Raw genomic sequence first — 54,850 nt, 5'->3', positions numbered from 1 at the left:
TCGGGTGGGAGAGTGCTTCCGATAAATTAGCCGGCCGGCGCGTACGGTGCATCGATGAAAACTGGAGGAGTCTGAGCATCGGGAAGAGCGCAGGTTATCTCACCATGGATCGGATGATAACGCATTAGAGCCCCTTAGCCGCCTCTTTAAGGGCAAAACCAAACGCGAGCTCGTCCAACGAGCCGTTGGGTCGATCTCAAACCCCCTCCGGGCACAGGGGCTGTCCGCCCCTCTTCACCCCTGATTTTGAAAGGGAAAAGTTGTTCTACCTGCCTGTGATATTGTACGGTGAATGGAGAGTGGGACCCGGGAGAAAGCCCGGAACGTGCTGAAGCGGATCTTTATGGCGGCCTCCTACGATATCAATGAGGTCGGCGAACCGCTGGAACTGGACTTCTCGGCAATCGGGAGCGAAGATGCCCTGGTGGTGCTCTGCTCCGACGACCCGGAGACGATCGAGTATTTTGATTCGATGACCTATCAACTGCGCACCGGCGACGGTGACCCGGTCTGCCGGAAACTGCTGTTCACCCTCGCTCCGGGGGTACAGACGGAGGACTGTATCCGGTGGGGTGCGGACGAGTTCGTCCGGTATGCGGGCCAGGCTGCCCTTGCGGAGGTGCTCGGGCAGACCCTGGTCCTGGACTTCGGCTGCCCTGCCCCGGTGACCCGGAGCAAGCCGGCGGCAGACTTCGTCCCCGTGGTGGAGGAGGAACTGGAAGCGGGACCGGAGTTGCCCCACCTCCCCGTCCAGGTCACCGAGAAACGCGCCTCCGGCATCGCCGGGCTGCACGGGTCTGCGAAGTGCCGGTTCATCCCCTACTGGAACTATCACTACGTGAGCAGCGGCGAGCGGGAGGTAAAAGACCGGCTGGTCTCCTTTGATTCCGAAGGAACCGGGGCCATCAACGCTATCAACGGCCTGAAGATGGAGATTGACCCGGACACCATCAAGCGCGGGGCGGTCCCGTTCGGCTCCGAGATCGTGCCCGCCCGGCTCGTGCGGGAGGACGTCGAGGAGCAGCTTGTCCGGGACGTCATTGACCGGCTCACCCAGCGGGTGCGGTTCCGATACGAGAAGGGCGACGCCATCTTCTACGAGGAGAAGACTCTCAAACCCGACCGGAACAACATCCAGGTCGACCTTGAGGTTGTCTACGTCCCGGTCTGGCAGGTGCGCGGAGGGAGCAAGATTGTTGAGGTCAATGCGTTCACCGGCGAGGTCCTCTCGATGCCGATGGACGAGGGCGTCGAACTTCTGTAGGGAACCATGATCATCGTCATCGGCGGCGGACCCGCGGGCAGGCTCGGGGCGATACACCTCGCACAGGCGGGGGCCGAGGTTCAGCTCATCGAGCAGCGCAAGATCGGGGGGCAGTGCCTCCACGAGCGCTGCATGACCGTCTGCGCCTTAAATGATATCGCCCGGCTTCTCGAGTACGCCCGGACCCAGAAGGATCTCGGGATCCTTGACTCGGTCCCGGCTGTCTCCTACCCGGCGATACAGAGAAGGGTCCGCGAGATCCAGGAGAAACTCTCCTCGGTCCTCGACGCCGAGACCCGCCAGGCAGGGGTAGAGGTCGTCTACGGTGCCGAAGGCCGGCTGGAGGGCAGCCGTGTCTTCATCGACGATGAGGAGGTCCGGGCAGACGCGGTCCTCGCGGCCACCGGGTCGCGGGCGGCAATCCCCGAGATCCCCGGCACCGATCGTCCGGGCGTCTACACCTACCGGACGCTCCCTGCGATGCCCGACCTCCCCCGGCGCATGGTTGTCGTCGGCGGCGGGGTGGTGGCGGCAGAGTTCGCCCACATATTCCGGGCATTCGGGTCGGAGGTCGAGATCGTCGCCCGGCACGGGCTGCTCGGAAGCCTCGATCCGAAGCTGCGCTCCGCGGCGCTGCGCGACCTTGCCGGGGTCGGCATCCGTGAAGAGACCGCTATTGCGAGTATCGAGGGCAGCACGAGAGTCCGCTCGGTCCTCCTCGCAGGCGGGGAGGAGATTGAGGCCGATGCCGTCCTGCTTGCCACCGGGCTCGTTCCCCGGTCGGAGTCGCTCCAGGGGCTCAAGAAAGGCCCGGACGGTGCCGTCATCGTTGATTCGTGCATGCGCACGAGTGCCGGGGGCGTCTACGCCGCCGGTGACGTCACCGGCCCGCCCTACCTCACCCCCGCAGCCCGGCGGGAGGGCGTGGTGGCAGCCGAGAACATCCTCGGCCGTCCCACCGTCATGGACTATACCGGGATCCCGCAGGCGATGAGCCTCCGGTACGACTACGCGTTCGCCACGGCCGAAGCCGATGACGGGGGCGTCACCCTCTCGGCCCCCGCTCCCGCAGGCCCCGGCTCGTTCTGGGACGTGGCCAGGGGCTGGGCGGGGCTTGCGCAGGTCAGGGTCGACCCCGGGACCGGTCGGCTCATCGGGGCCGCCGCCGGTGTCCCCGGAGCGTCCATCCTCCTCTCTTATCTCGGCTACCTCATGAAGCGGGGGATAACCGTCGACGACTTCGACGATATCGTCGAGGTCCATCCCTCGACCGATGGTGTCTACGCTCTCGCCCGCTACGCTTCCGGGATGCTCAAGAAGAGAGAGGAGTGATCCGTTCCGGCGGTTAGAGCTGCCGGAACATCTGCCCGAACTTCGGGATAAAATCTTTTTTCCGGGACATGACGCCCTCGAGCCGGACCGGCTGGTCCCGGAGATCCAGTTTGGTGATGCAGGCCTCGTCCCCGGCGGCAAAGAGGTCGCTCGCGTTCGCGAAGACGTTCGTGAAGAGGGCGAAGAAGCAGTCGACACCCATCGTCGTCCGCAGGCGCTCGAGTTCGATCCGGATCTCGTCGGCATGGGTCTCGGCGAACGCAAACGACGACGCCATCACCTGCGAGACCATGATGCTCCGCCCGAAGAGGTTGTAGCGCTTCATGTCCCGGGTGAGAAGTTCTTCTTTGGGGAGGGCATCAAGGTCCATACCCTTCCGGATCAGTTCCGGCCCGAACTCGGCCGGGTCGACCCCGGCAATCCCCGCGAGGTAGTCCGCTGCCCGGATATCCGCGGGCGTGGTCGTCGAGAGTTTCATCACCATCGTGTCCGAGAGGACTCCGGAAAGAAGGAGCCCGGCGGTCGACGGGGTGGGTTCCACGCATGCCTCGATGAACTTGTTCGCGACGATCGTCGATGTCGATCCCACGGGGTCGTTGAGGAACCTCACCGGTTTTAGGGTGGAGATCGCCCCGAGACGGTGGTGGTCGATGATCTCGAGGATATCTGCCTGCTCGATCCCGTCCACGGCCTGGGAGTACTCGTTGTGGTCGAGGAGGATCACCGATTTCTGGACGTCCTGCATCAGAGTCGTCCGGGATATGAGCCCGATGTGCTGCCGTCCTTCCCCGATGACGCATGCAGTCCTGAATTTGGAGTTCGAGACGATGCTCTTTGCGTACTCAAGCGAGTCTTCCATCCGCACCGTGGGGACATCGGTCTCCATGATCATGCTCGCGGGGAGAGAGAGGCTGATCATCTTGCCGACACTGAATGCATCGAGGGTCGTCGAGAGCACCGAGGCTCCTCTCGCCCGGGCGGCGGCGATCACCCGTTCGCCCACCGGCGCCCCTTCGGCGATGATGAGTGCGGCAACTCCTGCCGATATCAGGGCGAGCTGGGCGGGTTCGTTGTCCCCGACGATCGCGATGTCGTCCGGCGTCATCCGGGAGAGGGTGACGTGCAGGGCGTCGATGACGGTGTAGACCCGGCCTTCTCCGAGCGTCTCACGCGCCGAGACAACTGTGCGGGCATCGAGAATGCGTGCGAGGGTCTCAAGCGGCATCGGGATAAGCGAGAGCTGCTCCCGGGGGTTCTTCCGGACGTAGGCCCGGGCGAGGCCGTACTCGCTGACAAGGCCGACCAGGGTCTCGTTCCCGTCCGTGATCGGCATATTTCGCATATCGTAGGTGTCCATCAGGGCAGCGACGTCGACCGTCGGGACGTCCTGTCGGACGCTCCTGGTATCGAGCGGTATATCCGATACCGTGGGCTCGACACTTGCGACGTAGACCGGCGCCTCGGCATTGAACGTCTCGAGCGCAAACCTCGTCTCCGGGCTCACCTCCCCGCACCGGGCGGGGACGTACTTTCCTGGTTCGGTGTGGTTTAAGAGTTCGGCGTAGCCGATGACGCTGCAGATGCTGTCGGTGTCGGGCTGCTTGTGGCCGATGATATAGATCTTGTTCTGTCCCATGTCTCCTCGGAACCCCGATGGGGTGAAGGTTATCTCCAAGAGGTATCGTCCTCTGCCGTCAAAGGCTTTATGCCGGGGCCCGGGAGCAACGTTGAAGTAGACTTCCTCTCAATTTCCCTGTGTGGTACTCGATTGCCCGGCCCCGGTCCAGGCCATCCCCCGGTCTCTGCGAGGGTGGCGGCGATGAACGGCGAGCCCCTCCTCCGGTTCGTGGACGTCAGCAAGGTCTATCCCCTCCCGGCAGGGGACGTTGTGGCACTCGACCATGTCTCCCTCACCGTGGAGCACGGGGAGTTCATCGCCGTGATGGGACCCTCGGGCTCCGGGAAGTCGACGCTCTTAAACATGATGGGCTGCCTCGACGTCCCGACCCGCGGGAAGATCTATCTCTCCGGGCAGGAGATCTCGGGGATGAGCGATGACGACCTCACCCGGCTCCGGCGGGACCATATCGGGTTCATCTTCCAGCAGTTCAACCTCATTCCACTGCTCTCGGCGGTCGAGAACGTCGAGTTTCCGCTCGTTCTCAAGACCGGGCGGACGGAGAGCCGGCAACGGGCCGTTGAGGTTCTCCGGATGATGCACCTCGACGACGCTCTCTTCTCCCACAAGCCGGGCGAACTCTCTGGCGGCGAGCAGCAGCGAGTCGCGATCGCCCGGGCGCTCGTGAACGATCCCGATCTCCTCCTCTGCGACGAGCCGACCGGGAACCTGGACACGAAGACCGGGATGGCGATCATGGAGATCCTTGCGACCGAGAACCGGGAGGGCAAGACGATCGTCATGGTCACCCACGATCCCGGCGTTGCCGCATATGCCCGCCGCACGATCCGGATCGTCGACGGGAGGGTGGCGTAGTGTTCTTCTCGTTCGCGATGAGGAACCTGCGGCGGCACTGGGTGCGCTCAGGCCTCTCGATCATCGGGATCGTCATCGGCGTCGTCGCCATCGCCTCGATGGGCGTCATGGGCAACAGCATCAACCTCCTCGCCGCGAACATCATCACCGACGTCGGTGACACCGTCGTAGTCACGCCGCACACTGCGATCGGCGGGACGTTCGCCGGAGACCCGCGAACGGCCGTGGACGCCGCCATCCCCGCCCGCGAGGTCGAGGAGATCCAGCGGGCGGCAAACCCGCACCGGGCGATCTCGGTGCTCCAGGGGGCGGACGAGGTCGAGTTCGGCCGCGGCGAGAGCGGTTATGCCGGGATCATCGGGCTTGCACCGGACGATATCCCTCTCCTGCTCGACCTCGCGGAGGGGCAGCACCTCCGGCAGAACCAGGCGGGCGCGCTTGTCGGGATCCACCTGGCCCGGGAGTACGGCATAAACCCCGGCTCAAGGATCGCGATCGGGGGCGAGGACGTCCGGGTGGCCGGCGTGCTTGCGGAGAGGGGGATAGGGTTTGATATCAACCCGGATTACGCGATCGTCGTCTCCGACGGCTGGTACGAGAGCCATTTCGGGACAAAAGACTCCTACCCGCTGATCATCGTCCGGGTCGGCGACGTCGATGAGATCGACACTGTAAAGGAAGCCATCGAGAGCCGGATCAACCGGCGCGAGGAGGTGGTCGACGTATCCGACTCGCGCGAGATGCTCGGGCAGTATGAGGAGATCTATGATCAGATCACGCTGTTTCTCCTTGGTATCGGCGGGATTGCCCTTGTCATAGCCGCCGTCAACATCTTAAACGTCATGTACATCTCGGTGACCGAGCGTATCCGCGAGATCGGCGTCATGAGAAGCATCGGGGCGCTGCGCCGGGAGATCCTCCTGATGTTCCTCTACGAGGCCGCGATCCTCGGCCTCATCGGAAGCATCCTCGGCGGTCTTCTGAGCACCGCCTTCGGCTACCTCATCAGCGTCGCCGCGATCGAGGTCGCCACGGCCGGGACGACCTTCGGCGAGGACTTCACGGTCTTCGACCAGAGCGCGGTCGGGTTCATCATCTTCGGGATGGTGTTCGGCATCGCAACCAGTATCGCCGCCGGATTCTACCCGGCGTGGAAGGCTTCGCACCTCGTGCCGGTCGATGCAATGAGGCAGAAATAGGGGTGGTGGGGCATGCTCTTCATCGATCTTTCGGTGCGTAACCTCAGGCGGCACAAAGTCCGTTCGTTTCTCGCGACGGTCGGCATCATCATCGGTGTCGTCGCGATCGCCTCCCTCGGGATCATGGGCAGCAGTCTCTCGACGCTTGTCGGGGGTATGGTCTCGGACGTGAGTGACACCATTCTCGTCACTCCCCACCTCGCGGCATCGAGCGGCGACCCGTTCGATCCCCGAAACACCCTCGCGGCGAGCGTCTCCACGAAGAACGTGGCGCTGATAGAGAAGGCCGCCGGACAGCACCGCACCGTCCCCATGATCCTTGCATCGGATCGGCTGCGGGTGCGGGATACGAGCGGCTACGCGACGATATATGCCATGCCGGCGGCCGATATCCCCTTCCTGCTCGAGCGGGAGGCGGGCCTCTACCCTCAGGGGAGGTCTTCAGGGGTGATGGTGGGCTCGCTCCTTGCCGATGAACTCAACCTCCACCCCGGGAGCCGCATCGAGGTCGGGGGCGAGAGCGTCCGTGTCGTGGGGGTCGCGGCGGAGCGGGGGATGGGCATCGATATCAATCCCGATTACGCCGTTATCGTCACGGAGGACTGGTATACGGAGCGGCACGGGGAGCGGGACTACAGCCGGGTCGTCGTGAAGGTCAGCGATCTCTCCGCAATCGAGGATGTCAAGGCCGCCATCGACCAGCAGATCAACCGTAGAAAAGAGGTTGTGGACGTCCTGGACTCCCGCGAGATCCTGGAACTCTACTACGAGACCCTCGATGCCATGAACATCTTCCTCCTCGGTATCGGCGGGGTATCGCTCCTCGTCGCGAGCGTGAGCATCCTAAACGTCATGATCATATCGGTCACGGAGCGGACGGCGGAGATCGGGCTGATGCGGAGCATCGGGGCGCGGAAACGTGAGGTTCTCCGTATGTTCCTCTACGAGAGCCTGATCCTCGGGGTCATAGGGAGCATCATCGGCGGCATCATCAGTGCAGCGGTCGCCTGCTACGCCTCAGCCTCCGTAGGAGATCTCTTCGCCGACTTCGCCGTCACGGGAGAGGCCGGCATCCCCGTCTCCGTGGTGATCGGGTATGTCGCCTTTGCGATGGCCTTCGGCATCGGGACAAGTATCGTTGCCGGGTTCTATCCTGCGTGGAAGGCGGCGCAGTTGAACCCCATCGAGGCGCTCCGCTACGAGTGAGGGGATCACCGGGGGCGGGAGCCCGCCCCGCGGCACCGACCCCCTCCTCTTTTTCCCGCCCTGGTTGGACCGCCCTCTCCCGGAGTCCGGCGTGAGGCCGGCGTGACGAAGCCTCGTGCGGGTGGTGACGTCATGCGTAATTTCATAGTCCTGGAGACCGGAAACTCTATGAGCACTCATAGGATGATAGGCTCTCTGTCAGGAAGTGCTCTGACCCTCATCCGGTCCCCCAATACGATAACAATACCCAAGCTGTGTGGAACGAATGTTACAGATGATTACGTGGCTCGACAAGAATTTCAGCTCGCTTCAGCCAACGCGGGCGATCATTATGAGAGCGCTACGCCACCTGCGCCCCGCGGATCGAAAAAAACTCTTCTCCGAGGATATCCCCGAGATGCGGACCGCCGAAGGGCGGTGGTTTGAGGCGATCGTCTATGAGATGATCCTCGACCTCTCGCTGCAGACCGACCTCATCCTCGCCGTCGTGGCCCGTGGGGCTGACGGCCCGGCGAAGGTCCGGCGCGCTCAACTCGGCCAGAACGGACTCTTCTACTCGAATATCGGGGATATCAAGGTCCGGGGAAACGGCCAGGATCTCGCCGAGGTCGATCTGATGCTCGTCGACCATACCGGGGCGCTGACGTTTGGGGAGATCATCACCTCCCCTGCCGACTTAAAGGAGTTCGAGGCGGAGATCCGCTACAAAAAGCAGCTCTTCGGCTACCTCTACGGACAGCCGACCGTGCCGTTCCTCCTCATCTCCTCGGTCGACATCTCCCGGACGGCCGTCGTCCGCCGCCTCCTCCGGGAGCCCGATAATGTCCTCCTCACCACCCCTACCTGCGAGGACCTGAAAGCCCTGATCCGCCCCCGTGACCTGAAGCGAAGCCCGGCCCGCAGGATCCGGCACGAGAAACTGGTCTCGATCGCCGATATCCCCCCGCGCCGGCCGTTTGACTACAAGAAACTGCACGACGAGCGGATGCAGAGCATCATCGCCGCCGCCACCTCAAAGAAGGGTATCGAGGAACTCGGGACCCCGGACGAGATCCCGCCGATTGTAAAGAAAGTCCTCTTCGGCGGGCTTTACCCTTCCGCCGTCCGGATGCTCGATGCCCGGTATCCCATCCGCATCAAGGGGAAGACCTACGATCCGGATGCGATCCAGAAGCAGTTCTCAAAGGTCGTCCTCGCGGTGAACATCCCGGAGTACCGGCCGATCATCTATCTGCGGACACGCAACAAGAAGGAATACCTCAAGATGGTCCCCAACCGGCTGGGTGGGTTCAAGTTCGAGAGCCGGCGGACGCCCCACATGGCCGGCTTCTTCCTCTGGCTCGAGTCTGTCCGGCCGTCGCTCGGGGCCGAACTGACGCGGGAACTCCTTGATGCGTTCCCCGCGATCAGTGTTCCCGAAACGGCCGCAGCCGGAAGACCGTAAGATTCGTATGATCCCATGATGCATGTCTTCTCATGATTCTCGGGTGTGGTGACACGGAATGGATCTGATCACCGAACTCGTTGAGTTTCTGGGATTTTCGCTCGTCGCTATCGCGTCGATCGTCGCGGTTATGAACCCGGCCTCCACGGTCGCCGTCTACACGGCGCTCACCGAGGGGATGGGCGGAAACAAACGCCAGGCGATCATCCAGACCTCTCTGAAGATAGCCTTCATCGTGCTCGTCTTCTTCGCGCTCACCGGGCAGTTGATCTTCTCGATCTTCAGCATCACCGTCCCGGCGTTCCAGATCGCCGGCGGTATCCTGCTCGTCAGCGTGGCGACCGGGATGCTCGGCACAAAGGGCGAGACCTACTCGGCCGCGGACCTGGAGAATGTCGCCGTTGTCCCGCTGGCCTTCCCGCTCTCGTGCGGCCCGGGGACGATCACGACAGTGATCCTGCTCGCCTCGGGGCCGGAGGGCATCTATGGCCTCCTCGCCGTCCTGCTCGGGATAATCGTAGCCCTCAGCATCTCCTACATCGGGATGCTTTACGGGCCCCGGATCTTCTCTCTCATCGGGGAAGGGGGGCTGCGGGTCGTCCCGAAACTGATGGCGATCATCGTACTGGCTATAGCCATTCAGTTCATGATCAACGGAATCGCTGCAGCGATGCCCCAGCTGCTTGTGAACCTTGACCTCACCGGACTTGCATGACCGATATCCAGATCGTCCTTATCCAGACGCTCCAGGCCGGGGCGCCGTGGCTCGCTGCCCCTATGCAGTTCTTCTCGTTTCTCGGGCAGCCTGAGTTCTATCTCCTCGTCATCCCGATCCTTTACTGGTGCTGGGACCCACGCCTTGGGCTCCGCCTCGGGCTCCTTATGGGAATATCGGGCGGGCTCAACGAGGCCCTGAAGGTTGCGTTCCACCTCCCCCGCCCCTACTGGGTGAGCCCGGACGTCCAGGCGCTTGACAGTCACCCGTCGTTCGGGATGCCGTCGGCGCATGCCGAGGGGGCAGCGACGCTCTGGGGGCTGATCGCCGTCGACGCCCGGCGCTGGTGGTTCTCTATCTTTGCGATCGTGATGGCCCTCCTTATCGGTCTGTCCCGGGTCGTTCTCGGGGTTCACTTCCCGGCCGACGTCCTCGTGGGGTGGGCGGTCGGGCTTGCCATCCTCCTCGGGTTCCTCGCCCTTGAGCGACCGGTGGGCCGCCGGGTCGCCGCCCTCCCGCTCTCAGGGCAGGTGCTCGCCGCGCTCGCCGGCTCCCTTGCCCTTGCCCTGTGCTCCTTTGCCGCACTCGCGGCCGTCGGGGAGTGGCAGGTCCCCGCGTCCTGGGCGGCAGGGGCGCTCGAGCGGTCCGGAGAGCCGATCCACCCGCTCTTCCTCCGGGATGCCGTCACGGCGTCGGGGCTCTTCTTCGGGTTTGCGGCCGGTGCGGCAGCAGAGCGCCACCGGGGAAGCATGTGCGCCATCGAGAGGGGATCGGTCCGCCTGCTCCGCTACGCCTTTGGGATCACGATGACCGGGGCGATCTGGTTCGGGCTCGGCCTCCTCGTTCCGGAAGACCCCGTTCCGGCTGCCTACGTCCTCCAGTACCTCCGGGCGGCCGCTGCCGGTTCCTGGGTATCATTCGGCGCCCCCCTGGTCTTTTCCCGCGCAAACATGCTCCGGGGCGGAGCGTAAGGGTATATACCCGTTGCAGGCGAAAGTTCTGTATGGTCTCGACGGATGGCGGCCTCACGGTGCTTGAAGCGGCGATCCTCGGCGTCGTGGTGCTCCTGTTTGCCGCGTTCGCGCTCCACGCGGCGACCGGTCCTGCCGGGCAGCCAGCAGGTCTCGTTCTCCTGGCCCTCGACGAGACCGGGAGGTGTCTCGTCCTTGACGGCGACGTCCACGGCTACGCGCTCACGAACGGGAGCATCGGGGGTGCCGACCTTGCGTGCGACCAGCCGGACCCGTCAAGGATGGGGGCGGTCACCTGCAGCGTCCGCCTGTTCATCGGCGACATGGGGAGCGTCGATATGGCCCGGGCGACGGTCGAGGTTGCCGCTCCCGGCCGGATTGAACGGCTCGGATGGACCCGGGAGACGCCGACCCGGCCCGGGAACTGGACGATCGTCCGGACCGGACACACGATCCCGTTCCGGCAGGCGGACGACGATCTCCTCCTTGAACCCGGAGAGCGGTTCGACCTGCTCCTCTACCCCTCATGGCCGCTCGAACCCCGCGAAGCGTTCCGGATCAGCATCACTCCTCCCGGCGGCGTCCCGCTCATATTCGAGCGGACCGTGCCGCCCCGGATCACGCCGGTGATGGATCTCGGCTGAAAACGTCCTTCAACAGGCATTTATAACCGAAAGTAGACTCATCCTCTATGCTTGCAGAGGGGATCACTCTCGGCTGGATTCTGATCGTGCTCGGGGCGGTGCTGCTCCTGGTGGAGGTCTACCAGCCCGGGTTCTTCATCGCTGTCCCTGCGACGGTCCTGATCATCCTCGGGGTCCTCCTTCTTCTCGGTGTCGATATCCTCACTTCCCCCGCTGGCCTCATCGTCGGGGTTCTCGCGGCAATCGTTGCGGCTTCAGTCACTGTCTGGCTCTACGGCCGCCTCACGCCGGGGCGGGGGCCGCCGACGACCCTCTCGCGCGACTCACTCGTCGGTCTGGAGGGGACGGTGGTCGCACCGGTCGATCCGGAGACGCTTGCGGGGAAGGTGCGGCTCGGGAGCACGGAATGGAGCGCCCGTTCCGAGTCAGGGAGGATTGCGGTCGGGAGCAGGGTTATCGTCGTCCACTCCGAGGGAGTGCACGTTGTCGTAAAGGAGGTTACATAAGATGCTTTTTACAGGAGAATTTCCGTGGACCGGTCTCATAACGGTCTTTCTTATCATCGTCATCATCATCATCTTCGCCCGTGGCGTGGTGATCGTTCAGCCGTACGAACAGGGGCTCCAGATTCGTCTCGGGCAGTACATCGGGAGGATGAACCCCGGATTCCGGTGGGTCGTCCCGCTCATCACGGTGGTCAAGAAACTCGATCTCCGGACAGAAGTGATGGACGTCCCCCGGCAGGAGGTTATCACGAAGGACAACTCCCCGACGAACGTCGACGCGATCGTCTATGTCCGGGTTATCGACCCCGAGAAGGCCTACTTTGAGGTGATGAACTACCGGTCGGCGACGGTGGCGCTGGCGCAGACGAGTCTTCGGGGGATCATCGGCGACATGGAACTCGATGAGGTCCTCTACAACCGGGACGTCATCAACGCCCGTCTCCGGGATATCCTGGACCGGGAGACCGATGCCTGGGGTGTGAAGGTCGAGCGTGTGGAGATCAAGGAGGTCGACCCGGTGGGCGCGGTCAAGCAGGCGATGACCGAGCAGACCGCGGCCGAACGTGAGCGGCGTGCCGCGATCCTCCGTGCGGACGGTGAGAAGCGCGCGGCGATCCTCAAAGCGGAGGGGAACCGGCAGAGCATCATTCTGGAGGCCGAGGGCGAGCGGCAGAGCAAGATCCTGCGGGCCGAGGGTGAGCGGATGTCGCGTATCCTCCAGGCGCAGGGTGAGGCGCAGGGGCTGCGCATTCTCTCGGTCGGCGCCCGGCCACTGGACCGGCGGGCGATCACGGTCCTCTCGCTCGATGCCTTAAAGAAGATGGCCGAGGGCCAGGCGACGAAGATCATATTCCCGTTCGAGCTCTCAAGCGTCGTCAAGCAGGCCGCCGAGTATCTCGGCGCCACGGTCGAGGCTCCCGAGGTCCCGGAAGGAGCAGAACTGCCGCCGGAGGATATTCTCGGGGAGATTCCGGGCCGGGAGGAACTCCGGGCCGCGGAAGAGGCGGTAAAGAGCATCGATACCGATGTCGAAGTGGAGATCCAGAAGAAGTCGCGGGACATGATCGGGCAGGTAGAGGAAGAGTAAGTCTTGTCCGGGGAGACAATATCCCCACTTTTTTTTGACAGGTTCGTCCTTGGGAGGACCACAGGAGAGGTCGGCCTCTATTCGGGTCGGTGCAGTTGAATCGTGCCCGCGACTGGGTGACTGCGCACCACATGTTCTGGTTGGTGAAGGCCGACGGTGAAGCCTACCGGTGGGTGCCGGTTGCCCGGTATCGCAACTGGAACGCACATGAGTCCCCGGAATTTGAGCGGATAGAGGCCTGAATGCCAGGGCAACACTCTGGACCTTTTTTGAAGCAGAGTCGCTTTTGCCCGGGTTCACTTTCACCCTCCGCACAGCGTACCTTAATATCAGGAGCGTGATGATACGACAGCATAAGCATGGAGTACACCGTCGAACCTGCCGACCCGCTTCCTGTGGGACCGGGAAGCCCCACGCGGATGAGCGCGGGGCTGTCCAAGAATCGCACCTCTTCGGCTGTCGCTGTGATGGCCGGGCCGGGGCTTTCTGTTGGAGAGGTGGGTTAAACGGGATATCTGCATCCGGATGCCGACCTGCGCGCTCGATCCGGAATGAATTACCCGTGAGAGGGAATTCTTTGGTACAGTTATGTAAGAAGGAATATCAATCATAAAAACAGCAGCATGAGTTCCAGACCATTTCATCCGCCGGGAACGGCCCCCGTCGTTCCCGAGAGATCGTTCTTCATTAACAAAACCGAGCAGGATCAGCCACTGGAGAACTGCGTGCCTGCCGAGATCCTTGAAATGGCCCGGACCGATGGGCAGCGGGCCATCCCGAAGATAGCAAAGAACCTCTCGCTGATGAAAGAGATCGAAGCCATATCCGGCAATCTGCCGACACATCACCGTTTCATAAACGCAGACAGCCGTAATCTTGCGTTTCTCCCCGATGAGAGCGTTCATCTGGTCGTGACATCGCCTCCCTACTGGACCCTGAAGAAATACCCCGAGAAGGACGAACAACTCGGACAGATTGAGGACTATGAGACCTTCCTGGAGGAACTTGACAGGGTCTGGAGACACATCTACCGGGTTCTCGTCCCCGGGGGCCGGCTGGTCGTCGTTGTCGGTGACGTTTGCCTGCCCCGGCGGGAGGCCGGGCGCCATGTCGTCATGCCTCTCCACGCGAGCATTCAGGAGCACTGCCGGAAGATCGGGTTTGACAACCTGGCGCCGATCATCTGGTACAAGATCGCCAACGCCTGTTTCGAGGCGAATTCGCCGGGGTCGTTCCTGGGCAAACCCTATGAACCCAATGGAATCGTCAAGAACGATATAGAATACATCCTCTTCCAGAGGAAACCCGGCGGTTATCGGAAGCCCACGCTTGAGGCGCGGTTGCTCTCGGTCATATCGGAAGAGAATCAGAAGGCGTGGTTCCGTCAGGTCTGGGACCTTAAAGGAGCATCGACCCGGGAGCACCCTGCACCCTACCCCCTGGAACTGGCCGAGAGGCTTGTGCGGATGTTCTCGTTTGTGGGCGATACCGTCCTCGACCCCTTCGGCGGTACGGGAACGACCGGCCTCGCTGCTGCGCGGTGGGGCAGAAACAGCATCAGCATTGAGGTCGAAGAAAAATATTTCCTTATGGAGGTTGAACGGTTCATTCATCAGGCGAAACAGTCCCGACTCTTCTGATGGAAGGTACTATCAATGGTTAACGATAGAATTCTCCGGGAAATTTCCCGTGATGACTATTTTTTCGTGTGCAGTGCGGTATTTCTGGGATAAGAGGGCGTCGCAGGCAGAAGACCAGAATAGCCGGGGTATAAGAGACCAGGGCTTCCGTTCGGAAGCGACGGGTGGAAAGCACATGGACCGGTTTTTCTCGCTCATCCGAGACCTGCTGGTCGATATCGGGATTCCTGAGGGAGATATCTGCACACGTAAGAGTTCTCTTGATCTTCCGGGATACTTCCGCGCGGAGAAGCAGTGGGACCTTATCATTATCAAGCACTACCCTGACAAAAGGAAGGAACTGGTTGCCGTCCTTGAACTGAAGTCCCAGAAAGGGCCATCGTTCGGGAACAACATCAACAACCGGACCGAAGAGGTTTTAGGAAGCGCATACGACCTCTGGACAGCCTACCGTGAGGGAGCATTCAGGACCTCCCCGTCGCCCTGGCTTGGGTATCTGCTCCTGCTGGAAGACTGCGAGAAGTCGCGTAAGAGCGTGAGGAATAACGAGCCGCACTTTGAGGTATTTCCTGAGTTCAAGGATGCTTCCTACATTGAACGCTATCACCAGACCTGCCTGAAGTTGGTGCGAGAGAGAGTCTACTCGGAGGTCTGTTACCTGCTTGCAAAGGAAGAGGATAAGATGCAGCCCCCGAATTATTCCGAACCAGATGAGACTCTCTCGGGGTACCGGTTCCTGCGGTCCCTGTGTTCGCATCTGAACAACTTCTATGAGTTAGCATAATCCCATCTTCCAGCATAATCCCATCTTCCGGAAACCCTGACTGCAGGGAACGTGCGAGAGGTCGAATCACCTCTCTGAACGAAAAAGGTGGAGTTATCCTATCGTCATCACGAACCGCAGCGCCGCGACGATCATCGGCATCGTGACGAGGAGGATCAGCATCACCGTCACAAAGCCGCTGATCGAGGCGGCGACCCGCTGCGCGTACCGCGACAGGCCCAGCCGGTCGAAGATCCGCTCCACTCCTTCCCGCATCATGTAGCCGCCGTCGAGCGGGACGATCGGGATGGCGTTGAACATCCCCACCAGCAGGTTGAACCACCCGGTCCAGAAGAAGAGGTGGACCGTGCCCCAGAAGAAGGGGAACGGCTCCTCCCAGGCCATCTGTTCGGGGGTGTCGGTGAGCAGGATCGCGAGCTGCTGGGTGTTGCCCTGGATGAAGGCGTCGATCGGGGCTATCGTCAGATAGAGCGGCGCAAGCAGCCCGAGGTCTGCAACATTTCCGATGTGCTCCTTCACCGCGGGTGCACTGTAGTAGTAGACCCCCATGAACCCGGAGTCCCGGTCGCCGTCAAGCACCTCCGGCCACTCTGAGAGGGTGAGGGTGTAGGTGCTCTCAATCCCGTCCTTTTCGGCCGTCAGGGTGACCGTCTCTCCCGGCCGCGTCCCGTCCATGATCGCCGATACTTCTTCCTGGTCCGTCACGGGAACGCCGTTTATGCTCGTGATGACCGAGTAGCCGGGAAGGCCCGCCTCGGCCGCGGGGTAGTCCTGGTAGATCCCCTGGACGAGCGGTGTGGAGAGGGGCGTCGCTATCCCCACGAGGAGGAACATCGCCGCAAAGCATGCGAGGCCGATGACGATGTTGTTCGTGATCCCGGCGCCGAACATCCGTATCTTCGGCATCCCCTTTGCCGCTTCGACATCCTCCTCTTCAGGTTCGACAAAGGCCCCGAGCGGGACGACGGCGATGAGGAGACCCATGCTCCGCACCCGCATATCCTCGACCCTGGCGAGGATCGCGTGGCCGAACTCGTGGATGACGATCGTGAGCAGAAGGCCGATGATGACGGCCGCGGTGATCGGTATTGCCTCATTGACCCCGGGTATGGCGAGGATGTTTCGGGGGTCGTAGATCCCGGTCGGTTCGGGAGTGTGCACCAGGTACTGGGAGACCGCGAGGACCAGGGCGAGCGTCATGAAGGCCGAGACCACGACGACCATGATGACTCCGAGCGTCGCGTAGGCCCGGAGCGGAGTCCTGATCTTTTGGAACCAGTCAAAGAACCCTACCCGATCGGTCTTGATCCCCATGATGGGGCCAAAGAAGACGATGTGATCGCGAAACAGCCCCCGGTCGCGGATATAGAAGGCAATCAGAAGGTATGCCACGACGAGAAGGAGGAGTATCTGGAGCCAGCTCATCACTCACGGTTAGCGCGCACGAAGCATAAATACTTCCGGGCTATAAGAAATCCTGCATCGTTGTCTGGGAAAGGTTCGTCACCGTCTTCCAGCTCCTGCGGGCGCAGGGCGGCGGGTTTCCATACTCCCGGATGTAGCCTCTGAGGAACTCGATCGTGACCGGGTCTGAGGGGTAGCCGCTCCCGACCTTCCCGAACTGTTCTTCGAGTTCCCGGATTGCCCGGTCACGGGTGACCTTTGCGACGACGCTCGCTGCGCCGACGATCTTGTAACGGGCGTCCGCCCGGTGTTCGGCGACGATGTTGCAGGGATAGTCCAGGTAGCCTGCAACCGTTCGGCCGTAGCGCTCCGCGTTCACGTCGCAGGCGTCCACATAGGCCGATTCCGGCCGGAGCCCCATGAGCGCCTCGGCATGGAGTTCGGCCACGCACTGGTTCATACTCATCCTGGTCCGGGCATCGTCGATGCCGGCGGCGTCGATCATGACGATCGCGATCGAGAAGTCGCGGAGGAGGATCTCGTAGAGGGCCTCACGCTGTTTTGGTCGGAGGACCTTCGAGTCCCGGATGGGGAGGGCTTCAAGATCCTCGGTTGCCCGGCACCCGACGGCGGCAACCGCCATCGGGCCGAGGACCGAGCCCTTTCCCGCTTCATCCACCCCGCAGATCATACTCTCCTGTTTCATTCGCAAGGTATTTTAATGGCGACGATTGAATCAATCTGGATGTACACCATCATCGTCGGCCTGGGCGGAATCGGCCGGAATTTGACTGCGATCGCCGTGAATGCCGGTGACTCCGTGGTGGTGATCGATCAGGACGAGGCGCGTGCGAGCGATGCTCTGGAGCACTACGATGTCCTCGCCATCACGGGGAACGCAACCGACAAATCAGTTCTGCAGGACGCCGGGATCGACCGGGCCGACGCCCTGGTGGCTACCACGAGCGATGATGCCGTAAACCTGATGACCTGCTGGCTCGCCAAACGCTACAACGTCAGAAACGTCGTCTCGATCGTTAACCAGAGAGAGCATTCCGACCTCTTCAATGAGGTCGGGGTGAAGATCAGCGAGAACCCCGACGAACTGGTGGCGACCCGGCTTTACTACTGGGCGAAGAGCCCGAACCTCCAGCAGGTTGCCTCGATCCCCGGCGGGACCATCTTCGAGATCGTCGCGGAGGAGGGTGCTCCCATCGTCGACCGCGAGATCCGGGACCTTGAGGTCCGCGACTTCGTCTTCATTGCCATCCGGCGTGCCGGGGGCGACCTCATCATCCCGAGCGGCACCGTCCGTATCCGACCGGGGGACGTCATCACGGTCTTCACAAAAAAGGAAGCGGAAGGTGAGACGATAAAGACTCTCACCAGGCAGTTGAAGCGATCAGGCTAGAGCGTCTTTAAGCGCTTTAAGTTCGAGGAGCATCCGCGGATTCCGTACGATCAACTCCTTGATGAGCGCCGCGACCGAGAACTCCTTGAAACTGATGTTTGCAATCGAGTCCGCGAGAGTATTGAGTTTCGTGTCGTCGAGGGTGATAAAGTACTCCTTGACCTTGTAGTTCCGCTCGATGCCCTTACCCATCCGGGACGCACGCCACTCCGTATCGTAGGGCATCAGCGCCTCCTTTGAGCAGTTGCCCGCCTCGATGCACCTTGTGGCCACCTGCCCGGCGAGCCTTCCCGTGTACATGGCGTTTCCGATCCCGCCGCCGGTGATGGGGTCGACGACCCTCGCTGCGTCACCGGCGACTATCAGCCCGTCGGCGACCGTGCAGGTGAGCGGCCTGCAGACCGGGACGCCGCCCACGATCGCCTCGATCGTCTTTCCACCGGGGAAGTTCTTCGCGACGAACCGGTCCAGGTAGTCCTTCGCCCGGGACCCGTCGTGGCTCTTCCTGCCTGTGATCCCGATCCCGACGTTTGCGGTCCGCTCCCCCTTCGGGAAGACCCAGAGGTAGCCTTCGGGTGCAATCTCGTTGCCCAGGTAGAAGTCGGTGGAACCTGCGTCAATGTCGATGTCGGTCATCACGTACTGTGCGCAGCTCATCATCTCGCGGAGGGGGACGGTGGTGTCGAGCCCGGCCCGGCGGGCGAACTGAGCCTCCGTGCCGTCTGCGGCGATGACAACCTCGGCCCGGATCTCTGCTGGTGTCCCGACCGAGATCACCTTCGCGCCCCGGACGGCCCCGTTCTCCATGATCGGCTCGGTCGCCCGGGTCTTGACGATGATATCCGCTCCGGCCTCGGCCGCCTGCCAGACAAGTTCCCGGTCGAAGACCTTCCGGTCGAGGACGTAGCCGACCTCGTTCCCTGCCCTGTCCTGATCGAGGCTGATGGCGGTGCCGTTTGGTGCGATGATCCGGGCTCGCTCGATCTCCGCGGAGATCCAGCGTGGATCGGGCTTGATGTACTCCTTCAAGAGTTCTTTGCCGATCCCCTCCGCGCACCGGATGGGTGTGCCGATGGCGGGCCGTTTCTCGATGAGGCAGACCGAGTTCCCTGCCTCGGCGGCGGTCTTCGCCGCGAGCGCGCCGGCAGGGCCGCCCCCGATGACGAGCATATCGTAGTTATTCTTCATGGACGACCTCCAGTGCTCCGAGCGGGCATGCCCGTGCGCAGATGCCGCAGGCGATGCACTCCCGCTCGAGGCTGAGGTAGGCGTCGATCAGTTCGAGCGCATCCTCGGGGCAGACTGCGACGCAGGTGCCGCAGTATCCGCACTTGTCTCGGTTTATCCTGAGCATTGTACTCATATTGTCGTCGTCCTCGCAAAAACCTTTATGTTCCTCGCTTCTGGCGATGCTCCGGAATCTCTGTTTTGTCGGGGGATTAATGGGCTGTCATTCCGTGCTGCCCGGGCCCGGGAACCGGAGCCCTGCACTGCCCTATTTAATAGGAGTTAGCACAAATTTATCTGGGAAATGAGGATGCTATGGGACTGAAGGGTGGACCTACGCAGGACGAAGTCATGGCCGTCTCGCTCGCGAAACTCGGTATTCGCCCGGGTGACCGAATGATCGATGTCGGGTGCGGGACCGGGAAGGTTGCTATTGCCGCATCAAGAGTGGCTGGACGTGTCTACGCCATCGACAAGCGACCGGAAGCGATCGCCTGTGCCCGGGCCCAGGCGAAAGATGCCGGTGCCGGAAACATCGAGTTCTTCGAGGGCGATGCGGTCGACGTGCTTGCAGGCATTGACCGGCTCGACGCCGCCTTCGTCGGAGGGTCCCGCCGCCTGCCGGAGGTCCTCGACCTTCTTGCCGGGAAGGTGCAGGGGAGGATCGTCGTGAACGCGGTGATGGTCGGGACACTTTACGAGGCGATAGCGAGCATGCAGCGCCTCGGGATCTTCCTCGAAGCCGTCCACCTCCAGGTCTCCCGGTCCGCCGGGATCGCCGGCGGGGTGATGTTTAAACCCATAAATCCCGTCTACATCATCGTCGGAGGTGCCGGATGCTCGTAGGCGTGGGGCTCGGCCCCGGCGACCCTGAACTCCTGACCCTTCGTGCGGTCCGGCTCCTCCGTGAAGCAGCGGCGGTCTTCGTCCCCGGCAACCTCGCCTACGACCTTGTGCGTCCCTACCGCCCCGATGCCGTCGTCCTCAACTTCCCGATGACGAGCGACGAGGCCTACATCCGGGCGTGCCTTGAGGAGAACGCCGACCGGATCGCACCCCACGCGACGAACGATCTGGCGGTCTTCGGGATCATCGGGGACCCTAACTTCTACTCGACCTTCTCCCGGCTCTGCGAGGTGATTGCCGGGCGCTACCCGGAGATAACGTTCGCGACCGAGCCCGGGATCAGCTCCATCACCGCATTCGCCTCGGTCGCAAACGTCCCGGTGGCCGGCGGGTTCTTTGTCTCGGACGGGAACGGACCGGAGTCCCGGATCTTCATGAAAGTTCGGCGGCCGGCGGCTCTCGCGGCCTCCCTCTCGGAGGAGGGTTACTCGGAGTTCGTCCTCGTGGAACGGATGTTCCTTCCCGAACAGCGGGTCTACCGGGGGGCCGAGCTCCCCGAGAAGAGTGACTACTTCTCGATCCTCTTTGCGAGGCGGTCGCGTGCATAAGGTCTACATCGTGGGCGCAGGGCCGGGTGCGCCCGACCTCATCACCGTCCGTGGGATGGACCTCCTTCGGCGGGCGGATGTCCTCATATACGCAGGCTCGCTCGTGAACCCGGCGCTCGTGGAGGAGTCCGGCGCGGGATTGAAACTCGACAGCTGGGGGATGACCCTTACAGAGATCGTGGACGCCGTCGAGGAGCATGTCCGGGCAAAAAAACTCGTTGTCCGGCTTCACTCGGGCGACCCGGCTCTCTATGGTGCAATCGTCGAGCAGATGGCGGAGCTTGACCGCCGCGGGATCGAGGCCGAGATCGTCCCCGGCGTCTCGTCGCTCTTTGCGGCCGCGGCGGCTCTCCGGACCCAGTTCACGCTCCGCGACGTCTCGGAGAGCCTGATCGTCACCCGCCCGGCAGGGGCGACGCTTGAGGCGGACCTGATCCCCGAGTTCTCACGGCTCGGCCAGACGATGGTGGTCTTCCTCGGGACCGAGCGGATGGAGGAGGTCCTTGCCCGGGCGGAGTGCCCGCCCGAGACTCCGGCGGCGGTCGTCTATCACGCCTCCTGGCCCGACCAGAAGGTCGTCCGGGGGACGGTGGCCGATATCGCAGAGAAGGCCCGGGCAGCCGGGATCGAGCGGACGGCGCTGATCGTCATCGGGAAGGTCGTCGAGGGAGCAGCGTCGGGGTACGGGAGGTCGGTCCTCTACTCATGACCGGGACTGTGGTGATCGCCCTCGAGCGGTTCCTCCCCGAGGCCCGCCGGATAGCGGGTGCGCTCGGCGCCAATGTCGTCCCTTACAGTCCGGAGGCCTTCCGGGAGGCGTTTTCAGGATACGACCGGATCGTCGCCCTGATGTCGGCCGGGATCGCCGTCCGGGGGATCGCCCCCCTCCTCACCGACAAGTGGCGGGACCCTGCGGTGGTGGTGGTCGGGCCGGACCTTCGCTACGCCGTCCCGGTCGTCGGGGGGCACCACGGCGGGAACGACCTTGCCCGGGAGCTCGCCGTCCTCGGGGTCACACCGGTGATCACGACCGCCACCGAGACCCGCGGCCGCGAATCGGTCGAGGGTATCGCCGCCCGGTCGGGATGCGACGTCGCGAACCGCGACTCCACTCGTGCGGTGAATGCCGCAATACTGGACGCCGACGTGCCCCTCTATACCGTGACCGGGCCCGGGATCGTCGTCGCCGGCCCAGGTGTCTCCCTCCTCGTCCGGAAAGGGGAGTACGTCGTCGGCCTTGGGTGTCGCAAGGGCATCGGGGCGCCTGAGGTGGCGGCGGCTGTCCGGCGGGCGCTCGAGGTTGCCGGGATTGCCCCTGACGAGGTCCTCGTCTATGCGACGACGGCAAAGAAGCGCGGGGAGGCAGGGCTTCTTGACGCCATCGCGGAGATGGGGGGCAACCTCGTCTTCTTAGATGACGATACTATTAACGCAGAGGAGGCCGAAACACCCTCGCGGGCCTCCCTGATCGGGCTTGTCGGGGTCGCGGAACCAGCGGCTCTCGCGGTCTCGAAGCGGAAAGAATTGGTGCTTGCCAAGCAGACGTATGGGAGTGTTACCGTTGCAATCGCACGATAGTGGAGGAAAACTGTATATCATCGGCACCGGTCCCGGCGACCTGCTGCAGATGACGCCCCGGGCGCTGAAAGCCCTCGGCGAGGCTGACTGCGTCATCGGCAACGGGTTCTACCTCGACCTCGTCGCCCCGATGCTCGCCGGGAAAGAGGTGATCCGGAGCAGCATGGGCCGGGAGGTCGACCGGGCGGCACGGGCCCTTACCCTCGCAGAGGATCGGGTCGTCGCGATGGTGAGCGGCGGCGATGCCGGGGTCTACGGGATGGCGAGCATCGTGCTTGAGGTGGCCGAACGGTCCGCGACGGAGGTCCCCATCGAGGTCATCCCCGGCATCACGGCCGCGGTCTCGGCGGCGGCGCGCCTCGGATCCCCGCTCTCGGGCGACTACGTCACGATGAGCCTCTCGGATCTCCTGACCCCCTGGGAGGAGATCGAGCGGAGGCTCGACCTCGCGTTCCGTATGCGGGTCCCGGTCGTTCTCTACAACCCCCGTTCCCGGGGGAGACCGCACAACCTTGATACAGCGATCGCGATCGCTTGCCGCCACCTTCCGCCCGCCACACCTGTCGGGGTGGTCAGGAACGCCTACCGGGAGGGGGAGGAGCGGCTGATCACGACGCTTGGGGAGTTTAGCGACCATTTCGCCTTCGTGGACATGCACTCGATCGTCTTTGTCGGCGGAGAAGAGACCAGGATCTGGAGGAGTGAGACTGATGGGAGAGGAATCATCACGCCCCGGGGATATCACCGGAAATACGTATACTGACCTTGCGGCGGTCACCCCGGAGGCTTACGCGATAGCGAGCACGAGCCGGAACCTGGCGCGGGAGATGGTGGGCAACGCCACCCCCGAGGACCGGATCCGGCAGCGATGCTCGGTCGCGGTCGGCGATTTTGCGATGGCCGACCTGATGCGCTTCTCCGGCAACCCGGTCGAGGCCGGGGTCGCCGCACTGGAGGAACGCGCACCGATCATCACCGATATCCGGATGGTGCAGACAGGCATCCTGAAACGCGGGCATGCAAGCGAGATCCTCTGCGCCCTCGATTACGGCGAGGATATCGCCCGGGAGCGAGGGATCACCAGGACGTCTGCGGGGTTTCTTGCCCTGCGCGACCGGCTGGAAGGTTCGATCGTGGTTATCGGGAACGCTCCCTCAGCACTCCTCGTCGTCTGCGATATGGTCCGGGAAGGGGTCCGTCCGGCGCTCATCATCGGGACCCCGGTGGGGTTTGTGAACGCAGCGGAGTCAAAAGAGGTGCTCCGTACTCTCGATGTGCCGTCGGTCTCGAACGTCGGCACCCGGGGCGGAACACCGGTTGCGGTGGCGGCAATAAACGAGATCATCACGATCCTCGCCGAGCGTGCAGGCCATGCGGGACCCGGTTACTGATTTTGAGTATCCCGAGGCCTGGGTCGCGGCGTGCCGCTCCCCCGACCTCCTCATCGACGTCCAGAGGGGTCTTGCGGTCCTGACGGCGTCCGGGTCGGTCCTCCGGCGGGGGTTTTCGACCGGGACGACGGCGGCCGCGGCCTGCAAGGCAGCAGTCCTCTCACTCGCCCTCGATACCGTGAAAGAGGTGGAGATCACCCTTCCCTGCGGCATCACCGTCCGCCTTCCTGTCGATGCCTATCGCGGGCAGGCGTCGTGCTGGAAGGACGCCGGGGACTACCCCTCGGACGTGACGGCCGGGCTTGAGTTCACCGCGACTGCGGTCCCCTCCCTCTCGGGGGGAGTCCAGTTTGTCCCCGGTGAGGGGATCGGGAGTTTTGCCCGCAACACCCACCGCCACCTGTTGGGGACGCCGGCGATCAGCGCTCCAGCGCTCGACTGCATCCGGCGCTCGATCAACGAGGCGGTGGGGGAGGCCGGTCTCCACGGGACGACGGTCATCCTCACGATCCCCCGGGGGGCGGAGGTGGCGCAGAAGACGCTGAATCCCCGGGTGGGAGTCCAGGGTGGGATATCGGTCCTCGGGACGACCGGGCTCGTGGAGCCCTGGGACGACCACATGATGGAGGGGGTGATCGATCGTATTGCCCGGGCTGATGCGGTCGTGCTGACGACGGGGCGACTTGGCCTCCGCTACTCGCGGCTCCTCTTCCCCGACCGGGAGGCGATCCTCGTCGGGAGCAAACTTGAGGAGGCGCTCCAGGCGGCCGACGGCGATACGGTGATCTGCGGGCTCCCCGGCCTGATCCTGAAGTTTATGAACCCCGACGTCCTTTCCGGGACCGGATGCATGACGGTGGAGGAACTCTCGACGACCCCGCTCTGGGAGGAGGTGGCCTGCCGGGAGTTAGCAGCCTTCCTGGACCGCCACCCCCATGTCCGGGTCGTGATCGTCGACCGCAGCGGCCGGATTATCGGTGAGTCACCGTGAGGGTCGTTGGCGTGGGCTGCGGCCCGGGGATGCTGACTCCCGAGGCGGCGAGAGTCATTCGTGGCGCCTCGCTCATCTATGGCTCGGCCCGGGCGATTGAACTTGCCCGGGACGCCATCCCGCCGGAATGCGAGGTGCACGAGATCACGGATTACCGGGGTCTTCGCTCCCTCCCGGCCCATGCGGTCGTCCTCTCGACGGGGGACCCGATGCTTGCCGGTCTCGGCTACCTGCCCGGCGAGGTCGTCCCGGGGATATCCTCGCTCCAGGTCGCTTTCGCCCGCCTGAAGGTCCCGCTCGCGAGAGCGGCGGTCGTCTCGGCCCATGGGAAGGACCACGCCCGGGCGGTCGCCGACGCCCGGGAGGAGGTCATGCGGGGGAAGGTTGTCTTCCTCATCGCCGATCCGGCCTTCGACGTCGGGGCGCTCGCGGCCGCCCTCCCCCCGGAGACCCGGCTTGCGGTCTGCGAGGATCTCGGCTACCCGGCTGAAAGGGTCGCCGTCGGGACGGGAGCAGAGCCTCCGGCGCCCCGGGGCGACCTCTTCGTGGTGGTGGCGGGAGAATTTTAATGCACGGGAGGCCGGAGTTCTCCCGAAGCACACCGGCCTGCCTCCCCCTTCCGGAACTCATAGCCTGACCGGAGGAGGTCAAGGAAGATTGCCTGGTACGCTCCCCGCTCACAGAGTTCGAGATGGTAGCGGTGCACCGTCGATTTCGTCCCGTACTGCTCCGGCACATCGCTCCAGACGCATCCGGTGGTCAGGACATACAGAACCCCGTTGAAGAGGTGCCGGGGATCCCGGCGGGGCCGGCCGATGTGGGGCTTCTGGGGCGGGAGGTGTCTCTGGACGATCTCCCAGAGATCGTCGTCGATCTCCCGGAATGCCATAGGGCCAGCATGGGGTCCGGAGGCCTTATAGTTTTGGGATGCTCTCTATCCAGGCATCCCCTATCGGCCGCTATCGCCGGGACCGTTTGGATCGTAATTCATAACGATGATCTCGCGGATCTCTCCCCGTTTCGTCCCGTCGCAGTTGATCATCCTCCTCGCCGGGACCCGGTCTATATGATACCCGGCGTAGAGGTCATCAAAGAACCCGTCGTCAGGGTCGATGTTCTTCGGGTCCGAGTTGCTCAACATAAGTCTCGCGCCCCGTGCGTCGCATTCTGCGTAAAATGCCGCAAGGCGTTTCTGTTCCTCGTCGGTAAACCCTTCTTTTGCGTACTGAGTGAACGATGATGTCCGGTTCAGGGGCCGGTACGGGGGGTCAAAATAGGCGAAGGTATCTTCCGATATGTAGGGCTCTGACTGCGTGAAGTCGCCGAGGTGAACGGTCGTATTCCGGAGCGCAGCGGAATCCGCCCGCAGGAGGTCTTCGTTCAGGATATTCGGGTTCTGATACCTCCCGAACGGGACGTTGAACCCTCCCCGGGAGTTTACCCGGTAGAGGCCGTTGAAGCACGTCCTGTTCAGGAAGATGAGTTGTGCAGCGCGTTCGATCCACTCCTCGCCGTATTGCTTGAAGTCGATGGTAGGTTTCGTGCGGTTGAACATATCCCGCGTGGCATAGTAGTACTCCTTACGCCCTGCGCCGTCCCTGGATAGAAACCCGTCCGCAAGATCGCTTAAGGAGTTTATGAGGCCCTGAACGTCGTTTTTGACGACGCTGTAGACGAGGACGAGTTCTTCGTTGATGTCGAACAGATGGCACTCTTTGAACCTGAAGATGCTGTTAAAATAGAAATAGACCGCTCCCCCGCCCATGAATGGTTCGACAAAGACCGGGAGGGCTCCTGCTTTGAGTTCTATCGGCGCTCTCCTGGTGAACGCATCGAGCAACTGCGCCTTTCCCCCTGCCCACTTGAGGAACGGTCGTGCGATGGGTGTTGTTGACATGTTAATCCGGTGGACGCTTCAAGTACCGGGAAATGTTTGCGCCGAAACGGTTTAGTGTTGCCCCTGGTCTGCCCGGGTCTGGCGGCCGGGGCCGCTCTCCTCGTTCTCTGTCCTGCTTTGCCTGCCGGATCTCCTGATCCCCTCTCTCTTCAGCATCTTCTCGATGGACCAGCGGCCCCGGCCGAGTTCTCTTCCGAGCCTCTCGACGGCCGCCTTCTTCGTACTGCCGGACTCGGTGAGCCGGGTGAACCGGGAGACCAGGGTCTTGCGGTCACTCTCTGTCCAGGGCCTGCCCCGGTTCTCCGGCCCCTCGATCCGTGGTGTCCTTAACGACGGCAGCAGGCATCCCGGCCTGGTATCCCGCAGTTCTTTGACCCGGAGATCGAATATCGACTCCGATAACTCAAACCCGGTCGCCCGGCGGTTGAGCCCGATAGCTGTTCTCGCGGTCGAGAACCCGCCAAGGAACATGTCGCAGACAAGGTCGCCTTCGTTGCTGCTGTACTGGAGCATCTTGATGAGCAGCTCCGTCGGCAGCTCGTTCTTGTTCTTCACCTGGCCTGGTTTGTATTCGCGGTTGATGCACCAGACATCTTCACGGTCCCGGTAGTTGGGCGACCCGTTATCCGGAGCCTTCTCCCCGACCCCGTACCGGGACTCCAGGTTGAACCTCCTCTCGGCGCCGGGTTTCTCGTAGTAAAGGATGTGATAGTGAGAAGAGACGTACTTTCTGCTCGTATAGACGCCGAAATTGTACTTCCAGATGATATGGTTGACCTCGGTAAGCCCCGTCTCGCGCAGGGCGTGGAGTATGTGATAGAGGTTCGTGTATCCCGATACGATATAGATCGACCCGCCGGGCCTGAGGATCCGTTTGGCCTCCCGGATCCAGTTCAGGCTGAACTCCCCGTATCCTGCCGCAGGGACCTCGACGTAGCCCCCGACGACGAACGTCTCATCCCGGTTGTAGTGCTGGTGCAGCCGGTCGCCGTTGATGCCGTAGGGGGGATCGGTGATGATCAGGTCGACCGAGTTATCAGGGATATGCTCTTGTGCCCCCATGATACAGTCGCCGTTGTAGAAGATGTTGCCGTTGACCTCCTCAAACCTCATCGCTCTTCCTCGCCCGGGCTTAAACGTAGATCACGTGGGTTGTGCGACAATATGATTGTGCCCTATGCCCTGGAGTGCCTCGTATACAGTCATCCGGCCTGTGGGACCCCCGGTGGGGCGCGGAAGCGGGACCCGGGCCGGGTCCCATGCTGTTAAATACATCCGGCGTGAACCTCAGCTGAGAGCAGGTGAAGAAACCCCCGGTATTCTCGATGACGGCACGTTCCGAGGAGACAGAGGCTCGATCCTCCACCGGGGCGGAGGAGGACGGGCCGGAGGCCCCTGCAATGGGAGAGGGGTTGCCCCATGCATGTATAGCGGAGCTCCAGGCCGAGAACGCGATGCTCCGGCGCGAGAACGCTGCGCTTCAGTCATTAAAAGAGAGTCTGGAGGAGAGCGAAGAGCGCTACCGGCGGCTCTTCGAGGATGATCTCACCGGGGACTTCGTCACCAGTCCGGATGGCCGGATAACCGCCTGCAACCCGGCGTTTGTCCGGATATTCGGGTTTGCCTCTGTCGAGGACGCCCTGAACACCGATATCCGGGATCTCTATCTCGAGCCCGCGGACCGGGACCGGCTCCTCGAGCGCCTCCAGAGAGAGGGGAAGGTGGAGAACGAGGGCAGGGCCCGGAGGCGCCGGGACGGCAGTCACATTCATGTCGTCGAGAACCTGGTCGGGCGTTTTGATGCAAATGGTGAACTCATTGAGATCCAGGGTTATACTTACGACGACTCGGAGCGCAAGCGGGCGGAGGATACCCTCCGGGAGAGTATGGAGCGGTACCAGCAGGCCCTGGATAACCCGCTTGTCGGGTATGCCCACTGCACAATCGTCACCGATGCCTCCGGGAAACCGGTCGATTTTGTTTACGTGGAGGTTAACCGGGCATTCGAAATGTTTACCGGGCTTACCCGGGAGGACGTCCTGAACCGGCGGGTGACCGAGGTCCTCATCCCTGAAGAGGTCGACAGTCTCATCGCGATCTACGGGAAGGTGGCACTCACGGGCGAATCGACGACGTTCGAGTACCAACTCCCGTCCCTCTCGCGGTGGTACGAGGTCACCGCGTTCTCGTCTGAGCGTGGACGCATTACAGCCTTCTTCACCGACATCACGAAACGCAAACGGGCGGAGGCGGCCCTCCGGGAGAGCGAAGAGCGGTTCCGGGTGGTGCTCGAGAGTTCGCTCGATGTGGCCTATCGGCGCAACCTGCAGGCCGATCGTTACGATTACATGAGCCCGGTCGTCAGGGAAATCCTTGGTTTTACTCCCGATGAGCTGGCCGGGATGGACCTTGATGAGATCATGGATCGCGTCCATCCTGAAGATCGTCCGGTGGTTGAAGAAGAACTTTACAGGTCCGTTTTCAGGACAAGAGGGTTCCTCGCGTATCGGTTCAGGACGAAAGACGGCCAGTATCGCTGGCTTGAGGATCACTTCACGGTCATCGGTGATGCGAACGGTCGGCCGCTCTTCCGGAGCGGGATCTTTCGTGATATAACCGAGCGAAAGCAGACGGAAGAGGCCCTCCAGTGTCACGCCGCCGAACTCGCCCGGATCCACCGGGACCTCGAGACTGCCCATCGGGAGGCGAACCTCTACCTCGATATCCTGACTCACGACATCGGGAACACCGAGAACGTCTCGAACCTCTATACTGAACTGCTCATCGATACCGTGGAGGGGGAGGCGGTCGAGTACCTGGCGAACCTGAAACGGAGCATAGCAAAGAGCATCGAGATCCTCGGGACCGTCTCGAAGATCCGGCGGATTCACGCAGGATCGCCTCCCCTTCGGCCGACTGATCTCGATGCCGTCATCAGGGCCGAGATCGCCCACTTTCCGACGTTCCCCATTCATTACGAAGGCACCGCGGCCACGGTCCTCGCCGATGACCTCCTCTCCGAGGTCTTCACAAACCTGATCGGGAATGCCATAAAACACGGCGGCCCGGGCGTCACGATATCCATCCAGGTTGCGGAGGATGAGGAGGGGTTCCTCCGGGTGACAATCGCGGATACCGGTCGGGGGGTCCCGGACGACCAGAAAGAGGAGATCTTCCACCGCTACGAGAAGAAGCAGCGGGGCGTGGGCGAGGGACTCGGGCTCTACCTGGTGCAGATCCTCATCGACCGCTACGGCAGCAGGATCTGGGTCGAGGACCGGGTGCCGGGCCACTCCGAGGAGGGAGCGGCATTCTCTTTTCTGCTCCGGGAGGCGGATACGTGAGTGGGAGAGAAGGCCACCCGCTCCTCTCCCGCCCTCTGTTATCCGTTCCCCTGCGCCGTTCTGTTCTCGCCCTCGTATGATACCCGGTAGATCACGCCGTTCGTGTCGTCGCCGACAAGCAGCGACCCGTCCTCTGCGATCGCGAGTCCGCAGAGCCGGGCGGAGAAGGCCGTATCGTTGTTGTGCAGGAACCCGGTCATGAAGTCCTCGATCCGCTCGGGCTCGCCTGCGTCATTGAAGCGGACCCGCACCACCTTGTAGCCGACCGGCGGGTAGCGGTTCCACGACCCCCGGAGGGTCAGGAAGGCATCGTTCTGGTATTCTTCCGGGAACTCTGTCTCATCGTAGAAGAGGAACTGCATTGGCGAACTGTGCGCCTGGTACTCGAGGTAGGACGGCACGGTCATGGTGCAGTACTCCTCCCGGGTCATGTTCGGGGGGTCCTGTGATATGACGGTGTCGACCTGCTGCTTCCCGAAGCACCACGGCCACCCGTAGTTCCCGCCCTCCTGGATCCGGTTCAGCTCTTCCGGAGGCCGGTCCTGGCCCCGCCAGTCGGAACCCTGGTCGAATGCCCAGAGTTCGCCGGTTGCCGGGTGCCAGTCAAAGCCGATGGTGTTTCGCAGTCCCCTGGCATAGGTCTGGCGCTCGGTGTCGTTGATCTGGAGGATGGTCGCGTGCTCGGGGTTCTGCTCCGGGCAGGCGTTGCAGCTGCTCCCCACCGAGAGGTAGAGCCGCCCGTCGGGGCCGAAGCGCAGCGTCCTGTTCGGGTGCTGCCCGCCGTCCGGGAGCCCGTTGATCAGGAGTTCGGCATCGCTGACGCTGCCGTCCTCACGGATCTCGGCGACATAGACCTCTTTTGGTGTTGCAAGGTAGAGGCTGCCGTTGTGGTAGGTGATGCCGTGCAGGAACTCGATCCCGGAGACGACGACCTCTTCTTCGTCAGCTGTGCCGTCACCGTCCGTATCCCGGAGGGCAAGCACCTGCCCCACCTCCGGCTGCGTGACGTAGACCGTGCCCTCGTCGTCGACCGTCATGATCCTCGGGTTCGTCAGATCTTGCGCAAAGACGTTCACCTCAAAACCTTCGGGAATGTTCAGGTCATCGAGCAGGTCTTCGCTGAACTCGAGTTGTTCCGGCACAAAACTGGAGCCGTTGACCCGGACAGGGCCGGGCCCCGGGCCGTGCTGTTGGGCGAGGACCCCGGCCGGGATGATGCAGATGAGGACCAGGGCGGCTGCAAGGACGAGGAAATTTGATCTTTTAACCATACCAGTCACCTCAAACGTACCCCCAGGCAGGCACCCCCGCTCTTGTTCGGCCTGGTGCCGGTCATTTTCTTGAGACCCGGCGGATCCGGGCCGATGGAGCGGGAGAACCTCGCCTGGCTGGCGGCGTCGGTGGGGGCATGGGGTAAGTTATAGGTTTGGGTTGGAGGGTGTGGGATGACCCAGTCTCGGCATCCCTTCAACCAGGTGCTGGCTGGACAAAAAAGGGTGGTCCTGAACCCCTCTCTCAAACCTCCCAGATCACCGCCACGCGCCACTCGGTTCCGTGGAGTCCGGTTGTCGTCCAGGTTATCGTCTTCTGCACCGCTTCTCCGCCGTCTGCGGCAAACTCGTAGGTTGCAGTGCCGTATCGCTCGGCGACTACCCGGCGGGCGGCATCCTGCAGGCCGGGGTTCTCCGCATACAGCGGGTCCTCAAACGTCATCCTGCCAATCTGGGCTTCGTCGGTGTCGTAGAGCACCCGCCCGTCCGTCTGGACGACCATCACCTGGTAGGGAGTGCCGTTCGCCGCCGGGCCGGCGATGCCGGCGATCAGGTCATACGGCCGGAAGGCGACCGAGGCGAACCCGCTAAACTTCTCACCGACGAAGACCGGTGTCGCGATGACTGCTGCCGGGAATCCCTCCGCGACCGTGATCATCTCGCTCATGATCGGGCGCTTCGATGCCAGGATGTGCCGGACATGGTCCTGGTCCCGGATATCCTTACCCTCGATGCCGCGATATGTGGCCGGCTCGGCCGCAAGGATCGTGCTTGCGTTGGAGACCGCGGAATCGATGATCGAAGGGTCGGTGGCGGAGAGGTTCGCGAGGATCCCGCGGGCGGCGTCGTCGGTGAGGTTGGTCCCCCCGAGGCCGAAGGCTGCGTGCCCCAGGCGCCCGTCGATGGCTTCGAGCGCCATGGTGATGTCGGATTGCAGGTGCATAAGGAGCACCGCCGCATCCTGTTCAGTCGCGGAGGCGGGCGCTGCTGCCGGCTGGTTCAGCGCCGCAAAACCGGCGCCGATGGCGATCAGGATCGCCAGAACGGCGACGATCCAGGGATACACTTGAGAGTTCATCAATATACCTCGTTAAGAAATGAAAAGGGGGTCGAACGATTTAATGCCTGCGAAATCGCCGCCGCTGAACCCACCAGCGGCGGTCGCCGGGTCACCGTGGGGTCCGTTCTCTGAGCCGCTTTTTATGCACGCGCCACCCGGCAATCGCCGCCACGAGCGCAACAACGATCCCGATCAGGATCCCGATGCCGAGCGTTGGATTCTCGCGATACACACCCAGGAGCACGTCGGCCCCGAGGGCGAAGGTGAGGCAGGAGGCGAGTGATCCTGTGCAGACGCATGTGAGGACCCGGCCTTTCTCCAGTCCGAGTAGCCGTCCGAGGATCGACCCGTTCATCGCCCCGGTCCCCTGGAGCGGGAAGAAGACAAAGAGGATGAGCCCGATTGTCGAGAACCGCCGGAGCCAGGGCTGGCTCTCGGTGTAGTTCCTGCCGATCGTCATCCCGCTCTCAAGCAGCCGGCCGATGAGGGGGATCTTCAGCGCCAGATCGAAGTTCCAGACGACGAAGAGAGTGACGGCGACATCAAGGAGAAAGATCACGGCCGTGACAAGCCACCAGGGGTAACCCGCCAGGATCGCGAGCGGGATGATCGTCTCCTTCCCGGCCGGGGGGACGAAATAGGCGGCGAGCAGCCCGGAGATGATGAGGAATCGCTCGTAGGGTTCAATCAGGTAGAGGGCAGCAAAGACGGCCGGAATGATGGCGAGCGGGAGGATGAACTTGATGGGGACGAGGAGGTAGGGGTTCGCAAGAAGGGCTTTCCAGTTTCCTGGCTTCTGTGTATGGTCCATGGTCATGATGCGGTCGCCCGGATGGGAGATACTAACTCAGGTTTGGCGTGTCGGGATAATACGTTATCGGAGTGGTTCTCGGCAGATTCAAGTTCCGGGAGGGCGAGGATACAGAGCATGACCCCTGCTCCTGCCGCCCGACCACCCCGCACCCTCCCCGCCGTTGAGACCGGCACCCGGGAGAGCGCTCTCTGCACGATCGCAAATGTCGGAACCGCGCTTGAGACCCTCCGCGAGGTCCGAAAGCACGTCCGCGGCGACCACAAACGCCGCCTCGATGAGGTCGCGGTGATCCTCCGGGTGGTCGCGTTCGACGCCCAGGCCACCTACGCGATCACCGATGACGAGGCCCGGGCGTTCATCCGGGAGTGCCGCTTGCGGTGACTCTTCGCAGTTTCGTGCTACCGAAACTCGGACTGTCAGGTGTGGTTTACGGCGGGCCGGAGGGTGCGAAGAGACTGCCAGCATCCATCCGCCGACACCTCCGGCCGGCGGTTGTTCTGCGCCGCAGAACGCCCTCCGCAGGACTCAACCCTGCCTTCACGAGGGTTTAACCGTTTTGGCGCCGACACCAGGATAATGAACGAGTCGCTCAGGCAGGTCGTCCACCTCGTCTTCGGGCTTGGGATTGCGGTGTTTGTCCTCCTCTTCGACCGCGACCTTGCTCTTGCCGTCCTGATGCTCGCTCTCTTTGTGGGGTTCATCCTCTCCGATGCCATCTCGCGGGGTTACACCATCCCGGTCATCTCGGGGATCATCACCAGCCTCGAGCGGCGGGATGCCGCCCCGGGAAAAGGAGCACTCTTCTTTGCGCTCGGTGCGCTCTTCTGCCTCATCTTCTTCGATAAAGAGGTCGCCTTCGCCGGGCTCGTGGTGCTCTCGCTCCTCGACAGTGTCACCACGCTTGCCGGCGTCCGGTTCGGCAGGACCCGGATCTACAACCACAAGTCCCTTGAGGGAACGTCCGCAGGGATTGTGGTGACGGCGGTCGTCCTCAGCCTTCTCGTCCCGCCGCCGATCGCCTTTGCGACGGCCGCGGCCGCAGGTCTCGCCGAACTGGCAAGCCCGGTGGACGATAACCTGGTCGTCCCGGTCGTGGCCTGCCTTGCTCTTGCGATGCTGCTCTGAGTGCGGCGGTCAGTCCCGGTGCGCCCTGAGATCGCACTCCGGGCAGGTGGTGAATACCCCGCAGGCGGAACAGTCCTCGCCGGTGCAGGGCTGGACCCGGATCGTGACGCTCGCCCGGGGGAACTCCCGTCTGACATCGTCTTCAACACGCTTCACGATAGCATACGCCTCTTCGAGGGTCGCGGTCCTCGGGACGACCAGGTGGAGGTCCACGAATCGGTTCGGCCCCGACCGGCGGGTCCGGAGCCTGTGGAACCCGATGATGTCCGTGCAGTGTTCGCTGAGAATCTCCCGGATCCGGGCCTCTTCCTCGGGAGGGAGGCTCCGGTCGACGAGATCCTCAAGCGAGCGCCGGATGAGGTCGAAGGCCGCCCGGAGGATGATGACGGCGACCGCGAGCGCGATGAGGGCATCGAGGATCACGAGACCGGTCAGCCGGATCAGCACGAGCCCGGCCACGACCCCGGCGGAGGTGTAGACGTCCGTCCGGAGGTGCCAGGCGTCGCTCTCGAGCGCGATTGACTCGGTCTGCTTCGCCACCGTCATCAGCCGGGAGGAGACGTAGAGGTTCACCCCGGCCGAGAGCAGCATGACGGCGATGCCGAGCCCGAGTCCTTCGACGTTCAGCGTACCCCCTTCACCAAAGAGGCTGCCTGCCGCTTCGTTGATGATCAGGAGAGCGGCCGCGAGGATCAGGACCGCCTCAAGGAGTCCCGATATGCTCTCGTACTTCCCGTGGCCGAATGTGTGGCACTCGTCGGGGGGCCGGGCCGATTGCCGGACCGAGAAGTAGGCGATGACCGCGGCAACGAGGTCGATTGCGGAGTGGATCGCCTCGGATATGATGCCGACCGAACCGATCGCAATCCCGATGGTGAGTTTCGTCACCACAAGCAGCGTATTCGATGCGACCGAGAGGCGCGCGGTCTTCTCCTTGAGCGCGCCATCCTGGCCTGGAGCACCACGCTCTCCCGGAACGACCACTCCCATGATGGTGAATGTTCGCCCTCCACCGGGATAGGGTTTATGTCCCGGACCCCGTCAATCGACTGTGAGGATGATGAGCGAGTCGGTCCCTTCCCGCCCGGGGGATACCCCTTCGGTCAGCACCACGCGTTCGCCGGGATTGATCACGCCCCAGTCCCGGATCGAGTCGAGGATCGCTCCGTGCCAGTACTCCTTCTCGCTCCGGATCAGGAACGGGCAGACCCCGTAGGAGAACGCCAGGAACTTGAGGGTGCTCGGGTTCCGGGTGAACGCCAGGATCCAGGCCTCGGGCTTGAACCGGGAGATGTTCCGCGGAGTGCTCCCGGAACGGGTGGGCGTCAGCACGAACCCGATATTGAGCGCATCCAGCGCCTCGATGACGTTGAGGGAGACAACGTCGTTGACGGTTATCCTCTCCCGCCCCTTCCCCTGCCGGAAGTAGTCGATCGGGCCGCACCCGCCCCCAACGCTTGAACGCTTCTCCTCGGTCGAACGGGCAATCTTTGCCATCATCGCGACCGTCTCAACCGGGTACTTCCCGATGGACGTCTCTTCAGAGAGCATGACGGCATCCGTCCCATCCAGGATGGCGTTTGCGACATCGGTCACCTCCGCCCGTGTGGGCCGGATGTTGTCGGTCATCGACATCAGCATCTGGGTGGCGGTGATCACCGGCCGGCCGAGGATGTTGGCCTTCTGGATGATCCGCTTCTGCACCGCGGGAACCTCCTCGATGGGGATCTGGACCCCGAGATCGCCCCGGGCAATCATGACCCCGTCGGTATCCCGGAGGATCTCATCGATGTGGAGAAGCGCCTCCTGCCGCTCGATCTTCGCTATCACCCGGATAGACTTCCCGGATTTAGCCGCATGCTCCCGGGCTTTCAGGATATCCTCCGCCCGCTCGATGAAGGATATGCTGAAGGTGTCAAGTCCCTCGGCGAGCCCAAAATCGATGCACTCCCGGTCCCGGTCGGTCACGGCGCTGAGTGCAACGATCCCTCCGCCGCCCACAATGCTCATCCCCTTGCGCGAGAGGAGGGGGCCGCCGACAACCACCGTCGCCCGGACGTCCCGGTCCGCGACCTCGTTGACCTGGAGCTGGAGAAACCCGTCGCTGAGATAGATGATGCTCCCCTCCGCGACCAGCTGTGGAAACTGCTCGAAGTCGACGGGGATCCGGGAGGGATCGCCCGGTATGGGTGCGGTCGTGAGGGTGATGGTCTCGCCTTTGCGCAGTTCCATCGGCTCGCTCGCGAGGTCGCCGATCCGGATCTTCGGTCCCGGGAGGTCGATCAGGATCGTGACCGGGAGCCTGGCATCATCCGCGGCGGCCCGGATGTTCCTGATGTTTTCCCGGTGCTCATCGAACGATCCGTGGGAGAGGTTGAGCCGGGCAACGTTCATACCTGCCTGGATCATCCGGACGAGCACCTCCCGGGAGTGGGATGCGGGCCCGATGGTACAGACTATCTTTGTTTTGTGGTCAGGCAGGCTCATCCGCTTCCGTCTTGCCTGCTCCGATATGCTGTGCAGTACCTCTTCGAGCATCATAGAGTACTCACAGGCACCGGCACCGGATTAACCTTCTCCCGGAGGGGTCGATGCTCCCCCGGGAGAAAGGATCTGCAGGGATTAAAAACGTATCCGGGGCCGGTATGAGTCTGATCACTCCGGGACGGGTTCTCGATCCCGCACCGGGCCCCTGGATTCGTGAAGCGCGGTCGCCGCGAGCGCTCGTCCGCTCTCGGCGCTATACTCCCCGATACGGTGGTGGACATGCTCGATCATGCCCCCGGTGGTGATGATGAGCGAGTTCTCCCCGATCAGGGCTTTTAAGATGCACTTATCGATGACACCGTAGGTGTAGTCAAGAAGGATTCGTTCCCGGTTGGCAAACTCCTTCGCGCGTGTGCCCATTGCCCCGACGTGGTCGACCGCTCCGGATTCAACGAGCGCCCGGACCTCGTCGCCGCAGGTGCGGTCGGCGTTGCAGAGGTAGATCCTTCCGGTTCCGTTGCGGACCGGCGCGTGGCCGTGCAGCATCCGCTCGATCCGGTCGGTGAACTCGAGCACGCTTTTTGGGGGGACGCCGCGGTCGATGATACCCCGCAGACCAAGCTCGTTATAGAGGTCGAGCAGGGCGGGCGGTTTCAGCCTGGCGGCCGCGAGGAGGGCATGGTCTGAGAAGACCTCTTCAGGCGGCCCCCGGGCGAGGACCCTGCCGTGCTCCATAAGGATGACCGAGTCGGCCCAGCGGTAGGCGAGCTCGACGTCGTGGGTGGATATCAGCACCGTCCGGCCGCCGGAGGCGAGTTCGTCGAGGAGCTCCATCACCTCCTCGGAACTTGCGGGGTCGAGGGTGTTGGTCGGTTCGTCGAAGACGAGGACCGCCGGCTCCATCGCAAGGATTCCCGCGATGGCAACCCGCTTCTTCTCGCCGCCGGAGAGGTGATGGGGCGGCCGTTTCTCGTAGCCGCGGAGCCCGACGTAGCCGAGCGCGTCCCGGACAACCCGCCGGACAGCGTCGGGGGGGAGACCGAGGTTCACCGGCCCGAAGGCTACGTCCGCTTCAACGGTCGGGGCGATGATCTGGACGTCGGGGTTCTGGAAGACGAACCCGACCTGGCGTCGGAGGTCCCGGAGACTCCGGTTGTCGTAGGCGAGCGGTCTGCCGTTGAGGCGGACCTCTCCTGAGGCGGGCCGGAGCATGCCGTTGAGCATCAAAAGAAGCGTCGACTTTCCGGCGCCGTTCGGGCCGACGAGGGCGGTCTTTGACCCGGCGGGGATCCGGATGCTCACCCCGGCGAGGGCGGCAGGACCGTTCGGGTAGGCGTAGGTGACGTTGTCGGTCTCAAGCAATGGTGTCATACAGGTGCCAGACCTCCGGTGGAGAGTGAGACGCCCAGGACAGCCGAGATATAGAGGAGGGCTGCCGCGAGCGCCGGAAAGGAGACCGTCCGAGCCTCGCCGGGGATGCCGAGTTTGCCGTCGTAGCCTCGTGCATCCATCGCGAGGACCAGGGCTTCCCCGCTCTCCCAGGTGCGGAGGAAGAGTGCCCCGGCGAGCATCCCTGACGACTGCACCGATTCCCGGAACCGGCCGTAGCCGAGGCGCATCACCTGCGAGCGGTAGATCTGGCCCGCCTCCTCGATGAGGATGAAGATGAACCGGTAGGTGAGCATGGCGAGATCGATGAAGACGGCGGGTACCCGGAGTTTTCGAAGGATATCGAAGACCTCAGCCATTGGCGTCGTGAGCGCGATGAAGTAGAGCGAACACATGCCCCCGAAGACCCGGGCGAGGAGGAGGACGGCGAGGTTCGCGCTGCCGGTCGTGATCGCGAGGGGGAGGCCGGGGACCTCGAAGAGTACGGCCCCCCCGGGGGTGATGAAGAGGATCACGGCGATACTCATCACCGCAAACGAGACCGGGATGAGGAGGAGCCGGGCGTAGAACCGGGCCGGGATCTTTGCTAATGTAAGAATCGCAACGCTCATCGCGGCAGCGACGAGCAGGGGGGCGACGGGACCGGGCGATGAGACACAGAGGAGGATGCTCGCAAGCCCGATGAAGAGTTTGAGCCCCGGGTTTGTCTGCCGCAGGCCGTTTGTCTGGGCAAAGTCTTCGAGCACCTCGTACATTCGCGTCCTCCTATCAGATTTTGTAGGGTTACCTGAAAAATCAGGCGGTTCTTCTGCTGCCCTGCCAGTAACCGAATATATAGCCGATGATCACGGCACCGATCGCGGCCTGGAGGGCAAAGAGGAGCGACTCGACCTCGCCGCTCGGGGGTGTCCAGAAGGGCTCCGTCCAGGGCTCGTAGCCGGAAGCCTCGATAAGGGCGGCGGCCTCGCCGTCTGCTCCGCCCCAGGCCTCCTCCCCGGAGGCGCGGATTGCGGCATCCTGGAGGAGGAAGACGGCGGCAAAGACAACGATGAGCGCGGCGACCGTGATCTCCATGCCGTACTTCATGCCGCGGCCTCCCGGAGTTTCGTGATGGTGCTCTCGGAGAGGAGGTTTAAGCGGGTCAGGATCTCGGGTTTGAGCTGGACGATATACTTGAAGACGAGCGCAATCACTGCTCCTTCGACGATGGCGAGCGGGATCTGGGTGATGGCGAAGATCGCGGCGAAGGCCGAGAACGCCCCGAGGAACCCGGTGGTTCCGGGGAAGGCGAGGGCGAGCTGGACCGATGTGACGACGTAGGTGGTGAGGTCGGCAAGCGCTGCGGCGGCAAAGATCGTCGCGTAGGTGTTTGCGCCCACCCGGGTCCCGGCCTTATAGATGAGGTAGGCGACGGCGGGACCTGCGATCCCCATCGAGAAGACATTCGCTCCGAGGGTGGTGATCCCCCCGTGGGCGAGGAAGACCGCCTGGAAGACGAGGACGATCAGCCCGAGGACGGCGGCAATGAAGGGGCCAAAGAGGATGGCGCCAAGCCCCGTCCCCGTGGGATGGGAACAGCTTCCGTTGAACGAGGGGAGTTTGAGCGAGGAGAGGACGAAGACGAACGCGCCTGCGACCGCGAGGAGCGGCAGGGCTTCCCGCTTCTCCTGGACGAGTTTGTTCACCTGGTAGAGTCCGACGATGATGAAGGGCAGGGAGACGATGAACCAGATCTCCCACCAGGGGCTTGGTAAGAATCCTTCCATAATATGCATGATATCACCTGTGATCCGCCATGCAGGCGTTAAATAAGATGCACTTGTGTTAATGTAATATTATTTGGTGTATGCTGGTTATCCCCGGTCATATTTATCTTCTGCGGTAATGAACACTACTGGAACGTTATGCGCCTGATTCCACGGATTGTCGTCGCAGGAACCCACAGCGGCTGCGGCAAGACCACACTTGCAAGCGGCCTGATGGCGGCGCTCACCGCCCGCGGGCTCGCCGTCCAGCCCTTCAAGGTGGGCCCGGACTTCATCGATCCCACGCACCACTCGGCTATCTGCGGCCGGCCCTCGCGCAACCTCGACCCCTTCATGATGGAGGAGGCGGGGGTGCGGGAGACATTCCTCCGGGCGGCGGAGGGCGCCGATATCGCCGTCATCGAGGGAGTGATGGGGCTCTACGACGGTCTCGACGGGACCGAGACCGCGAGCACGGCGCACGTCGCAAAGATCCTCGATGCCCCGGTCCTCCTTGTGGTGGATGCAAAGGGTGCCTCAAGGAGCGTCCACGCAGTTGTCCGGGGGTATGCGGGGTTCGACCCGGGCGTCCGGGTGGCCGGGGTCATCTTCAACCGGGTCGGGAGCCCACGCCACCGGGCGCTGATCGAGACCACGCAGAGCCTCCCTGCCTACGGCTGGGTCTCCCGGAGGGACGATCTGGCGGTCGCAAGCCGGCACCTCGGGCTCGCGATGGCGGCCGAGACGGGAACTCTTGCAGGGTTCGGGCCCGTGGTGGAGGAGACGTGCGATCTCGCCGGGATCATGGCCCTTGCCCGGTCGGCTCCCCCTCTCCCGGCTGTGCCGGGGATCCGGGGGGGGCCGGAGGCGGGGATCCGGCTCGGCGTCGCCCGTGACGCGGCGTTCTGCTTCTATTACCGCGACAATCTTGATAAACTCGTGAGAGCCGGGGCGGACCTGATCTTCTTCTCGCCGATGACGGACCGGCTCCCGGACGTGGACGCCCTCTACATCGGGGGAGGCTACCCGGAGCTCCATGCAGAGGCGCTCGCAGCCTCCCGGTGCCGGGAGGATGTGCGCCGGGCGGTCGACGATGGCATGCCGGTCTACGCGGAGTGCGGCGGGCTTATCTACCTCACCGAACGGCTCGCAACCGATGGGGAGGACTACCCGATGGCAGGAGTTCTCCCGGCGTCGGCCGCGATGACGAACCGCATCCAGGGCCTCGGCTACGTGGAAGCCCGGGTGGTCGGCGGGGCGCCGGTGCTTGGACCGGGCACCGCCTTCCGGGGTCACGAGTTCCACTACTCCCGCCTCGACTGCGCCTCGGACGCACGGTTTGCCCTGGAACTCCTCAGAGGCCGGGGGATCACTGACGGCCGGGACGGGCTCGTCGTGCAGAACACGGTCGCGCAGTACACCCACGCCTACTTCCCGGGAGGGTTCGCCGAAAGACTGGTGCAGGCCGCCAGGGCATACCGGCGGGGGTAGGAAATGGCTCGCCTCCGGGGTTGTGCTCACTGGTGCAAAAAGAGGGATCAGGAGGTGGTGCTGTTGGGGGTGACTATGACCGTCCCGGTAGCTCCCGTGGTCTGTGAGGTGTAGGTGTAGTTCCCCGTGGCCCTGAAGTTGTTGGTAAACGAGTCACCTGGCTGAAGTATTCCGGAATCGAAGAAACTGCTCGCACTGGTCCCTGTTACGGTCTGGTTCATCGTGCCTTCATTGGTCCAGCCCACTGTGGTGCCGGAAGGTACGGTGATCGAGCTCGGCTCAAACCCGCTGTCGGTGATCGAGACGAGCTCGTCAGCGACGGCTGCGGCCGGTGGTCCCGGCGGTGTCTCCGTTACGTTCGCGGCGGAGGTCGTCGTCGGGGTCTCCGTCACGTTCCCGGCAGGAGCTCCTGCCGGAGCTACGAGCCCGGCGGGTGTCGTCGCTGTTCCCATCGGAGTCTCGGTCTCTGTCGGTGTTGTCGCTGTTCCCACCGGTGTCTCGGTCTCTGTCGGTGTCGTCGTTGTTCCCATCGGTGTCTCGGTCTCTACCGGTGTCGTCGCTGTCGCCATCGGGGTCTCGGTCTCCACCGGTGTCTCGGTGAGGCCCGGTGTTGTACCGGGGGTCGCCGGCTGGTCGCCCGTTGGCTGCACACATCCTGCGATCATGATGCTCGCGATCACCATGAGGGCAAGGATACCAAACACTCTCTTCATGTGGTGGACGATGCTTCTTGGCGTAAATAAACTTTACCCCCCGCCTAAAAACGGAAATGCGGGCCGTAAATGCCGCGTTGCAGGGTCGCATCCCCCCGTCAAACGGTTGGGGATGCGGTGCGGGCCAGTTGATTGGCAGAAGGCCATAGCAGTAACTGTTTTGTGAATAAAGCGTTTTGCTTTTGGCTACAGGATCCTCGACTGCGTCGTCCACTCACACCGGAAGGTGTCCTGGCGTAGAGGGTGCCGCACCGGCCGGATTTGATCCTCCGGTTGGGCAATACCCATCTAACCAGCCGTCGGATCGTCTTTCCAGAGGCCCAGCCGGTTCTGCTCGGTGTCCTCGCAGATGGCGAAGTAACCCCTCCCCGGGACTGCCCTCTTCTGGATCACGACTCTTCCTCCAGCCTCCTGAACCCGGGCCACGTACTCGTCGATCGAGGGAACGCCGATGAAGACTGTTATCGGCTCGCCTGGGTGGGCCCGGGGAAGGATCTCGCCGCCAATCCCTTCTGTCGCGATCTCAAGATACCCCTCCTGCTCCATCCCCGGGAACGGCTTCACTGCCCAGGCAAAGACCTGCTCATAGAACGCCCGCGCCCTGCCGGTATCGCCGGCGGGGACATTGAACCAGACTATCGTCGGCATGTGCATACCTCCGGCTCCCGGTGGCGGGCGGGGCGGATAACTCTTTGGTCCGGTGGTGAAGGTATTTATAACGAGGGTATGGATAGGGTGGCCCATGGAGGGGCTCACGAAGCGCATGTTCGGGAAGACCGGGCGGGAGGTCACCCCGGTGGGGCTCGGGGGAGAAGGGGTCCTCCGGACCTACGGGCGGCATGCGGAGGCAAACGCCGTCATCACCGAGGCGCTCAAGGCCGGGATCACCTACTTTGACTCGGCGAAGGCCTACGCCGGGAGTGAGGACTACTACGGCGAGGTCTGGCGGAACCGTCCCGAACTCAGGGAACCAATCTTTCAGGCCAGCAAGTCGGCAAGTCGGCTCCACGCGGACGCAGAACTGGATCTCCAGAGGACCCTTCAGAGGATGGGCATTGAGACCCTTGACCTCTGGCAGATCCACGATGTCAGGACGTTTGCCGACGTCCGGGCTCTCGAAGCACCGGACGGGGCCCTCGCGGCGTTTATCGAGGCGAGGGATTCCGGCATCGTCCGGCATATCGGGGTGACCGGGCACCACGACCCGGACGTCCTCTCGCACGCTGTGGAGACCTGGCCGGTCGACGCCGTGATGATCCCGGTCAACCCGATTGAGGGCGCGCTCGGAGGATTCCTCTCCTCGACACTCCCTGCCGCACGGGAGCAGGAGATCGCGGTCATCGGGATGAAGGTGCTCGGGGGGTCAAACTACCTCATCCCCGATGCGGGGGTGACGCCGGAGATCCTTGTCCGATACGCTCTCGCCCAGGATATCACCGTCGCAATCGTCGGCTGCTCTACGCCCGCGGAGGTTCAGGCGCTTGCCGCCGCCGGGCGGAACGGTCCTCTGCGCGATGACGAGGCGGCGGCGCTCGTCGAAGCGTTCCGGCCCCACGCCCGCGAGCTCGCGTACTACCGGGGACCACTGTGAGACGGTTCGCGGCGGGTATCTCCTGCCACTGATATAAGCCGGCGGCGCTAACCTGCAGGACGAGAGAGCGGCGCCGCGAAGACGGCGGCGGCCGCATCGAGAAGGTGCACTTTGACAACCCAACCACACCGCATCACCGCATCGCCGGACGCGATCCTCGTCCTGGTCGTGCTCGTCATCTTCGCGGACATGATGATCTACGGCCTCCTCATTCCGGTCTTCCCGCAGTACGCCCCCCGCCTCGGGGTGGATGAATCGGTCATCGGGGTCGTCTTCGGGGTCTACGCCGTGATGCTCCTCCTCTTCTCCATCCCGATGGGCCTCCTCTCCGACCGGGTGGGACGCCGTCCCCTCATCGTCGTCGGGATGCTCCTTCTCGCCCTCGCGACGGCCCTCTTCGGGTTCTCGACGACGGTCACGCACCTCATCATCGCCCGGGCGGTCCAGGGGGTTTCGGCAGCGGCCACCTGGTCCGCAGGGCTTGCGCTCCTTGCCGATACCTGCGACCCCTCGCGGCTCGGGGAGAAGATGGGGATCGCGCTCTCGGCGGTCGGGCTCGGGACCGTCCTCGGACCGGTGGTCGGGGGGCTGCTCTTCGAGTACCTGGGCTATACCGCGACCTTCCTCTTCCCGGCGGTGCTGGTGGCCTCCATCGGCCTCGCGGTTCTTGCGGTCCCGGTGCGCACCTGCAGCCGGGACCGGTCACCGATGCTGCCCCGGGGCGCCCTCTTCCCGCTCGCTGCCTGTGCAGCCGCGGTCATCGCGGTCTCCGGGACCTACGGCATCGTGGACCCCTACCTCCCGGTCTACCTGCACACCGCCTTCTCGGCGTCCCCGGCAACGATCGGCCTCGTCTTTGCAGTGCTGGCGGTCGCGGCCATCCTCGCCCAGCCGGTCGCAGGAAGGGTCTACGACCGGTACGGGGGCAGCCGCTACCTCATCGGCGGCGGGCTCTTCTTCTCGGGGATTGCGACCCTCGCCGCCATGCAGGCGCCGACCCTCGCACTCGTCGCCGTTGCCGTCTTCATGCTGGGGGTCACGCTGAGCTGCGCCCTGGTGCCGGTGATGCCGATCCTCGCCGGTATCTACCGCGACCACGGCTCGCAGGGCGCCGCCTACGGCATATACAACACGCTCTACTCCGTGGGTCTCGCGGCCGGGCCGTTCGCGGGTGCCGCCCTCTCGGGCCGGTGGCCGCTGCCGGCGATCTTCCTGCTGCAGGCAGGTCTCCTCGGGATTATGGGGGTGCTCGGCTGGCTGGCCATCGAGCGGCTTCATTGGCGGTGAACGCTACGTTCTTCGTGCTGCCGGCCCTATACTATCGTCTCTGAGGATGCTATGTCGCTGGAACTCTGCCGCCGCCACGCCCCCGAACTGCTGATCGTCTTCTTCGGCCTCATCTTCCTGGTCGTGGCCTCCGGGGTCTTCGGCGGTGAGGTTGGGGTGTTTTTTGCCTCAGCGCTCGACGCGGGGCTTTTTGTCATCCTCGCGATGCTCGTCTACCTCGCGGAGACCCGGCACCGGGCGTTTTGGTGGATCGCCGGCATCTGGCTCCTCCTCCTCATCGGTGGGCTTGCGGCCGCGGCGGCCGGTGTCGGGTTCATCGCGATCCTCCCGGTGGAAGCGATCGAGACCGGGGAGTTTGAGACGGTCGACCTTGCCCTGGCCGCAGAAGTGGCCCTGCTCCTCCTCGGCGTCTTTGTCGCAGGGCTTGCCAGCCTCATCGGGTTCTCCCGCCGGTTCAGGGTATGGCTCGCAGGATACCTGCCGTTCGACCCGGACTCACTCCTCCATACGGTTGCACTCGTGGTCATCCTTGCGATGACCCTCATCCCGCCGGTGCCGCTCCTGGTCTCCGGGGGTCCGCCCTTCCTCTCGGAGCAGTTTCTCGGCCTCCTGACGGAGTCCGGGGATCTCCTCGCGGAGACGGTCACGCTGAACGCGTACACTCTCTTCTGGACGCTCGTCGGCTCGTTCTTCATCGCCGGGGCATACGTCCGGCGGACGCTGCGCGAGACCCTGGAACGGCTCGGGCTCGTCCGGCCGACGGGGAAGGAGGTCATCCTCGCCGTTGTTGGGGCTCTCGCCCTCGTTGTCGCCTTCCACTTCATCGACCCGGCGCTCGCCGCCCTGGTGGGCTGGCTCGGCCTCCCGGTCACCGATGAGGAGGCTGTCAACCTGCTCTTTGCCGGCTCGCTCACCCTGCCCGGGATCATCATGGCGTCCGTTGCGGCGGGGTTTGGGGAGGAGGTGAGCATCCGCGGCCTGCTCCAGCCCCGGTTCGGCATCCTCCTCCCGGCCCTCCTCTTCGCGTCGCTCCACGCGCTCCAGTACAGCTGGGACGGGCTCATCTCGGTCTTTTTGGCAGGGATTGTCTTTGCCTATATCCGGCAGTACTCGAACACCACGACGTCGGCGATCACCCACACTGTCTATGACCTGGTGCTCTTTGCCCTGATGATGGCCGGGATATCCTTCTGATGCGAGGGTTCCAGGATCCGGTCTTCTGGATTTATAAAAATAACCTCAGCAAGCCATTTTTCCTGCGTCATACCGCCTGCAACGCGGCACGTGCCTCCTTCAGGGTGTATAGGCGGCCGGCCCTGGCCTCCGCAACCCCCCGGATGGCTTCCGTCGCCGAAGATCTGATCGCCCCTGTCAAATCGCTCACTGTAGAGCAGCCGACGCGGTCTGAGAGGTCGGGAGATACTAAATGTGTATTTATATGATGGCGGATAGCATATCATAACATACCTGAAATTACGCGGAGATGAAATTGATATGGCCCAGAAGATTGAATTAGGTCTCCATCTCGAAGGCGATGATGCCCGCCGTTTTGAGAAGTACATGGCGGATCCCGACCGGTATGACACTCCGGAAGGGCGGGAGATGACCCGCTGGGTACGTAACCATGGAGAAGAACTTGTGAGATCTATCCGCTAGAGAAGCACCCCTCGGTGGCCTATTCTTACACGATCGAGATGCCCCCAATAGACTCTCCTACGACCACGGATGCCGGGTTGCCAAAGATACCTCTATCGGATTTATCATTTGAACGCCTCACCGCTAATCGTGATACTCTGTCGTTCTTCTGTGCACACCAGGAATTGATCGACTATCTAACCGTTGATGCATTGAAGAATCAGGATGCCCACGTTGCCGTTACATATCTTGCCATATACAAGGGAAAGTGCGTTGGATACTTTTCGCTCCTTAATGACAGCATCATCAAGAAGGATATCGATCCTGAAGACGACAAGGATTGGTATACTTACTCCTATTATCCTGCAATCAAGATCGCCCGGTTCGCTACACACCAGGAATACGAGGGGAGAGGTGTTGGGCGAGCCATGTTGACTGTGATACGATCGATAGCGACAACCGTGTCAAAATATTCTGGATGTTGTGTTCTCACTGTCGATGCCAAACCCGATGCCGAATCGTTTTACGACAAATTTGGATTCCACAGGGCCTTGAAAACCAAAAGGAAGAACACGATACCGATGTATCGCTGTAACATCTTCTAGGTCGCTCAAAAGCGCATACGCCCGCGACCAACCTCTAACATGGTGCAGGTACCTTTTGATGCTCATGTACCCGCCGTTCACCTGGATGCCCCTTTCATCCCTCAATTGAGACTCTTCGAGTTTCTCAAGCTCCGGTTCTAGCGAACCATCGCACGTACAGGCAGCCGCTCCCGACGCGGCGATATCCCGGGGGAAGTCTTTAGAGCAACTTCATTATAGCGCCGTACTCTGCATTGCAGGGCTTGAGCACGACCTGTAGCAGTCAACGTCGCGTGCGATTATGCCCTAAAACTAAACCGTTCTGGAAACAGGTGCTCAACAGGTTGAACAAAATAATAACGCTGAGGGGGAGATTTGAACTCCCGAGGGGCTCAACGCCCCACGGGCTTTCCAGGCCCGCGCCCTACCGGTCTAGACTACCTCAGCACAGAATGTGCATCATTAGTTGGCGGGATACTCTATTAATAATATCCCCCGGGTCGCGCACCATTACTCCCTCGCGTGCACCTTCCAGCCCCGCGGGTAGGTGCCGGGCCGCATCAGGACGGTGGTGGGGGCGATGACGAGCCCGGGCTCTCCTGGTTTTAACCCCGACGAACTGACGAGGGCTTTTCCGAGCCCCACCAGTTCACCGCGCCCTGTCATGATCGCGACCGTCTCGCCCTTCGCAAACCCGCCCTCTTTTGCCGTGATCCCCACCCCGGCGAGGACCGCGCCGCGGCAGACTGCGTCGATTGCGGTATCGCGGATGACGACTTTTGCGAGGTCTGCGACGGCGGCTCCCGGGGGGAGGATCATCCGCCGAAGGTGGGTGGGGTCGCCGTCCCGGGCCGCTTCCGCGGCATCGGCGAGCTCGTGGAGCGTGACGGCGGCGGTCTCGTTGAACGGGCCCGAGCGTATCCGCCGGAGTTCCTGCATGTGACCGCAGGTCCCGATGGCATAGCCCATGTGGATGCAGAGCGTCCGTATGTAAGTCCCGGCGTCGCACCGGACCCGAAAGAGGACGAGCCTCTCTTCCATATCGAGGACCTCCAGCTCCTGGATCTTCCGGATCCGGAGGCTCCGCTTCACCGCGCTCTTCTTGGGCGGCCGCTGGTAAACCCGGCCGACGAACTCCGCCGCCACACGGTCCACGGCCTCGCGTGAGGCGTCGCCGTGGAGTCTCATCAAGCAGACATACTCCTTGTTGTGCGAAAGGAGGACGGGAGCGAGCCGGACGGCGTTGCCGAACATGACGATGAGCACGCCGGATACCTGGGGATCGAGCGTCCCGGCGTGGCCTACCCGCCGCCCGAGGATATCACCGACCCACGCGGTCACCTGGTGGCTGCTCGGCCCCCGGGGTTTGTCGATGACGACGATCCCGGATTCCGGTATGAAGTCTTCCCCGCTGTTCAACGCTCTCACCGGCTCTCCTGGTAGCGGTTCAGCGCATCAAGGGTTCCTGCGAGCGATCCGTCCCCGACGACCGTCGGGGGGTGCCCGCCGGCCCGCATGGCATCGGCGGTGATATCGCCGATCGCGATGAGGAGGAGGTCGCCGCGGGGCTGCCACCGGGCCTCGCGGTAGGACATGGCGCTCGTGAAGAGGATTGCGTCGGCGGCGTCAAGCGCGAGCTCGGTCCCGGTGGGCATGAGGGCATAGACCCGTTCCTCCCGGACAGTCCCTCCCGTTGCGGCGATCGCCTCAAGGAGGCCCGGATTCGGGACATCGGCCCGCGGGATCCCGACCGTCCGGCCCCGGAGCCAGTCACCGAGGTAGGGGACGAAGTCCCGGGAGTAGAACGAGGGGAGGACCTCCGCCTCGATCCCGGATTCCCTGAGGACCTCGGCGGTCTTTGGCCCGATGGCGATCACCCGGGGCCACCGCTCAAGCCTCGGTCCGACGATTGCCGCCGGGAGCGCGCTTGAGAAGAAGAGGCAGTCGAACTCGCCCTGGTGGACGGCCTCGACGAACGTATCGACCCTCTCCATCCGCAGTTCTGCCCGGAGCGGCGAGACCGTGTAGCAGTCGTGGCCGTACGTGGCGCAGAGGGCGCGGTCGCCCGCTGCCTTATCTTCGAGCCGGGTGATGGCGATCTTCATCGCTACTACCTTCGCCCCGGTGGAATATGACTGTATCGGGGGACGCAATTCGGTTGGTTTATCCCCGGCCGCTCCGACCGTTAGTAAACGTGCTCGTGAGTATCGTGCTCGGGACCGCGGTCGGGATCGGCTGCGGAGCCGTGAGCGGTCTTGTCCCCGGGATCCATGCAAACACCGTGGCGGGTCTTCTCCTCTCGCTCCAGGCGCTGCTGCTCGCCTGGTTCGACCCGGTCTTCATCGCCTCGGCCATGTTCTCCACCCTCGTTACGCATACGTTCCTCGATAACGTCCCGGGCACCTTCCTCGGCATCCCCGACGCCGACACCTCGCTTGCGGTCCTCCCCGCGCACGCCCTCTGCCTTGACGGGCGGGGTGAGGAGGCCGTCCGGATATCGGCCCTCGGGAGCGCTCTCGGCGTCGTCCTCTCCCTCCCGCTCGCGCTCGCTTTCATCCTCTTCCTCCCCGCGCTCCAGCCGGCGATCGACTGGGGGATCGGTCTTGTCATCCTCGCCGTCGCCGGCTACCTCATTGTCGTCTCGGAGTCGCCGGGGTGGGCGCTCGCGGTCTTTGCGGTATCCGGGATTCTCGGTCTCTTCTCTCTCGGCTACTCCTTCCTCGCCTGGCCGACGGGCGGGGAGTCCGGGGTGCTGATGCCGCTCCTCTCCGGCCTCTTCGGGATCGCGGTCCTCCTCAAGGCGTCGCACGGTGCGATGCCGGAACAGCACTTCTCGGGGATCGACCTCCCCGCGGGCGCTCTTCCCCGGGGCTCCCTCCTCGGCTCGGCTGCCGGTGCTCTCGTCGGCTGGCTCCCGGGACTCTCGAGCGCTACGGCAAACGCGCTCCTGACGTCCGTCGTCGGCTACGACTCCAACCCCCGGGAGTACATCCTTGCGACCAGCGCCGCGAACACCGTGAACGCCTTCCTCGGGCTTGCGGCGTTCTACGCCATATCCCGGACGCGGAGCGGGGTGATGGCGGCGATTGGGGCGCTTGAGGAGATTCCGCCGGCGACGGCCATCCTCCTCGCGGGCGTGATAGCCGCGGTTGGCGCCTACCTCCTGACGGTCCGCCTCTCCTCGATGGCCGCGTGGTTCTCCGGCGTGAACGTCACGCGGTTAAACCAGACCGTCATCGCCTTCGTCGCACTCCTCTCCCTCTTCCTCTGCGGCCCGTTCGGGGTGCTCGTCCTCCTGCTCGCAACAGCCGTCGGTTACGTCCCGGCCCTGGTGAACATCCGCAGGGTCTACTGCATGGGGGCGATCATGGTCCCGGTGATGGCCTACTCATTCGGCCTGGCCTGACGTCTTATATCAACTGACCCCCAATACCGTACCATGCTACAGCGTTACTGGTTCGGAGACGTCGACGAGAGTGGGTGCCGGGCTGCCGGCACCGATCCGGCTGCGCTCGCAGAACGGGCTGCCGTGCTCCGCACCGGTATGGAGTCATACGTTCCCATTGACTGGGAGGTTGCCCGGGACTGCGGGGTCGCCCGGACCCGCGAGGAGTACGTCGACCTGCTCCGTGCGGTCTCTACCGCCCTTGCCCGGCAAAAGATTGCCCAATCATACCAGGCCCGGGACGTCGAGCTCCTCCAGATGGTCCGGATGCTCGACGAGCTCGATAACGTCATCAACCTCCTCCAGGAACGTGCCGCGGAGTGGTACCAGGTCACGAACCCTTCGTTCTCCCGGAAGTACCGCTCGCTCCCGGCAAAGAAGATGCTCGGGATCGTCCGCAAAGGGGCTCGGGGGGGTCTTTCTGACGTCGCCGGCGAGATCGAGCGGCTCGCCGGGACACGGAGCCGCCTGATGCGGGAGGTCTCGGCCCGGGCCGACGAGGTGATGCCGAACACGAGCGCCCTCATCGGCGGGCTGGTCGCGGCCCGGCTCCTCTCCCGGGCGGGGGGGCTTGCCACGCTTGCGAGGATGCCGGGGAGCACCATCCAGGTCCTCGGCTCGGAGCGGGCGCTCTTCTCGCACCTCCGGGGCGGGTCGCCGCCGCCGAAACACGGGATCATCTTCCAGCACCGACGGGTCCATAACGCACCAAAAGAGGTCCGCGGAAGGGTGGCCCGGGTGCTCGCGGCGAAGCTCGCCATCGCCGCCCGGCTCGACTATTACCGGGGAGAGGCGGTGCCGGAGTTCCTGAACGACGCCCAGGCTCGGATCGACGAGGCGGGGGTTACGGCATGATCTGGCTCGGGAACGTGCTGGTCTCGGCCGGCGAGGGCGGGGTCTACGGGGAGCGGACGCTCGATGGCTACCGGGTCTGGGACCCCTACCGGAGCAAGTTTGCGGCACTCTACACCCTCGGCGGCGGGGTGGAACTCACGCCGGAGATGCGGGTGCTCTACCTCGGTGCGGCGAATGGGACCACGGTCTCGCACGTCGCCGACTACGTTGAGACCGTCTACGCGGTGGAGTTTGCGCCCCGGCCGATGCAGGACCTCCTTGAGGTGGCCCGCCGGAGGAAGAACATCGTCCCGATCATGGCCGACGCGGGAAGGCCGGAGGAGTATGCGCCGTTCATGGAGGCGGTGGACCTGGTCTACCAGGACGTGGCGCAGCCGAACCAGGTCGAGATCGCGGAGCGTAACCTCGTCTTCCTCAAACCCGGAGGGCACCTTGTCCTGATGCTCAAGACCCGGAGCGTGGATGTCCGGCGGGACCCGGCCGAGGTCCTCGCGGAGGCCCGGGAGGGGCTTGAGCGGCGCCTTGATGTCGTGGACGTTCGGTGGCTCGAGCCCTATCACCAGGACCATGCCGCGATCGTCTGCTCGCGTTCGAGGTAGCATATAATATAGATGGGGAGGACACCCTCCGGCATGGACCGAGTCGTCTTCAACCCGTTCTCCCCCCTGATGCTCCTCCTCTTCTTCGGGCTGCTCATCCTCATCGGGCTTGTCGTCATCGTCTTTCCGATCCTCTTTCTCTCGGCAATCGGGGCGACGTTTGCGAGGCTCGGGTTCTCCTGGTGGCAGGCGCTCCTCCTCCTCCTCCTGACGCTTATCGGGAGTTTCATCAATATTCCCGTCCGGACGCTCACAAGCCGGCCGGCGTCGCCTGCCTACGACCGCTACGTCGCCATGTACGGGCGGCTTTACCGCATCCCGCAGCCTGTGTCACGGACAGTCCTCGCGGTCAACGTCGGCGGCGCCATAATCCCTGTCTTGATATCGCTCTATCTGCTCTACGACTCGGTCGTGATTGGCGGCTACCTGCTCTTCGGGCTCGCCCTCATCGGGATCGCAGTCGTGACGGTCGTAACAAAACTCGTCGCCCGTCCTGTCCCGGGGCTCGGGATCGCGACACCGTTCTTCATCCCGCCGCTTGCGGCGCTCTTTGCGGCGCTCATCCTCTCGCTCTTTGCAGGCGGCGTTCCGGGCTCATCGGTGATCATCGCCTACGTGAGCGGGACGCTCGGGACCCTGATCGGGGCGGATCTCTTGAACCTCCACCATATCGCGGGCCTCGGGGCGCCGATGGCGAGCATCGGGGGGGCGGGGACGTTTGATGGGATCTTCCTCTCCGGGATCATCGCAGCGCTTCTGGCGTGAGGAGGGTAGAGCGCCGCGAGGTTCCTATTTCCCGGGGCGGGGGATCACCAGAGCCCGGCAAAGACCCGCACCTGCCGGGCGTAGACCGCCGGTGAGTCCTCCTTGTACTCGAGCGTCGTCGGGATGCCGGGGTGCCGCCGGAGCCGGGAGATGACGGCAGCGAGATCGAGCCCGCCCTCGGGGTGGTCGAGTTCGAGGTGCTCGTCGGTGATCGAGCCGCGTCGAATGTTTGAGAGGTGGTGGAGGCTCACGTCGAGGGTCTCGAACCGCTTGAGTTCCTCCGGGAAGGAGAGGGCGCGGTAGTTCGCGGTGCAGGCGAGGTGGGGGAAGTCAAGGCAGAACCGGGTGATCTTTTTGCCCGCAAGGGCTGTGAGTTCATCGGCGGTGTTCCCGAGGAGGGGGTAGCCGGCGTAGACCGCGGGGAGATTCTCAAGCGCGAACCGGGGATCAGAGTGGCGGTCGAGGAACCCGGCGAAGGTCTCCGTCGCGGTTGCACGCCCGCCCGGTTCATAACGCCCGGCGTGGAGGACGATCGTCTCCGCGTCGAGGATGTCGGCGACCTCAAGCGTCTGGCTCATCGCCTCCTCGATGTATGCCTCGATCTCCTTGATTGGCCGGTCGTCGTAGGCAGCCGGGGCACAGGGGTTGACGCCGTGGCCGTGGTGGGGCGCGTGGATGACGGCCGGGATGCCGGCGGCGACGGCCCTCTCAAGGTGATCTTGGAAGACGCGCCGGGGCAGCGGGACGGCCTGGACCTGGATGTGGTGGATCGCACCCTCGTCATGGAGCGCGGCGAGCAGGGCGAGGGTTTCGGGATCATTGAGCCGCACGGTGCCGCCGAGGTTGTAATCAGCCATAACCTGCCTTCCGGTGTGAGTTGCAATATCGGAGAAGAAGATTCGAGTAGCCCGGAGCAGATTCGAACTGCTGTCGCGAGATCCAGAGTCTCACATGATTGACCGCTACACTACCGGGCTATTACGATTGCGCTCTAAAATGTTGTTTGTAGTTCCTAATTAACCTGACGGATTATGGTCATACTTCAGACGAGCGCGGGCACTTTCCACACACCCTGCAAACCTCGGCAACGGGCCGGATTTCAGTCCCGGATCTGCAGAAGGGTTCGATATCGTTGAGATCCCGCCGGTAATATACGTGGGGGACGAGCGCGATGTGGGTGTAGCGCCCGCAGGGGACACCGAGTTCATCCGCGATCATCTTCTGGAGGCGCACGAGCGCGTACATGTTTGAGCCGGCGGCAGACAGGATGTCGTTGCTCCGGAAGACGACCTTCATCTGGAGTTTCCCGTCCCGCAGCAGGCACTGGACGAGCTGCAGGCAGGGGCAATCGTCGAGGTTCTCATCAACAACCGGGTTCCAGGTGACCGCGACCGCCCGCCGGGAGTTTGCGGCGGAGGCGAGCTTCCGGGCGATGTATGCGATCTGGTCGACGTGGACGTCCTCGCCCTCCGTCGTGCGTCCCTCCTGGACGGAGTGACCCGGTCGCCCCTCCGGCGCGACCCGGAGCATCTCGCCCCAGTCGAAGAGCCGCCGGTGGTAGTCGTACTCGAACTTTGCATCGGAGCCATGCAGGAGGTTTCCTGCGTAAACGTCCAGGAACCGCTTCTGGAACCGGGAGGCGGGGCTTGCCATCGGCTCGGTCTCCGGCGACTCCACCTCGAGCGCAAGCTCCTCGCACTCGATCGTTGCTTCGTCGTTCTCCGTCTCCAGCACCCATCCCTTCTCGAGGACGGTCCTGACCGCCAGTTCGTGTGCCCGTGCGAGCGTGGGGGCCCGAATGATCCGCATAGAGAGTAGTTTGCCGGCCGGGGAGAAAAGTCTCCCCACTGGGAGCGGTCCCCTATATACATGCTCCGGCGGGTGGTCGCGGGGGGCTGCCGCCCCGGGGTCCGGGTGGGACAGGCAACCCGGCGCTCCCTCCCGGTATGGTGCCGCACGGGTGCGGGTGCACGGGTGCAATACGCGCCAACGGAGGCGGATGGGGCCTCGA

Annotated in this window: 58 protein-coding genes and 2 tRNA genes; 35 read left to right on the top strand and 25 right to left on the bottom strand. The window is 63.4% G+C overall.

The features are described from left to right. Nucleotides 1–292: 292 nt before the first annotated feature. Nucleotides 293–1,264, top strand: coding sequence for a hypothetical protein (locus QZ650_RS09120; protein ID WP_292520886.1), 972 nt, complete (start codon nt 293–295; stop codon nt 1,262–1,264). 6 nt (nt 1,265–1,270) lie between these two features. After that, on the top strand, nt 1,271–2,596 hold the full coding sequence (locus QZ650_RS09115) for an NAD(P)/FAD-dependent oxidoreductase (protein WP_292520888.1): 1,326 nt from the start codon (nt 1,271–1,273) through the stop codon (nt 2,594–2,596). A gap of 13 nt (nt 2,597–2,609) precedes the next feature. On the opposite strand, the gene QZ650_RS09110 is transcribed toward QZ650_RS09115, so the two are convergent. Beyond that, entirely contained in the window at nt 2,610–4,232 is a 1,623-nt protein-coding gene (locus tag QZ650_RS09110; protein WP_292520890.1) for a putative manganese-dependent inorganic diphosphatase, read from the bottom strand. 183 nt (nt 4,233–4,415) lie between these two features. Here QZ650_RS09110 and QZ650_RS09105 point away from each other — a divergent pair, with 183 nt between their 5' ends. The 11 genes from QZ650_RS09105 to QZ650_RS09055 all read left to right on the top strand — a co-directional run bounded on the left by QZ650_RS09105 (nt 4,416) and on the right by QZ650_RS09055 (nt 15,286). Beyond that, nucleotides 4,416–5,090 carry an ABC transporter ATP-binding protein gene (locus QZ650_RS09105; RefSeq protein WP_292520892.1) on the top strand — a complete coding sequence of 225 codons (675 nt, stop codon included), beginning with the start codon at nt 4,416–4,418 and terminating at the stop codon, nt 5,088–5,090. Continuing rightward, nucleotides 5,090–6,289: an ABC transporter permease gene (locus QZ650_RS09100; protein ID WP_292520894.1), complete on the top strand. Its 1,200-nt coding sequence runs from the start codon at nt 5,090–5,092 to the stop codon at nt 6,287–6,289. Before QZ650_RS09105 ends, QZ650_RS09100 begins: the two co-directional genes overlap by 1 nt. Nucleotides 6,290–6,301: 12 nt before the next feature. After that, the gene (locus QZ650_RS09095; RefSeq protein ID WP_292520896.1) at nt 6,302–7,495 is read left to right on the top strand and encodes an ABC transporter permease; all 1,194 of its coding nucleotides are present in this window, start codon (nt 6,302–6,304) and stop codon (nt 7,493–7,495) included. Nucleotides 7,496–7,826: 331 nt separating this feature from the next. Continuing rightward, the gene (locus tag QZ650_RS09090; RefSeq protein WP_292522493.1) at nt 7,827–8,939 is read left to right on the top strand and encodes a hypothetical protein; all 1,113 of its coding nucleotides are present in this window, start codon (nt 7,827–7,829) and stop codon (nt 8,937–8,939) included. A gap of 58 nt (nt 8,940–8,997) precedes the next feature. Beyond that, nucleotides 8,998–9,654 (top strand): MarC family protein, encoded by a 657-nt coding sequence (locus QZ650_RS09085; RefSeq protein ID WP_292520900.1) that lies wholly within the window; start codon nt 8,998–9,000, stop codon nt 9,652–9,654. Further along, nucleotides 9,651–10,625 carry a phosphatase PAP2 family protein gene (locus tag QZ650_RS09080; RefSeq protein WP_292520903.1) on the top strand — a complete coding sequence of 325 codons (975 nt, stop codon included), beginning with the start codon at nt 9,651–9,653 and terminating at the stop codon, nt 10,623–10,625. The genes QZ650_RS09085 and QZ650_RS09080 overlap by 4 nt, the downstream gene beginning before the upstream one ends. Before the next feature lie 32 nt (nt 10,626–10,657). Next, nucleotides 10,658–11,269 (top strand): hypothetical protein, encoded by a 612-nt coding sequence (locus QZ650_RS09075; RefSeq protein WP_292520905.1) that lies wholly within the window; start codon nt 10,658–10,660, stop codon nt 11,267–11,269. A 47-nt stretch (nt 11,270–11,316) separates the two neighbouring features. Next, entirely contained in the window at nt 11,317–11,775 is a 459-nt protein-coding gene (locus QZ650_RS09070) for an NfeD family protein (protein WP_292520907.1), read from the top strand. Between the two features lies 1 nt (nt 11,776). Continuing rightward, nucleotides 11,777–12,862: an SPFH domain-containing protein gene (locus QZ650_RS09065; protein WP_292520909.1), complete on the top strand. Its 1,086-nt coding sequence runs from the start codon at nt 11,777–11,779 to the stop codon at nt 12,860–12,862. A gap of 623 nt (nt 12,863–13,485) precedes the next feature. Then, nucleotides 13,486–14,502 (top strand): site-specific DNA-methyltransferase, encoded by a 1,017-nt coding sequence (locus QZ650_RS09060; protein WP_292522492.1) that lies wholly within the window; start codon nt 13,486–13,488, stop codon nt 14,500–14,502. Between the two features lie 52 nt (nt 14,503–14,554). Beyond that, nucleotides 14,555–15,286 (top strand): PaeR7I family type II restriction endonuclease, encoded by a 732-nt coding sequence (locus QZ650_RS09055; RefSeq protein ID WP_292521105.1) that lies wholly within the window; start codon nt 14,555–14,557, stop codon nt 15,284–15,286. 93 nt (nt 15,287–15,379) lie between these two features. Here QZ650_RS09055 and QZ650_RS09050 read toward each other — a convergent pair whose 3' ends face one another. Both QZ650_RS09050 and rnhB read right to left on the bottom strand, forming a co-directional pair. Beyond that, a complete protein-coding gene (locus tag QZ650_RS09050) occupies nt 15,380–16,711 on the bottom strand; it encodes a site-2 protease family protein (RefSeq protein WP_292520913.1) in 1,332 nt (443 codons plus the stop codon). A gap of 40 nt (nt 16,712–16,751) precedes the next feature. Continuing rightward, on the bottom strand, nt 16,752–17,396 hold the full coding sequence (rnhB, locus tag QZ650_RS09045; protein ID WP_292520915.1) for a ribonuclease HII: 645 nt from the start codon (nt 17,394–17,396) through the stop codon (nt 16,752–16,754). Nucleotides 17,397–17,435: 39 nt separating this feature from the next. Between rnhB and QZ650_RS09040 the strand changes: the two genes are divergently transcribed. Beyond that, nucleotides 17,436–18,101: a TrkA family potassium uptake protein gene (locus QZ650_RS09040; protein WP_292521107.1), complete on the top strand. Its 666-nt coding sequence runs from the start codon at nt 17,436–17,438 to the stop codon at nt 18,099–18,101. Here QZ650_RS09040 and QZ650_RS09035 read toward each other — a convergent pair. Together QZ650_RS09035 and QZ650_RS09030 are read right to left on the bottom strand one after the other, a co-directional pair. After that, complete coding sequence (locus QZ650_RS09035; protein WP_292520917.1) at nt 18,093–19,289, bottom strand: NAD(P)/FAD-dependent oxidoreductase; 1,197 nt, start codon at nt 19,287–19,289, stop codon at nt 18,093–18,095. The two genes, QZ650_RS09040 and QZ650_RS09035, sit on opposite strands and share 9 nt — an antisense overlap. Beyond that, on the bottom strand, nt 19,279–19,455 hold the full coding sequence (locus QZ650_RS09030; protein WP_048104707.1) for a 4Fe-4S binding protein: 177 nt from the start codon (nt 19,453–19,455) through the stop codon (nt 19,279–19,281). The genes QZ650_RS09035 and QZ650_RS09030 overlap by 11 nt, the downstream gene beginning before the upstream one ends. 188 nt (nt 19,456–19,643) lie before the next feature. On the opposite strand from QZ650_RS09030, the gene cbiT reads away from it, so the two are divergent. Genes cbiT through QZ650_RS08990 form a run of 8 tightly spaced genes read left to right on the top strand, consistent with a single transcriptional unit; the run spans nt 19,644 to nt 25,311 of the window. Beyond that, on the top strand, nt 19,644–20,174 hold the full coding sequence (gene cbiT, locus QZ650_RS09025) for a precorrin-6Y C5,15-methyltransferase (decarboxylating) subunit CbiT (protein WP_292520919.1): 531 nt from the start codon (nt 19,644–19,646) through the stop codon (nt 20,172–20,174). Next, on the top strand, nt 20,165–20,782 hold the full coding sequence (locus tag QZ650_RS09020; RefSeq protein ID WP_292520921.1) for a cobalt-factor II C(20)-methyltransferase: 618 nt from the start codon (nt 20,165–20,167) through the stop codon (nt 20,780–20,782). Before cbiT ends, QZ650_RS09020 begins: the two co-directional genes overlap by 10 nt. Beyond that, on the top strand, nt 20,775–21,491 hold the full coding sequence (locus QZ650_RS09015) for a cobalt-precorrin-4/precorrin-4 C(11)-methyltransferase (RefSeq protein ID WP_292520923.1): 717 nt from the start codon (nt 20,775–20,777) through the stop codon (nt 21,489–21,491). Before QZ650_RS09020 ends, QZ650_RS09015 begins: the two co-directional genes overlap by 8 nt. Then, on the top strand, nt 21,488–22,360 hold the full coding sequence (cbiG, locus tag QZ650_RS09010) for a cobalt-precorrin 5A hydrolase (protein WP_292520925.1): 873 nt from the start codon (nt 21,488–21,490) through the stop codon (nt 22,358–22,360). The genes QZ650_RS09015 and cbiG overlap by 4 nt, the downstream gene beginning before the upstream one ends. Next, a complete protein-coding gene (gene cobJ, locus QZ650_RS09005) occupies nt 22,329–23,123 on the top strand; it encodes a precorrin-3B C(17)-methyltransferase (RefSeq protein ID WP_292520926.1) in 795 nt (264 codons plus the stop codon). Before cbiG ends, cobJ begins: the two co-directional genes overlap by 32 nt. Beyond that, the gene (locus QZ650_RS09000) at nt 23,071–23,751 is read left to right on the top strand and encodes a precorrin-8X methylmutase (protein ID WP_292520928.1); all 681 of its coding nucleotides are present in this window, start codon (nt 23,071–23,073) and stop codon (nt 23,749–23,751) included. Before cobJ ends, QZ650_RS09000 begins: the two co-directional genes overlap by 53 nt. Continuing rightward, the gene (locus QZ650_RS08995) at nt 23,732–24,742 is read left to right on the top strand and encodes a cobalt-precorrin-5B (C(1))-methyltransferase (RefSeq protein WP_292520930.1); all 1,011 of its coding nucleotides are present in this window, start codon (nt 23,732–23,734) and stop codon (nt 24,740–24,742) included. Before QZ650_RS09000 ends, QZ650_RS08995 begins: the two co-directional genes overlap by 20 nt. Next, nucleotides 24,739–25,311 (top strand): cobalt-precorrin-7 (C(5))-methyltransferase, encoded by a 573-nt coding sequence (locus QZ650_RS08990; RefSeq protein WP_292520932.1) that lies wholly within the window; start codon nt 24,739–24,741, stop codon nt 25,309–25,311. The genes QZ650_RS08995 and QZ650_RS08990 overlap by 4 nt, the downstream gene beginning before the upstream one ends. Here the strand turns inward: QZ650_RS08990 and QZ650_RS08985 are convergent. Genes QZ650_RS08985 through QZ650_RS08975 form a run of 3 tightly spaced genes read right to left on the bottom strand, consistent with a single transcriptional unit; the run spans nt 25,308 to nt 27,752 of the window. Next, on the bottom strand, nt 25,308–25,631 hold the full coding sequence (locus QZ650_RS08985) for a transposase (protein ID WP_292520934.1): 324 nt from the start codon (nt 25,629–25,631) through the stop codon (nt 25,308–25,310). The genes QZ650_RS08990 and QZ650_RS08985 overlap by 4 nt on opposite strands. Before the next feature lie 60 nt (nt 25,632–25,691). Then, the gene (locus QZ650_RS08980) at nt 25,692–26,639 is read right to left on the bottom strand and encodes a DNA adenine methylase (RefSeq protein ID WP_292520936.1); all 948 of its coding nucleotides are present in this window, start codon (nt 26,637–26,639) and stop codon (nt 25,692–25,694) included. 51 nt (nt 26,640–26,690) lie between these two features. Next, a complete protein-coding gene (locus tag QZ650_RS08975; protein WP_292520938.1) occupies nt 26,691–27,752 on the bottom strand; it encodes a site-specific DNA-methyltransferase in 1,062 nt (353 codons plus the stop codon). Between the two features lie 188 nt (nt 27,753–27,940). Here QZ650_RS08975 and QZ650_RS08970 point away from each other — a divergent pair, with 188 nt between their 5' ends. Then, complete coding sequence (locus QZ650_RS08970) at nt 27,941–29,983, top strand: PAS domain S-box protein (RefSeq protein WP_292520940.1); 2,043 nt, start codon at nt 27,941–27,943, stop codon at nt 29,981–29,983. 38 nt (nt 29,984–30,021) lie between these two features. Here QZ650_RS08970 and QZ650_RS08965 read toward each other — a convergent pair whose 3' ends face one another. The 3 genes from QZ650_RS08965 to QZ650_RS08955 form a co-directional block, all read right to left on the bottom strand. Continuing rightward, on the bottom strand, nt 30,022–31,254 hold the full coding sequence (locus tag QZ650_RS08965) for a PQQ-dependent sugar dehydrogenase (protein ID WP_292520941.1): 1,233 nt from the start codon (nt 31,252–31,254) through the stop codon (nt 30,022–30,024). A 244-nt stretch (nt 31,255–31,498) separates the two neighbouring features. Next, the gene (locus tag QZ650_RS08960; protein WP_292520943.1) at nt 31,499–32,332 is read right to left on the bottom strand and encodes a hypothetical protein; all 834 of its coding nucleotides are present in this window, start codon (nt 32,330–32,332) and stop codon (nt 31,499–31,501) included. 91 nt (nt 32,333–32,423) lie between these two features. Further along, nucleotides 32,424–33,125 (bottom strand): small multi-drug export protein, encoded by a 702-nt coding sequence (locus tag QZ650_RS08955; protein WP_292520945.1) that lies wholly within the window; start codon nt 33,123–33,125, stop codon nt 32,424–32,426. Nucleotides 33,126–33,242: 117 nt separating this feature from the next. Between QZ650_RS08955 and QZ650_RS08950 the strand changes: the two genes are divergently transcribed. Continuing rightward, nucleotides 33,243–33,509 (top strand): hypothetical protein, encoded by a 267-nt coding sequence (locus QZ650_RS08950; RefSeq protein ID WP_292520947.1) that lies wholly within the window; start codon nt 33,243–33,245, stop codon nt 33,507–33,509. 195 nt (nt 33,510–33,704) lie between these two features. After that, entirely contained in the window at nt 33,705–34,253 is a 549-nt protein-coding gene (locus tag QZ650_RS08945; protein ID WP_292520949.1) for a phosphatidate cytidylyltransferase, read from the top strand. Nucleotides 34,254–34,262: 9 nt separating this feature from the next. Here QZ650_RS08945 and QZ650_RS08940 read toward each other — a convergent pair whose 3' ends face one another. From QZ650_RS08940 to QZ650_RS08915, 6 genes are all read right to left on the bottom strand, one after another. Continuing rightward, a complete protein-coding gene (locus tag QZ650_RS08940; protein ID WP_292520951.1) occupies nt 34,263–35,243 on the bottom strand; it encodes a cation diffusion facilitator family transporter in 981 nt (326 codons plus the stop codon). A gap of 51 nt (nt 35,244–35,294) precedes the next feature. Then, nucleotides 35,295–36,794, bottom strand: a complete 1,500-nt coding sequence (pyk, locus tag QZ650_RS08935; protein ID WP_292520953.1) for a pyruvate kinase — start codon at nt 36,792–36,794, stop codon at nt 35,295–35,297. Between the two features lie 114 nt (nt 36,795–36,908). Next, nucleotides 36,909–38,111, bottom strand: coding sequence for an ATP-binding cassette domain-containing protein (locus QZ650_RS08930; RefSeq protein WP_292520955.1), 1,203 nt, complete (start codon nt 38,109–38,111; stop codon nt 36,909–36,911). After that, nucleotides 38,108–38,884 carry a cobalt ECF transporter T component CbiQ gene (gene cbiQ, locus QZ650_RS08925; protein ID WP_292520957.1) on the bottom strand — a complete coding sequence of 259 codons (777 nt, stop codon included), beginning with the start codon at nt 38,882–38,884 and terminating at the stop codon, nt 38,108–38,110. The genes QZ650_RS08930 and cbiQ overlap by 4 nt, the downstream gene beginning before the upstream one ends. A 40-nt stretch (nt 38,885–38,924) precedes the next feature. After that, a complete protein-coding gene (locus tag QZ650_RS08920; protein WP_292520959.1) occupies nt 38,925–39,215 on the bottom strand; it encodes an energy-coupling factor ABC transporter substrate-binding protein in 291 nt (96 codons plus the stop codon). Beyond that, entirely contained in the window at nt 39,212–39,904 is a 693-nt protein-coding gene (locus QZ650_RS08915) for an energy-coupling factor ABC transporter permease (protein ID WP_292520961.1), read from the bottom strand. Before QZ650_RS08915 ends, QZ650_RS08920 begins: the two co-directional genes overlap by 4 nt. Nucleotides 39,905–40,033: 129 nt before the next feature. On the opposite strand from QZ650_RS08915, the gene QZ650_RS08910 reads away from it, so the two are divergent. After that, on the top strand, nt 40,034–41,365 hold the full coding sequence (locus tag QZ650_RS08910) for a cobyrinate a,c-diamide synthase (protein ID WP_292520963.1): 1,332 nt from the start codon (nt 40,034–40,036) through the stop codon (nt 41,363–41,365). A 47-nt stretch (nt 41,366–41,412) separates the two neighbouring features. Here the strand turns inward: QZ650_RS08910 and QZ650_RS08905 are convergent, their stop codons facing one another. Both QZ650_RS08905 and QZ650_RS08900 read right to left on the bottom strand, forming a co-directional pair. Then, entirely contained in the window at nt 41,413–42,078 is a 666-nt protein-coding gene (locus QZ650_RS08905) for a hypothetical protein (RefSeq protein WP_292520965.1), read from the bottom strand. Between the two features lie 288 nt (nt 42,079–42,366). After that, the gene (locus QZ650_RS08900; protein ID WP_292520967.1) at nt 42,367–42,726 is read right to left on the bottom strand and encodes a VOC family protein; all 360 of its coding nucleotides are present in this window, start codon (nt 42,724–42,726) and stop codon (nt 42,367–42,369) included. Between the two features lie 94 nt (nt 42,727–42,820). Between QZ650_RS08900 and QZ650_RS08895 the strand changes: the two genes are divergently transcribed. The 5 genes from QZ650_RS08895 to QZ650_RS08875 all read left to right on the top strand — a co-directional run bounded on the left by QZ650_RS08895 (nt 42,821) and on the right by QZ650_RS08875 (nt 47,196). Then, the gene (locus tag QZ650_RS08895; protein ID WP_292520969.1) at nt 42,821–43,669 is read left to right on the top strand and encodes an aldo/keto reductase; all 849 of its coding nucleotides are present in this window, start codon (nt 42,821–42,823) and stop codon (nt 43,667–43,669) included. Nucleotides 43,670–43,780: 111 nt separating this feature from the next. Next, nucleotides 43,781–44,956 (top strand): MFS transporter, encoded by a 1,176-nt coding sequence (locus tag QZ650_RS08890; protein WP_292520971.1) that lies wholly within the window; start codon nt 43,781–43,783, stop codon nt 44,954–44,956. A gap of 51 nt (nt 44,957–45,007) precedes the next feature. Further along, the gene (locus QZ650_RS08885) at nt 45,008–46,150 is read left to right on the top strand and encodes a CPBP family intramembrane glutamic endopeptidase (protein ID WP_292520973.1); all 1,143 of its coding nucleotides are present in this window, start codon (nt 45,008–45,010) and stop codon (nt 46,148–46,150) included. 300 nt (nt 46,151–46,450) lie between these two features. Beyond that, on the top strand, nt 46,451–46,612 hold the full coding sequence (locus QZ650_RS08880; protein WP_292520975.1) for a hypothetical protein: 162 nt from the start codon (nt 46,451–46,453) through the stop codon (nt 46,610–46,612). A 14-nt stretch (nt 46,613–46,626) separates the two neighbouring features. Further along, a complete protein-coding gene (locus QZ650_RS08875) occupies nt 46,627–47,196 on the top strand; it encodes a GNAT family N-acetyltransferase (protein WP_292520977.1) in 570 nt (189 codons plus the stop codon). A gap of 339 nt (nt 47,197–47,535) precedes the next feature. Here the strand turns inward: QZ650_RS08875 and QZ650_RS08870 are convergent. The 3 genes from QZ650_RS08870 to QZ650_RS08860 all read right to left on the bottom strand — a co-directional run bounded on the left by QZ650_RS08870 (nt 47,536) and on the right by QZ650_RS08860 (nt 49,280). Further along, nucleotides 47,536–47,622 (bottom strand) — tRNA-Ser (locus QZ650_RS08870). A 63-nt stretch (nt 47,623–47,685) separates the two neighbouring features. Next, nucleotides 47,686–48,603, bottom strand: coding sequence for an RNA-guided pseudouridylation complex pseudouridine synthase subunit Cbf5 (locus tag QZ650_RS08865; RefSeq protein WP_292520978.1), 918 nt, complete (start codon nt 48,601–48,603; stop codon nt 47,686–47,688). Then, nucleotides 48,600–49,280, bottom strand: coding sequence for a uroporphyrinogen-III synthase (locus tag QZ650_RS08860; RefSeq protein ID WP_292520980.1), 681 nt, complete (start codon nt 49,278–49,280; stop codon nt 48,600–48,602). The genes QZ650_RS08865 and QZ650_RS08860 overlap by 4 nt, the downstream gene beginning before the upstream one ends. 89 nt (nt 49,281–49,369) lie before the next feature. Between QZ650_RS08860 and QZ650_RS08855 the strand changes: the two genes are divergently transcribed. The 4 genes from QZ650_RS08855 to QZ650_RS08840 are packed head-to-tail and all read left to right on the top strand — an operon-like array spanning nt 49,370 to nt 52,839. Then, nucleotides 49,370–50,581: a tripartite tricarboxylate transporter permease gene (locus QZ650_RS08855; RefSeq protein ID WP_292520982.1), complete on the top strand. Its 1,212-nt coding sequence runs from the start codon at nt 49,370–49,372 to the stop codon at nt 50,579–50,581. A gap of 33 nt (nt 50,582–50,614) precedes the next feature. Next, on the top strand, nt 50,615–51,475 hold the full coding sequence (locus QZ650_RS08850) for an RNA-processing protein (protein ID WP_292520984.1): 861 nt from the start codon (nt 50,615–50,617) through the stop codon (nt 51,473–51,475). Beyond that, a complete protein-coding gene (locus tag QZ650_RS08845; protein ID WP_292520986.1) occupies nt 51,472–52,074 on the top strand; it encodes a fibrillarin-like rRNA/tRNA 2'-O-methyltransferase in 603 nt (200 codons plus the stop codon). Before QZ650_RS08850 ends, QZ650_RS08845 begins: the two co-directional genes overlap by 4 nt. A 33-nt stretch (nt 52,075–52,107) precedes the next feature. Then, complete coding sequence (locus QZ650_RS08840) at nt 52,108–52,839, top strand: DUF1614 domain-containing protein (RefSeq protein WP_292520988.1); 732 nt, start codon at nt 52,108–52,110, stop codon at nt 52,837–52,839. Between the two features lie 44 nt (nt 52,840–52,883). Here QZ650_RS08840 and QZ650_RS08835 read toward each other — a convergent pair whose 3' ends face one another. The 3 genes from QZ650_RS08835 to QZ650_RS08825 form a co-directional block, all read right to left on the bottom strand. Next, entirely contained in the window at nt 52,884–53,696 is an 813-nt protein-coding gene (locus tag QZ650_RS08835; protein WP_292520990.1) for a TIM barrel protein, read from the bottom strand. A 47-nt stretch (nt 53,697–53,743) separates the two neighbouring features. Further along, nucleotides 53,744–53,816: transfer RNA gene (locus QZ650_RS08830), tRNA-Gln, on the bottom strand. Between the two features lie 58 nt (nt 53,817–53,874). After that, a complete protein-coding gene (locus QZ650_RS08825) occupies nt 53,875–54,648 on the bottom strand; it encodes a thymidylate synthase (protein ID WP_292520992.1) in 774 nt (257 codons plus the stop codon). Nucleotides 54,649–54,850 lie beyond the last annotated feature (202 nt).

It is taken from the genome of Methanoculleus sp., assembly GCF_020696975.1.
Taxonomy (GTDB): domain Archaea; phylum Halobacteriota; class Methanomicrobia; order Methanomicrobiales; family Methanoculleaceae; genus Methanoculleus.
This window is presented reverse-complemented; position numbering and strand designations above follow the sequence as displayed.

Bases quoted from the DNA above. Each gene is read 5' to 3' on its own strand.
- rnhB (WP_292520915.1), bottom strand. From the start codon at position 17,396: ATGAAACAGGAGAGTATGATCTGCGGGGTGGATGAAGCGGGAAAGGGC.
- QZ650_RS08920 (WP_292520959.1), bottom strand. From the start codon at position 39,215: ATGAAGTACGGCATGGAGATCACGGTCGCCGCGCTCATCGTTGTCTTT.
- QZ650_RS08980 (WP_292520936.1), bottom strand. From the start codon at position 26,639: ATGTCAACAACACCCATCGCACGACCGTTCCTCAAGTGGGCAGGGGGA.
- QZ650_RS08905 (WP_292520965.1), bottom strand. From the start codon at position 42,078: ATGAAGAGAGTGTTTGGTATCCTTGCCCTCATGGTGATCGCGAGCATC.
- QZ650_RS09035 (WP_292520917.1), bottom strand. From the start codon at position 19,289: ATGAAGAATAACTACGATATGCTCGTCATCGGGGGCGGCCCTGCCGGC.
- QZ650_RS09070 (WP_292520907.1), top strand. From the start codon at position 11,317: ATGCTTGCAGAGGGGATCACTCTCGGCTGGATTCTGATCGTGCTCGGG.
- QZ650_RS09110 (WP_292520890.1), bottom strand. From the start codon at position 4,232: ATGGGACAGAACAAGATCTATATCATCGGCCACAAGCAGCCCGACACC.
- QZ650_RS08845 (WP_292520986.1), top strand. From the start codon at position 51,472: ATGATCTGGCTCGGGAACGTGCTGGTCTCGGCCGGCGAGGGCGGGGTC.
- QZ650_RS08940 (WP_292520951.1), bottom strand. From the start codon at position 35,243: ATGGGAGTGGTCGTTCCGGGAGAGCGTGGTGCTCCAGGCCAGGATGGC.
- QZ650_RS08960 (WP_292520943.1), bottom strand. From the start codon at position 32,332: ATGAACTCTCAAGTGTATCCCTGGATCGTCGCCGTTCTGGCGATCCTG.
- QZ650_RS08885 (WP_292520973.1), top strand. From the start codon at position 45,008: ATGTCGCTGGAACTCTGCCGCCGCCACGCCCCCGAACTGCTGATCGTC.
- QZ650_RS08945 (WP_292520949.1), top strand. From the start codon at position 33,705: ATGAACGAGTCGCTCAGGCAGGTCGTCCACCTCGTCTTCGGGCTTGGG.
- QZ650_RS08910 (WP_292520963.1), top strand. From the start codon at position 40,034: ATGCGCCTGATTCCACGGATTGTCGTCGCAGGAACCCACAGCGGCTGC.
- QZ650_RS08995 (WP_292520930.1), top strand. From the start codon at position 23,732: ATGCGGGACCCGGTTACTGATTTTGAGTATCCCGAGGCCTGGGTCGCG.
- QZ650_RS08950 (WP_292520947.1), top strand. From the start codon at position 33,243: ATGACCCCTGCTCCTGCCGCCCGACCACCCCGCACCCTCCCCGCCGTT.
- pyk (WP_292520953.1), bottom strand. From the start codon at position 36,794: ATGATGCTCGAAGAGGTACTGCACAGCATATCGGAGCAGGCAAGACGG.
- QZ650_RS08840 (WP_292520988.1), top strand. From the start codon at position 52,108: ATGGACCGAGTCGTCTTCAACCCGTTCTCCCCCCTGATGCTCCTCCTC.
- cbiQ (WP_292520957.1), bottom strand. From the start codon at position 38,884: ATGTACGAGGTGCTCGAAGACTTTGCCCAGACAAACGGCCTGCGGCAG.
- QZ650_RS09040 (WP_292521107.1), top strand. From the start codon at position 17,436: ATGTACACCATCATCGTCGGCCTGGGCGGAATCGGCCGGAATTTGACT.
- QZ650_RS08975 (WP_292520938.1), bottom strand. From the start codon at position 27,752: ATGAGGTTTGAGGAGGTCAACGGCAACATCTTCTACAACGGCGACTGT.
- QZ650_RS09065 (WP_292520909.1), top strand. From the start codon at position 11,777: ATGCTTTTTACAGGAGAATTTCCGTGGACCGGTCTCATAACGGTCTTT.
- QZ650_RS09050 (WP_292520913.1), bottom strand. From the start codon at position 16,711: ATGAGCTGGCTCCAGATACTCCTCCTTCTCGTCGTGGCATACCTTCTG.
- QZ650_RS09020 (WP_292520921.1), top strand. From the start codon at position 20,165: ATGCTCGTAGGCGTGGGGCTCGGCCCCGGCGACCCTGAACTCCTGACC.
- QZ650_RS08955 (WP_292520945.1), bottom strand. From the start codon at position 33,125: ATGGACCATACACAGAAGCCAGGAAACTGGAAAGCCCTTCTTGCGAAC.
- QZ650_RS09060 (WP_292522492.1), top strand. From the start codon at position 13,486: ATGAGTTCCAGACCATTTCATCCGCCGGGAACGGCCCCCGTCGTTCCC.
- QZ650_RS09105 (WP_292520892.1), top strand. From the start codon at position 4,416: ATGAACGGCGAGCCCCTCCTCCGGTTCGTGGACGTCAGCAAGGTCTAT.
- QZ650_RS08880 (WP_292520975.1), top strand. From the start codon at position 46,451: ATGGCCCAGAAGATTGAATTAGGTCTCCATCTCGAAGGCGATGATGCC.
- QZ650_RS09055 (WP_292521105.1), top strand. From the start codon at position 14,555: ATGACTATTTTTTCGTGTGCAGTGCGGTATTTCTGGGATAAGAGGGCG.
- QZ650_RS08860 (WP_292520980.1), bottom strand. From the start codon at position 49,280: ATGAAGATCGCCATCACCCGGCTCGAAGATAAGGCAGCGGGCGACCGC.
- QZ650_RS09080 (WP_292520903.1), top strand. From the start codon at position 9,651: ATGACCGATATCCAGATCGTCCTTATCCAGACGCTCCAGGCCGGGGCG.
- cbiT (WP_292520919.1), top strand. From the start codon at position 19,644: ATGGGACTGAAGGGTGGACCTACGCAGGACGAAGTCATGGCCGTCTCG.
- QZ650_RS08825 (WP_292520992.1), bottom strand. From the start codon at position 54,648: ATGCGGATCATTCGGGCCCCCACGCTCGCACGGGCACACGAACTGGCG.
- QZ650_RS09120 (WP_292520886.1), top strand. From the start codon at position 293: ATGGAGAGTGGGACCCGGGAGAAAGCCCGGAACGTGCTGAAGCGGATC.
- QZ650_RS09030 (WP_048104707.1), bottom strand. From the start codon at position 19,455: ATGCTCAGGATAAACCGAGACAAGTGCGGATACTGCGGCACCTGCGTC.
- QZ650_RS08900 (WP_292520967.1), bottom strand. From the start codon at position 42,726: ATGCCGACGATAGTCTGGTTCAATGTCCCCGCCGGCGATACCGGCAGG.
- cobJ (WP_292520926.1), top strand. From the start codon at position 22,329: ATGGGAGTGTTACCGTTGCAATCGCACGATAGTGGAGGAAAACTGTAT.
- QZ650_RS08835 (WP_292520990.1), bottom strand. From the start codon at position 53,696: ATGGCTGATTACAACCTCGGCGGCACCGTGCGGCTCAATGATCCCGAA.
- QZ650_RS09085 (WP_292520900.1), top strand. From the start codon at position 8,998: ATGGATCTGATCACCGAACTCGTTGAGTTTCTGGGATTTTCGCTCGTC.
- QZ650_RS08850 (WP_292520984.1), top strand. From the start codon at position 50,615: ATGCTACAGCGTTACTGGTTCGGAGACGTCGACGAGAGTGGGTGCCGG.
- QZ650_RS08930 (WP_292520955.1), bottom strand. From the start codon at position 38,111: ATGACACCATTGCTTGAGACCGACAACGTCACCTACGCCTACCCGAAC.
- QZ650_RS09090 (WP_292522493.1), top strand. From the start codon at position 7,827: ATGAGAGCGCTACGCCACCTGCGCCCCGCGGATCGAAAAAAACTCTTC.
- QZ650_RS09000 (WP_292520928.1), top strand. From the start codon at position 23,071: ATGGGAGAGGAATCATCACGCCCCGGGGATATCACCGGAAATACGTAT.
- QZ650_RS08985 (WP_292520934.1), bottom strand. From the start codon at position 25,631: ATGGCATTCCGGGAGATCGACGACGATCTCTGGGAGATCGTCCAGAGA.
- QZ650_RS09115 (WP_292520888.1), top strand. From the start codon at position 1,271: ATGATCATCGTCATCGGCGGCGGACCCGCGGGCAGGCTCGGGGCGATA.
- QZ650_RS08895 (WP_292520969.1), top strand. From the start codon at position 42,821: ATGGAGGGGCTCACGAAGCGCATGTTCGGGAAGACCGGGCGGGAGGTC.
- QZ650_RS09095 (WP_292520896.1), top strand. From the start codon at position 6,302: ATGCTCTTCATCGATCTTTCGGTGCGTAACCTCAGGCGGCACAAAGTC.
- QZ650_RS09075 (WP_292520905.1), top strand. From the start codon at position 10,658: ATGGTCTCGACGGATGGCGGCCTCACGGTGCTTGAAGCGGCGATCCTC.
- QZ650_RS08965 (WP_292520941.1), bottom strand. From the start codon at position 31,254: ATGGTTAAAAGATCAAATTTCCTCGTCCTTGCAGCCGCCCTGGTCCTC.
- cbiG (WP_292520925.1), top strand. From the start codon at position 21,488: ATGACCGGGACTGTGGTGATCGCCCTCGAGCGGTTCCTCCCCGAGGCC.
- QZ650_RS08915 (WP_292520961.1), bottom strand. From the start codon at position 39,904: ATGCATATTATGGAAGGATTCTTACCAAGCCCCTGGTGGGAGATCTGG.